General features: G+C 33.0%; 55 protein-coding genes (2 of these 55 cut by a window edge). 23 read left to right on the forward strand and 32 right to left on the reverse strand.

Annotation, left to right across the window (positions count from 1 at the left end; all coding sequences use genetic code 11):
- The 7 genes from H2650_RS02595 to H2650_RS02625 form a co-directional block, all read left to right on the forward strand.
- A protein-coding gene (locus H2650_RS02595; protein WP_188049195.1) for a TonB-dependent receptor crosses the window boundary here: on the forward strand, window positions 1-2,160 show its 3' portion. The gene continues 144 nt to the left of window position 1, outside the view; only the last 2,160 of its 2,304 coding nucleotides appear in the window; the start codon falls outside the window, past its left edge; its stop codon occupies window positions 2,158-2,160.
- Between the two features lie 75 nt (window positions 2,161-2,235).
- Window positions 2,236-3,387 carry a lycopene cyclase family protein gene (locus H2650_RS02600; protein ID WP_188049196.1) on the forward strand — a complete coding sequence of 384 codons (1,152 nt, stop codon included), beginning with the start codon at window positions 2,236-2,238 and terminating at the stop codon, window positions 3,385-3,387.
- A gap of 107 nt (window positions 3,388-3,494) precedes the next feature.
- Window positions 3,495-3,905 (forward strand): BrxA/BrxB family bacilliredoxin, encoded by a 411-nt coding sequence (locus H2650_RS02605; protein WP_188049197.1) that lies wholly within the window; start codon window positions 3,495-3,497, stop codon window positions 3,903-3,905.
- Window positions 3,906-4,147: 242 nt separating this feature from the next.
- Window positions 4,148-4,756, forward strand: coding sequence for a hypothetical protein (locus H2650_RS02610; protein ID WP_188049198.1), 609 nt, complete (start codon window positions 4,148-4,150; stop codon window positions 4,754-4,756).
- A gap of 553 nt (window positions 4,757-5,309) precedes the next feature.
- Entirely contained in the window at window positions 5,310-6,695 is a 1,386-nt protein-coding gene (locus H2650_RS02615; RefSeq protein WP_188049199.1) for a rhodanese-related sulfurtransferase, read from the forward strand.
- A 69-nt stretch (window positions 6,696-6,764) separates the two neighbouring features.
- Window positions 6,765-8,006 carry a peptidase U32 family protein gene (locus tag H2650_RS02620; RefSeq protein ID WP_188049200.1) on the forward strand — a complete coding sequence of 414 codons (1,242 nt, stop codon included), beginning with the start codon at window positions 6,765-6,767 and terminating at the stop codon, window positions 8,004-8,006.
- The gene (locus H2650_RS02625; protein ID WP_188049201.1) at window positions 8,006-8,236 is read left to right on the forward strand and encodes a ferredoxin; all 231 of its coding nucleotides are present in this window, start codon (window positions 8,006-8,008) and stop codon (window positions 8,234-8,236) included. The genes H2650_RS02620 and H2650_RS02625 overlap by 1 nt, the downstream gene beginning before the upstream one ends.
- Before the next feature lie 102 nt (window positions 8,237-8,338).
- On the opposite strand, the gene H2650_RS02630 is transcribed toward H2650_RS02625, so the two are convergent.
- The 4 genes from H2650_RS02630 to H2650_RS02645 form a co-directional block, all read right to left on the reverse strand.
- The gene (locus H2650_RS02630; protein WP_188049202.1) at window positions 8,339-9,292 is read right to left on the reverse strand and encodes a hypothetical protein; all 954 of its coding nucleotides are present in this window, start codon (window positions 9,290-9,292) and stop codon (window positions 8,339-8,341) included.
- Between the two features lie 17 nt (window positions 9,293-9,309).
- On the reverse strand, window positions 9,310-10,257 hold the full coding sequence (locus tag H2650_RS02635) for a DUF6175 family protein (RefSeq protein WP_188049203.1): 948 nt from the start codon (window positions 10,255-10,257) through the stop codon (window positions 9,310-9,312).
- A 63-nt stretch (window positions 10,258-10,320) separates the two neighbouring features.
- The gene (locus H2650_RS02640) at window positions 10,321-10,833 is read right to left on the reverse strand and encodes a hypothetical protein (protein WP_188049204.1); all 513 of its coding nucleotides are present in this window, start codon (window positions 10,831-10,833) and stop codon (window positions 10,321-10,323) included.
- Window positions 10,834-10,929: 96 nt separating this feature from the next.
- Complete coding sequence (locus H2650_RS02645; RefSeq protein ID WP_188049205.1) at window positions 10,930-12,177, reverse strand: hypothetical protein; 1,248 nt, start codon at window positions 12,175-12,177, stop codon at window positions 10,930-10,932.
- A gap of 445 nt (window positions 12,178-12,622) precedes the next feature.
- Between H2650_RS02645 and H2650_RS02650 the strand changes: the two genes are divergently transcribed.
- The 5 genes from H2650_RS02650 (at window position 12,623) to H2650_RS02670 (ending at window position 18,194) form a co-directional block, all read left to right on the forward strand.
- Window positions 12,623-13,918: a regulatory iron-sulfur-containing complex subunit RicT gene (locus H2650_RS02650; RefSeq protein WP_188049206.1), complete on the forward strand. Its 1,296-nt coding sequence runs from the start codon at window positions 12,623-12,625 to the stop codon at window positions 13,916-13,918.
- Window positions 13,902-14,381, forward strand: a complete 480-nt coding sequence (locus tag H2650_RS02655) for a gliding motility lipoprotein GldH (protein WP_188049207.1) — start codon at window positions 13,902-13,904, stop codon at window positions 14,379-14,381. The genes H2650_RS02650 and H2650_RS02655 overlap by 17 nt, the downstream gene beginning before the upstream one ends.
- 9 nt (window positions 14,382-14,390) lie before the next feature.
- Window positions 14,391-16,700 (forward strand): penicillin-binding protein 1A, encoded by a 2,310-nt coding sequence (locus H2650_RS02660; protein WP_188049208.1) that lies wholly within the window; start codon window positions 14,391-14,393, stop codon window positions 16,698-16,700.
- Between the two features lie 62 nt (window positions 16,701-16,762).
- Window positions 16,763-17,464 carry a CoA transferase subunit A gene (locus tag H2650_RS02665; RefSeq protein ID WP_188049209.1) on the forward strand — a complete coding sequence of 234 codons (702 nt, stop codon included), beginning with the start codon at window positions 16,763-16,765 and terminating at the stop codon, window positions 17,462-17,464.
- 70 nt (window positions 17,465-17,534) lie between these two features.
- On the forward strand, window positions 17,535-18,194 hold the full coding sequence (locus tag H2650_RS02670) for a CoA transferase subunit B (RefSeq protein WP_188049210.1): 660 nt from the start codon (window positions 17,535-17,537) through the stop codon (window positions 18,192-18,194).
- 260 nt (window positions 18,195-18,454) lie between these two features.
- Here H2650_RS02670 and H2650_RS02675 read toward each other — a convergent pair whose 3' ends face one another.
- From H2650_RS02675 to H2650_RS02765, 19 genes are all read right to left on the reverse strand, one after another.
- Window positions 18,455-19,894, reverse strand: a complete 1,440-nt coding sequence (locus tag H2650_RS02675; RefSeq protein WP_188049211.1) for a nucleoside recognition domain-containing protein — start codon at window positions 19,892-19,894, stop codon at window positions 18,455-18,457.
- A 53-nt stretch (window positions 19,895-19,947) separates the two neighbouring features.
- Window positions 19,948-20,661, reverse strand: coding sequence for a 3'-5' exonuclease (locus tag H2650_RS02680; RefSeq protein WP_188049212.1), 714 nt, complete (start codon window positions 20,659-20,661; stop codon window positions 19,948-19,950).
- Window positions 20,662-20,738: 77 nt separating this feature from the next.
- Window positions 20,739-21,221, reverse strand: a complete 483-nt coding sequence (locus H2650_RS02685) for a methylated-DNA--[protein]-cysteine S-methyltransferase (RefSeq protein WP_188049213.1) — start codon at window positions 21,219-21,221, stop codon at window positions 20,739-20,741.
- A 33-nt stretch (window positions 21,222-21,254) separates the two neighbouring features.
- Complete coding sequence (locus H2650_RS02690) at window positions 21,255-23,138, reverse strand: DUF2207 domain-containing protein (protein WP_188049214.1); 1,884 nt, start codon at window positions 23,136-23,138, stop codon at window positions 21,255-21,257.
- A gap of 150 nt (window positions 23,139-23,288) precedes the next feature.
- Window positions 23,289-23,675, reverse strand: coding sequence for a c-type cytochrome (locus H2650_RS02695; RefSeq protein WP_188049215.1), 387 nt, complete (start codon window positions 23,673-23,675; stop codon window positions 23,289-23,291).
- A 128-nt stretch (window positions 23,676-23,803) separates the two neighbouring features.
- Window positions 23,804-24,802 carry a porphobilinogen synthase gene (gene hemB, locus H2650_RS02700; protein ID WP_188049216.1) on the reverse strand — a complete coding sequence of 333 codons (999 nt, stop codon included), beginning with the start codon at window positions 24,800-24,802 and terminating at the stop codon, window positions 23,804-23,806.
- Between the two features lie 81 nt (window positions 24,803-24,883).
- The gene (hemF, locus tag H2650_RS02705) at window positions 24,884-25,792 is read right to left on the reverse strand and encodes an oxygen-dependent coproporphyrinogen oxidase (RefSeq protein WP_188049217.1); all 909 of its coding nucleotides are present in this window, start codon (window positions 25,790-25,792) and stop codon (window positions 24,884-24,886) included.
- Complete coding sequence (locus tag H2650_RS02710; protein WP_188049218.1) at window positions 25,782-26,318, reverse strand: GNAT family N-acetyltransferase; 537 nt, start codon at window positions 26,316-26,318, stop codon at window positions 25,782-25,784. Before H2650_RS02710 ends, hemF begins: the two co-directional genes overlap by 11 nt.
- A gap of 3 nt (window positions 26,319-26,321) precedes the next feature.
- Window positions 26,322-26,702, reverse strand: coding sequence for a hypothetical protein (locus H2650_RS02715; protein WP_188049219.1), 381 nt, complete (start codon window positions 26,700-26,702; stop codon window positions 26,322-26,324).
- 168 nt (window positions 26,703-26,870) lie between these two features.
- Entirely contained in the window at window positions 26,871-27,422 is a 552-nt protein-coding gene (locus H2650_RS02720; protein ID WP_188049220.1) for a transposase, read from the reverse strand.
- A 487-nt stretch (window positions 27,423-27,909) separates the two neighbouring features.
- On the reverse strand, window positions 27,910-28,935 hold the full coding sequence (gene hemE / locus H2650_RS02725) for a uroporphyrinogen decarboxylase (protein ID WP_188049221.1): 1,026 nt from the start codon (window positions 28,933-28,935) through the stop codon (window positions 27,910-27,912).
- Between the two features lie 66 nt (window positions 28,936-29,001).
- Window positions 29,002-29,658 (reverse strand): uroporphyrinogen-III synthase, encoded by a 657-nt coding sequence (locus tag H2650_RS02730; RefSeq protein WP_188049222.1) that lies wholly within the window; start codon window positions 29,656-29,658, stop codon window positions 29,002-29,004.
- A 2-nt stretch (window positions 29,659-29,660) separates the two neighbouring features.
- Window positions 29,661-30,368 (reverse strand): TrkA family potassium uptake protein, encoded by a 708-nt coding sequence (locus H2650_RS02735; RefSeq protein ID WP_188049223.1) that lies wholly within the window; start codon window positions 30,366-30,368, stop codon window positions 29,661-29,663.
- Between the two features lie 10 nt (window positions 30,369-30,378).
- Window positions 30,379-32,121 (reverse strand): TrkH family potassium uptake protein, encoded by a 1,743-nt coding sequence (locus H2650_RS02740; RefSeq protein WP_188049224.1) that lies wholly within the window; start codon window positions 32,119-32,121, stop codon window positions 30,379-30,381.
- Between the two features lie 12 nt (window positions 32,122-32,133).
- Complete coding sequence (gene hemC / locus H2650_RS02745) at window positions 32,134-33,054, reverse strand: hydroxymethylbilane synthase (RefSeq protein WP_188049225.1); 921 nt, start codon at window positions 33,052-33,054, stop codon at window positions 32,134-32,136.
- 60 nt (window positions 33,055-33,114) lie between these two features.
- A complete protein-coding gene (gene hemA, locus H2650_RS02750) occupies window positions 33,115-34,374 on the reverse strand; it encodes a glutamyl-tRNA reductase (protein ID WP_188049226.1) in 1,260 nt (419 codons plus the stop codon).
- Window positions 34,375-34,859: 485 nt separating this feature from the next.
- The gene (locus H2650_RS02755) at window positions 34,860-35,453 is read right to left on the reverse strand and encodes a hypothetical protein (protein WP_188049227.1); all 594 of its coding nucleotides are present in this window, start codon (window positions 35,451-35,453) and stop codon (window positions 34,860-34,862) included.
- Window positions 35,454-35,472: 19 nt separating this feature from the next.
- A complete protein-coding gene (locus H2650_RS02760; RefSeq protein WP_188049228.1) occupies window positions 35,473-35,910 on the reverse strand; it encodes a hypothetical protein in 438 nt (145 codons plus the stop codon).
- Between the two features lie 141 nt (window positions 35,911-36,051).
- Window positions 36,052-36,441 carry a hypothetical protein gene (locus H2650_RS02765; protein ID WP_188049229.1) on the reverse strand — a complete coding sequence of 130 codons (390 nt, stop codon included), beginning with the start codon at window positions 36,439-36,441 and terminating at the stop codon, window positions 36,052-36,054.
- Between the two features lie 349 nt (window positions 36,442-36,790).
- On the opposite strand from H2650_RS02765, the gene H2650_RS02770 reads away from it, so the two are divergent.
- The 7 genes from H2650_RS02770 (at window position 36,791) to H2650_RS02800 (ending at window position 43,532) form a co-directional block, all read left to right on the forward strand.
- Window positions 36,791-37,657, forward strand: coding sequence for an AraC family transcriptional regulator (locus H2650_RS02770; RefSeq protein WP_188049230.1), 867 nt, complete (start codon window positions 36,791-36,793; stop codon window positions 37,655-37,657).
- A gap of 103 nt (window positions 37,658-37,760) precedes the next feature.
- Window positions 37,761-38,816 carry a ferrochelatase gene (gene hemH, locus H2650_RS02775; protein ID WP_188049231.1) on the forward strand — a complete coding sequence of 352 codons (1,056 nt, stop codon included), beginning with the start codon at window positions 37,761-37,763 and terminating at the stop codon, window positions 38,814-38,816.
- Window positions 38,817-40,172, forward strand: coding sequence for an MATE family efflux transporter (locus H2650_RS02780; protein WP_188049232.1), 1,356 nt, complete (start codon window positions 38,817-38,819; stop codon window positions 40,170-40,172). It begins immediately after the preceding gene.
- Window positions 40,159-40,713: a CopD family protein gene (locus H2650_RS02785; protein WP_188049233.1), complete on the forward strand. Its 555-nt coding sequence runs from the start codon at window positions 40,159-40,161 to the stop codon at window positions 40,711-40,713. Before H2650_RS02780 ends, H2650_RS02785 begins: the two co-directional genes overlap by 14 nt.
- Before the next feature lie 58 nt (window positions 40,714-40,771).
- Complete coding sequence (locus H2650_RS02790) at window positions 40,772-42,187, forward strand: HAMP domain-containing sensor histidine kinase (RefSeq protein ID WP_188049508.1); 1,416 nt, start codon at window positions 40,772-40,774, stop codon at window positions 42,185-42,187.
- 10 nt (window positions 42,188-42,197) lie between these two features.
- Window positions 42,198-42,980 (forward strand): enoyl-CoA hydratase/isomerase family protein, encoded by a 783-nt coding sequence (locus H2650_RS02795; RefSeq protein ID WP_188049234.1) that lies wholly within the window; start codon window positions 42,198-42,200, stop codon window positions 42,978-42,980.
- Window positions 42,981-43,127: 147 nt separating this feature from the next.
- The gene (locus tag H2650_RS02800; RefSeq protein WP_188049235.1) at window positions 43,128-43,532 is read left to right on the forward strand and encodes a hypothetical protein; all 405 of its coding nucleotides are present in this window, start codon (window positions 43,128-43,130) and stop codon (window positions 43,530-43,532) included.
- A gap of 84 nt (window positions 43,533-43,616) precedes the next feature.
- Here H2650_RS02800 and H2650_RS02805 read toward each other — a convergent pair whose 3' ends face one another.
- From H2650_RS02805 to H2650_RS02815, 3 genes are all read right to left on the reverse strand, one after another.
- On the reverse strand, window positions 43,617-44,270 hold the full coding sequence (locus tag H2650_RS02805) for an HD domain-containing protein (protein ID WP_188049236.1): 654 nt from the start codon (window positions 44,268-44,270) through the stop codon (window positions 43,617-43,619).
- Between the two features lie 86 nt (window positions 44,271-44,356).
- The gene (locus H2650_RS02810; RefSeq protein WP_188049237.1) at window positions 44,357-45,346 is read right to left on the reverse strand and encodes an acyl-ACP desaturase; all 990 of its coding nucleotides are present in this window, start codon (window positions 45,344-45,346) and stop codon (window positions 44,357-44,359) included.
- A gap of 16 nt (window positions 45,347-45,362) precedes the next feature.
- Window positions 45,363-46,100, reverse strand: coding sequence for a 1-acyl-sn-glycerol-3-phosphate acyltransferase (locus tag H2650_RS02815; RefSeq protein ID WP_188049238.1), 738 nt, complete (start codon window positions 46,098-46,100; stop codon window positions 45,363-45,365).
- 124 nt (window positions 46,101-46,224) lie between these two features.
- On the opposite strand from H2650_RS02815, the gene rnpA reads away from it, so the two are divergent.
- The 4 genes from rnpA to H2650_RS02835 are packed head-to-tail and all read left to right on the forward strand — an operon-like array spanning window position 46,225 to window position 49,931.
- On the forward strand, window positions 46,225-46,605 hold the full coding sequence (gene rnpA, locus H2650_RS02820) for a ribonuclease P protein component (RefSeq protein WP_188049239.1): 381 nt from the start codon (window positions 46,225-46,227) through the stop codon (window positions 46,603-46,605).
- 43 nt (window positions 46,606-46,648) lie between these two features.
- A complete protein-coding gene (locus H2650_RS02825) occupies window positions 46,649-47,488 on the forward strand; it encodes a DUF4349 domain-containing protein (RefSeq protein WP_255462782.1) in 840 nt (279 codons plus the stop codon).
- Window positions 47,488-49,125: a S41 family peptidase gene (locus H2650_RS02830; RefSeq protein ID WP_188049240.1), complete on the forward strand. Its 1,638-nt coding sequence runs from the start codon at window positions 47,488-47,490 to the stop codon at window positions 49,123-49,125. The genes H2650_RS02825 and H2650_RS02830 overlap by 1 nt, the downstream gene beginning before the upstream one ends.
- On the forward strand, window positions 49,122-49,931 hold the full coding sequence (locus tag H2650_RS02835; RefSeq protein WP_188049241.1) for an OmpA family protein: 810 nt from the start codon (window positions 49,122-49,124) through the stop codon (window positions 49,929-49,931). The genes H2650_RS02830 and H2650_RS02835 overlap by 4 nt, the downstream gene beginning before the upstream one ends.
- Here the strand turns inward: H2650_RS02835 and H2650_RS02840 are convergent, their stop codons facing one another.
- The 6 genes from H2650_RS02840 to H2650_RS02865 all read right to left on the reverse strand — a co-directional run.
- Window positions 49,932-50,378: a GNAT family N-acetyltransferase gene (locus H2650_RS02840; protein WP_188049242.1), complete on the reverse strand. Its 447-nt coding sequence runs from the start codon at window positions 50,376-50,378 to the stop codon at window positions 49,932-49,934.
- Between the two features lie 42 nt (window positions 50,379-50,420).
- Complete coding sequence (locus H2650_RS02845; protein ID WP_188049243.1) at window positions 50,421-51,398, reverse strand: DUF4837 family protein; 978 nt, start codon at window positions 51,396-51,398, stop codon at window positions 50,421-50,423.
- Window positions 51,399-51,446: 48 nt separating this feature from the next.
- Window positions 51,447-53,462 carry a LysM peptidoglycan-binding domain-containing protein gene (locus H2650_RS02850; protein WP_188049244.1) on the reverse strand — a complete coding sequence of 672 codons (2,016 nt, stop codon included), beginning with the start codon at window positions 53,460-53,462 and terminating at the stop codon, window positions 51,447-51,449.
- 298 nt (window positions 53,463-53,760) lie between these two features.
- Window positions 53,761-54,948 (reverse strand): phosphoglycerate kinase, encoded by a 1,188-nt coding sequence (gene pgk / locus H2650_RS02855; protein WP_188049245.1) that lies wholly within the window; start codon window positions 54,946-54,948, stop codon window positions 53,761-53,763.
- 153 nt (window positions 54,949-55,101) lie between these two features.
- On the reverse strand, window positions 55,102-56,076 hold the full coding sequence (locus tag H2650_RS02860) for a type IX secretion system membrane protein PorP/SprF (protein ID WP_188049246.1): 975 nt from the start codon (window positions 56,074-56,076) through the stop codon (window positions 55,102-55,104).
- Window positions 56,077-56,123: 47 nt separating this feature from the next.
- Window positions 56,124-57,671: the 3' end of a T9SS type B sorting domain-containing protein gene (locus H2650_RS02865; RefSeq protein ID WP_223151063.1), read on the reverse strand. Its footprint extends 14,739 nt past the window's final position; only the last 1,548 of its 16,287 coding nucleotides appear in the window; the start codon falls outside the window, past its right edge — the gene reads right to left on this strand; the stop codon is at window positions 56,124-56,126.

Consider the following 57,671-nt stretch of genomic DNA (forward strand, 5'->3'; position numbering starts at 1 on the left):
ACCACAACAGATGCAAATGGAAAATTTAGTTTTGAAGCAATAACCTCAGGAACCTACGAAGTTCAAGTTAGCGGAATGGGTTTTCAAACTGCTAAAAAAAGGATTAAAACAGAAGAAAATCAAGTACAAATCGTTGATTTTGATTTGACTAATTTTCAAAATGACTTAGCAGAAGTTGTTGTAACAGGTACAAAAACATTCAAAAGACAAACCAACAGTCCTGTGATTGTAAATGTATTAGACAGTAAAACATTAAATAACTTACAAGTCTGTAATTTATCTGAAGGCTTAAAATTCCAGCCCGGACTTCGAGTAGAAACTGATTGTCAGACGTGTAATTACCAACAACTACGGATGAATGGTTTAGCTGGAGGTTATTCACAAATATTAATAAACGGGAGACCACTTTTTAGTCCGCTAATGGGATTGTATGGTATGGAGCAATTACCCGTAAATATGATTGAACGCATTGAAGTAATTCGCGGCGGTGGCTCTTCATTATACGGATCTAGCGCAATTGGAGGAACGGTAAACGTGATTACTAAAATTCCTAAAAAAGATGCTTTCGAAATCAATTCGACCTATTATAACATCGATGGCAAAAGCAATGACTACAATTTAAACGGTAATGCAACACTAGTAAATGAAGATAAAAATGCAGGAATTTCTTTGTTTATGACACATCGCGAAAGACAGCATTATGATGCTAATGGCGATAATTTTTCTGAAATCCCATTGATTGAGAATAATTCTATTGGTGCTAATTTCTTTTTACTTCCAACAGACAATCAAAAAATAGAGTTGAGTATTAGCAATTTGAACGAATATCGTTTTGGAGGTGAAATAGTTGATAAACCCGCCTATTTAACATTACAGTCCGAAGAAAGAAAACACAAAATATGGATGGGAAGTCTGGATTACCAAATTAATTTTGATAATCAAAAAAGTTCTTTAATCACTTATGGAGCATGGCAAAACACAGATAGAAAGCATTACACTGGTACATTTCCTGATGACCCAATTGCCATTCAAAATCATTTAGAAAATCCTCCTTATGGAATTTCAAACACACAAACAGTACAAGGCGGAATTCAATTTAATCATAAATTAGAGGATTTCTTAAAAGGAACCAATACATTAACCATTGGGACTGAATATATTTCTGATAAAGTTTTTGATGAAATTAAATCATACAACTACATAGTAGATCAGCACACAAAAGATTTTGGATCCTTTCTGCAAAGCGACTGGGAAATTTCACCTAGTTTAGATTTGCTTTCTGGTGTTCGCATGGATGCTCATAATTTAGTAGACAAGGTTATATTTAGTCCAAGAATCGCATTATTGTACAAATACAAAGACAATACGCAATTCCGATTAAGTTATGGCACAGGATTCCGCGCTCCACAAGCTTTTGATACTGATTTGCATATTGCTTTTGCTGGTGGCGGTGTTTCAAGAGTGATTTATGATCCTAACTTAATCGAAGAACGATCTAAAAGCTGGAGCGCTTCTATAAATTATGACAAGGCAACAGAAAAATTTATAGCTGGTTTTACTTTAGAAGGTTTTTATACACATTTAAAAGATGCCTTTGTTCTTCAAAATATTGGCGAAGATCAATTTGGTCAAATCTTTGAAAAACAAAATGGAGACGAAGCCACAGTTCAAGGTATTACGATTGAATTGCGTGCTAATTACAATAAAACAGCACAGTTAGAATCCGGTTTTACTTTTCAAACTAGCCAGTTTTCTAAAGCTATAACGTATATAAATGGAATTACTCCAACAAGAGATTTCCTGAGAACGCCAAACCAATACGGTTTTGCTAATCTTACTGTCAGCGCCACTGAACGACTAAAACTTAATCTAAACTATGTTTTTACAGGTTCTATGAAAATAGCTCACTTTGCAGGAGCAGAAAATCAAACTACAGATAATTTTTTAAATACTAAAACCTTTTCAGAACTCAACAGCAAAATAACGTATACCATTCCAAGCGAAAAATACAAGATGAACTTTGAAATTTATGGAGGAATAAAAAATATTTTTAATCAATATCAAGCCGATTTTGACATTGGCAAAAACCGTGATAGTAATTATGTTTACGGTCCTGGATTACCTAGAACAACTTTTATTGGAATTAAAATTTCAAATTAAATTTCTAATTCTTACACTTTTTCAGACTTTGGTTTTTCAAATTAGAAGACCTACTTTTACTTTTTAAACAAAGAAATGAAACATTACGATTACATTTTTACAGGCACTGGTTTAGCAGGTTTAATGACAATTTATAAAATGATTGAATCCCGAAAATTTGATGATCAATCCATTCTGTTAATCGATGAAAATACTAAAAAGACCAATGACAGAACCTGGTGTTTTTGGGAACAAAACGAATCAAAATGGGAAAAAAGTATTTCTAAAAAATGGGATTCGGCTTTGTTTGCCAATGCTACATTTAGTCGGGATCTTGATTTAAAACCTTATCAATACAATATGGTTAAAGGACTGGATTTCTACAATCAAGTTTTCGAATTGATTTCGAAACAAAAAAATATTACTTTTCTAAACGAAAAAGTGACTGACATTAATGAACTTGAAAATCATGTTTTTGTAGCAACACCTTTAGAAAACTTCACTTGTAGCAAAGTAATCAACAGTATTTACAGAAAATCAGAGATCGAAAATCAAACCAATTATCCGCTTTTGCAACAGCATTTTATAGGATGGTTTATAAAATCGAAACAAGCAGTTTTCAACACCAACCAAGCTACTTTTATGGATTTTTCTGTGGAACAAAGAGGAAACACGCGGTTTATGTATGTTTTGCCAACTTCCTCAACGGAAGCTTTGTTAGAATATACCTTATTTTCTGCTCAATTATTACCAAAAGAAGAATACGAAAACGAGATTATCAAGTACATTCAAAAACTTGGAATAACTGACTACGAGATAGTCGAAAAAGAACAAGGAAGTATACCAATGAGTTGTTATACTTTCTGGAAAAAGAACACTAAAAAAGTACTGAATATAGGAACAGCCGGCGGATGGACCAAAGCCAGCACAGGTTACACTTTTAAAAGTTCCGATAAAAAATCAACAGAATTAGTTAGATTTTTACAAAAAGAAACTGACTTAACTAAATTCCACAAAACAACAAAATTTTGGTTTTATGATTTGTTGCTTTTGGATATTTTATATCGAAAGAACGAATTAGGAGCTTCGATATTTTCGTCTCTATTTAAAAAAGGAAGTCCCGCTTTGATTTTTAAATTTCTGGATGAAGAAACTACTTTCGCCGAAGATCTTCAAGTGATTTGGAAATGTCCTAAAATACCTTTTATAGATGCTTTAGTCCGTTCAGGTAGGCATTTATTTCAATAAAAATAATGTCTATCAAACAATAACAAAACTTTATACTACACATAATGGAGTTCTTTTTAAACTTCGTAACTTTGCTTAATTAAAATTAATACTTAAAATACAACGATATGTATCCAGAAGAAATGGTAATGCCAATGCAAGCGGAATTAACGTCTGCAGGTTTTCAAGATTTACATAGTGCTGAGGCAGTAGATAGCGCAATAAAAGCAGAAGGAACAACTTTAGTGGTTGTGAATTCAGTTTGTGGATGTGCAGCAAGAAACGCTCGTCCAGGAGCTAAAATGAGTTTAGATGGTGCTAAAAAACCAGACCATTTAATTACTGTTTTTGCAGGAGTTGATAAAGATGCAGTTGATGCAGCGAGACAACATATGTTTCCTTTTCCTCCATCTTCTCCAGCTATGGCATTGTTCAAAAACGGTGAATTAGTTCACATGTTAGAGCGTCACCACATTGAAGGTCGTCCAGCTGAAATGATTGCAGAAAACTTGAAAGATGCTTTCAACGAGTATTGCTAAACCAATAAAAAGTCAAATTAAAACCACGTTCATTCGTGGTTTTTTTATTTGGAGCCACATCCAGCTATTCGTTTCAATCTTTTTAAAAGCTTCCAGCCTTTATAAGGCTGGAAGCTTTTAAAAAGGATTTCCACTACTATCTGGGCTAGCAAGCATAGAAAATCTAATATAAATAATTCCATTATTTGTATATTTGTTTTAAATAACTGACAATATTCTATTTTAAAACAATAAGAAATAATATGAAATTTAGTGAAACTTTACAAAAAATACTCCCATTTGGTTATCTATTCCTTGTTATTTTAGGGATATTAAAAGAAAGTATTTATTACTATCAAGTTGGAATAAACATTTTAAAGTATTCTAACATAATGGATATATTAATCAGTCCAATTGCTGACTTAACATCAACTCCTTTAATACTTTCAGTATTCATTGTTTATCTAATAATTCTATACATAATTAATTTACTTATCACCAAAAACTCTAATAAAGATTGGTTGAAGAAAAGGATTAACTTAAAAAAGCCTATTTCAGAAATAACTGAAGAGGAAGTAAAAACATTTTGTAGCAAACTAATTATAGGCATATTTGCGGTTGGCCTACTATCGTTTTTCCTTGGAATTGGACTAGGCAGTGGCGTTAAAGTGGCGAAAAAAATATCTAAAAACACCCTCAATTACGATTATAAAATGACATTTGGCGATGACGAAATAAGGGACATCTTCCTAATTGGATCAAATAGTTCCTATTATTTTTATGTTGAAAAAGGAAGCAGGAATGTCAAGATATCTCCCGTTTTGGCAATCAAATCAATAGAAATAATAAAAAACAAAAGACTTAATAAATAAGTAGTAATAAAAAAAACGAACTACTCTAGTTATAAACTCAAGGTACTTTGAACAGGAATAATAGAACAAAAAAGTGATAATATCCACAAATTACACCAAAGGTAGGAATTTGGATAATTTAAAATGACACTAATCCTACTATTAATATATTGGTCTTTTTTCTATCAAATAAATTACTATTACTGTCGATAAAACATTCAGATACTTCAATCATTTTCTTAGAAAATTGTCATTCTGACGAAGGAAGAATCATAGTTATTTGAGCAATTTACAAAGATTCTTCGTTCCTCAGAATGACAAAATAAGCGCAAAATATTCTTTCAACTTCAAGAATAATAGCCCAGATTACTTCACAGAAATATATTTCCACAGGGGTTCAGTAAACTTTGTTTGAAGCGGCATCCTCTTATTGTAGCGCTAGCGAAAACAAGAGATATAGCGAAAAGCTGGAAGAAGCTCCTACAAATTAAACCTTTCATAAACTTTGCGAACTTTACGGTTAAATTATCTACTTTTGCAAAAAATAATTTTTCACACTTAAACTGTTTATAGCATGCAACTGTATAACACCTTAAGCGCAGAAGAAAGAGCCATCATGATCGATGATGCCGGAAAACAAAGACTTACTTTGTCTTTCTATGCTTATGCGCAAATTCAAAATCCAACACAATTTCGTAATGATTTATTTCTGGCGTGGAATCCCTTAGGCGTTCTGGGCAGGATTTATGTAGCTAATGAAGGTATAAATGCCCAACTTTCGCTACCAGCCGATAATTTCTACGCGTTTAAAGATACGATTGAGGCTTACGATTTCATGAAAGGAATTCGTTTGAATATTGCTGTTGAACATGATGATCACTCCTTCTTGAAGCTAACCGTAAAAGTCCGTGACAAGATTGTTGCAGATGGTTTAGTGGATGAAACTTTTGATGTAACCAACATTGGAATTCACTTAAAAGCGAAGGAATTCAATGATTTATTAGAAGATCCCAATACTATTGTGGTCGATATGCGCAATCATTACGAGAGCGAAATCGGTCATTTTACAAAAGCCATAAAACCAGATGTGGATACTTTTCGCGAAAGTTTGCCTATCATCGAAGAACAATTGGCGGAGCACAAACAAGATAAAAAACTGTTGATGTATTGCACCGGAGGAATTCGTTGCGAGAAAGCCAGTGCCTACTTTAAACACAAAGGTTTTGAAAATGTGTACCAATTGGAAGGCGGAATTATTGAATACACGCGCCAAGTAAAAGAACAAGGTTTAGAAAGTAAATTCATTGGGAAAAACTTTGTATTCGATCACCGCTTGGGCGAAAGAATCACAGACGATATCGTGTCTCAATGCCACCAATGCGGCAAACCTTGTGATGTACATACGAATTGCGCGAATGAAGGTTGTCATTTGCTTTTCATTCAATGCGAAGAATGTGCATCAGCTATGGAAGGCTGTTGTTCCTCCGCTTGTGTAGATATAATTCACTTGCCAGAAGAAGAACAAAAAGCAGTTCGACGAGGAATAAAAAATGGCAATATGATTTTCAAAAAAGGAAAATCAGAGGTGTTGACTTTCAAAAACAATCAAGATCCATTGGCTTTGGTTACAAATCTTACGGAATTAGCCGAAACAAAAACAGCTCGCAGAGTGGCTACTGTTTTGAAAAAAGAAACAAAAATTAAAAAACAATACATTGGAAAAGGAACTCACTTTTTTCCAAAACCAAGCGTTGCTCAATTTCTAATTGAAGAAGGAGAAATAAAAATTGGTGATAAAGTCTTAATTAAAGGAACCACAACTGGGGAACAGCAAATGATCATCGAAGAAATGTTCGTGAACGACATTGATGCTACAATCGCGACTTCGGGAGCCACTTGCACCTTTAAATTACCTTTTAGAATCCGTTTGTCTGATAAATTATATAAGGTTTTAGACTAATTTTTAAACAGATTCACTCATCACCTTTGTCAAAATTTAAAACTTGGCAAAGGTTTACTTCATACAATAATGACAACAACAAACAAAATAGAACTTATGGCTCCCGCCGGGAACTTTGAGTCACTTCAAGCTGCAATAGACAATAATGCAGACTCCGTTTACTTTGGCGTAGAGCAATTAAACATGCGCGCTCGTGCCACGGTAAATTTCACAATGGATGATTTACCAGAAATTGCGCGTCGTTGCGAAACAAAAAAAATAAGAACTTATTTGACTCTGAACACCATAATCTACGATCACGATTTATCTGTGGTTAAGACTTTATTAAACAAAGCCAAAGAAGCCAATATTACAGCCGTAATCGCGTCTGACCAAGCCGTGATTGCAATGGCAAGAGGAATTGGAATGGAAGTTCATATTTCGACGCAGTTGAATGTGACTAATATTGAAACCATAAAATTCTATAGCTTATTTGCCGATACGATGGTTTTAAGTCGGGAACTGAGTTTGCGTCAGGTTAAAAGTATTACCGAGCAAATCAAGAAAGAAGAAATTAAAGGACCAAGCGGAAAGTTGGTTGAAATTGAGATATTCGGTCACGGTGCTTTGTGCATGGCAGTTTCGGGAAAATGCTATTTAAGTTTACATTCGAATAATTCATCGGCCAATCGTGGTGCTTGCAAGCAAAATTGCCGCAAAAAATACACGGTTATTGATCAAGAAACGGGTTTCGAAATTGAACTCGATAATGAATACATGATGTCTCCAAAGGATTTATGCACCATTGATTTTTTAGATCAAGTAATCGATTCTGGCATTCAGGTTTTAAAAATTGAAGGTCGCGGTCGTGCTCCAGAATATGTGGCAACTGTAATAAAAACCTACCGTGAAGCGATAGATAGCTATTATGAAGGAACTTTTTCTAAAGAAAAAGTAGCGGTTTGGATGGAAGCGTTGAACACCGTTTACAATCGTGGATTTTGGTCGGGTTATTATCTCGGACAAGAATTAGGCGAATGGAGCGATGTTTCGGGATCTTTGGCGACTCAGAAGAAAGTATATGTTGGAAAAGGAACGCATTATTTCCCAAAAGCTGAGGTTGGACAATTTAAAATTGAGGCTTACGATATAAAAATAGGCGATAAAATTCTAGTAACTGGGCCAAGTACCGGGGCACAAGAAATGATTATCGAAGAAATGCAAGTAAATAACACTGCTGCACAAAAAGCAACAAAAGGAGACGATTGTACTTTAAAGTTGCCGTTCCGAATCAGAATGTCTGATAAATTATATAAAATTGTAGAAGCCTAATGGTTATCATAACGTTACAAAGAGACAAATGTATTGGGTGTAATTACTGTGTAGAAATGGATCCAGCGCATTTTCAGATGTCTAAGAAAGACGGCAAATCAGTGTTGATTCACTCCGTAAATGCCAAAGGTTTTTACACTTTAAAATCAGCTGATCACACCATTGTTGAAAGTTGTGAATTAGCGGCAAAAGCGTGCCCGGTGAAAATTATTTCGGTTAAAGAAACTTAGTCCTACTTCTTTTTGAAAAGAATTTATATAATGAAATTAAATAAAAACAGCTGCAAGAATAACTCTTACAGCTGTTTTTATTTAAAAATTACTGGATAGCTATTACCACCAACCCACAACCGTGTAATATACATTTTCAGATTTAGCATACGCTAACGAAATATCTCTAGCCGCTTTCAAAGCTGCTTTTTCTGAGGCAACATCATCTTGGTAAACTTTCATTCTAAAATTCCATTCTCTTTTTTCATCAGAAAGAATTTTTGCTGCAATTTGATTTGAAAAAGCTTGAGCTTCTTTATAACAACTTGCATTTGGATCAATCATCGCTAAATATTCACTCGCATTTGTAGCGCCATATTGGTCTTGATTTCCTACCCAGCTTGTTTTTGCATTAGCTAAATAGCTTTTACATTCTTTATCAATTTGCTGTTTGTAAATCACTTTAGTAATTGGAACAGCTTTGTTATAACACTCTTTGCAAGCAACAGGAATTGAAGATAATTTGTATAAACCTGCGTCATATTGCCCTTTCATAGCATAAGCTTTTGCTTCAGCAATAATAGCATCGCATTTTTTATTGTAAAATTCAACAATTTTTAACTTGCCTTTATTTACAAAAGTCTGATACTGCGGATCATTTGTTTTTAAGTTTCGCAATGCAGCCATGTAAGCTTTGGTTTCATTTTCGCCAACTCCTTTTAATGTCACAGAATGAGAAGAAAACTTAATTCCTTCCATACCATCACCAATGTAAAGATTCACTTCTAGGGTGTAAGCTTGCATCGGCGGTGCAGTGGGTGTAATATTTTTAGACAGAACTACAATATTGGCTGTAATAATAAATCTAGAATCACCACCACTAACGCCCATTCCATTGGCAGTAACAATTTGTGAGAGTTTGTTTTCTAAATTATTTCTAGCTATTTCTGTTATTCCTTCCACTTGGTCAGAAACGTAAGACGTAAGCTCAATTAATGAAGCAGCGTCTGATTGATTGCTTTGCGCATTTACAAATGCAACACAAAACAAGAATACAGTTGAGATTATTTTTTTCATCGTATTGATTTTATAATTTATTTCTCTCCTACTACAATAGAAGCTTGTCCTAGACCTTTAGTCATTAATTTAGCCTCAATTTTGTACGTATCTTTTAAGTGCTTTTGAAGTCCTTTTGCCCAAGCTCTAGCATCGATAGCTTTACCACTTGCATCAAAAAGTGGAATTCGAACTTGCTCAAATAACATCATATTTTCTGTAGCATCTGTCGTGCTAAAACGTCCTTTTACGGTATTTTTTTGAACCCAATTTTCTATTTGCGTTCCCAATTCTTCTCCTGCATATTCCGTTTCAAAGTCATTTGGAAAAGCATCAAACTTTTTAATTCTCAAAGATATTTCTCTACCATTGGCAAATAAATCATCAAAATGACTCATTAATTGCACGTTGAAATTATCAATGTGTGACAACACAGCTGTCTCTAACATTACTGGCAACGTAGAACCTATTAATTCTTGTCCCGTACCAGATGCTCCAGCAACTTGTTTGTCTGTGTATGAATCTAATCCTTGAATATTAAATGTTACCGACTGTTTTGGTCCCATTTGATTTACATTCCAAAATATCTGCATTACGATATCCGCTTTTGCAACTTTTTTTAATTTATCAATTGGGCTTTCAACAATATTTGAACCTGTTTTTTTACTGGTAAGCATTGCGTCTTCAGCCGCTTCTCCGTCTAAAGATTTTAAAACTGATTCTAAGTTTTTTAAAGGAAATCCTCTCGACGCCATCAACTCATTGATTTTACTTATTACAATAAGTAATGCGGCATTTTCTTGTAATGCTCTCTTGTAATCTGGTACTTGTACATAAGTTCCTTGATTATCAAAATCGAGCATATATCCTCTTTGATTACACCAAACATCGCTAGGAACCACCATAATTGTTGGTTTCTTTGCTTGTGCGTTCACAGTTAGTACTGCGTTTAAAAATATTATTGTGATTAAAAGTATTTTTTTCATCATTATACGATTGTCATTATTATAAAATATAGATTGCTTTATTAAAGGGTATTAATTTTCAAACTAGAATCCACTAGATAGTGATTTAATAACACCGGCTTTCTCTAAATCTTTTCTTAGATTCGTAATATTTACCGCTACAATTACTCCAATTTTATATTCTTTACCCATTTTCATTCTGTCTTCAGCAGCAACAGCACCATCATTTGATAGAGAAACATATTTCATATAATCGCCACCATCTTTGAAAAACGGTTTAAAGAAATCTGCTTTTTCATCTTCTAAATTTAAATTATTCGCCAAAGGGCTTTGTCCAGGAACACCTGAAATTCCGGTAAAACCTTTAAAAATTATTCCATGAATTGCATTTTTTTTCGCTTGGTCAATAGCAACATCTGGTTTTTTAGAATACGACCAAACTTTAATTAGATAAGTACCTTGAACGCCAGTTTGCACAGCTTCAATTTCGTATCTCCAAGCAGCAGTATCTTTATCTGCTTTTCTTTGTTGCGCTACACTTAAAGTAGAAAAAGAAACTACTAAAAATAGAGTGATAATAAATTTGATATTTTTCATTAGAAAGGATTTAAAATTAACATAATTGAAAAAATCAAATAGAACTGTTTGAAAACCTTTAAACAGTTCTATTTGATTTCTGATTTTTAATAAAATTTAATTAATTTGTCTGATTAGCATTCCAGAGTAGAATTTTCCTCCTCCTTCAAACAAAGTAGCTTCTAATTCTTTTTTAGCCCCTTTGTTGTCTTCGTCTAAAAGACCCGCATTATATCTATTATCCCAAATATTATTTTTATCAACTTTTATAGTACCTTTCTTTTTGTACTCAATAATTCCCGTTTTAGGATCCATATTAGCTTCAAGCACCTCAAATTTTTCACCACCTTCTAATCCTTCTTTCATTCCTATTTTTGCACTTAAAGGACTAGCAGCATACAACGGAACTTTAGTTTTAAAAACATCATATTTCTTCTGTAATTTGGCATAAACATTATCAACGTTTCTCGTAACTGCTAAATCAATAATTTGATTTTCAGTTCTTTTTTCTGAAAGAGAAAAAGTAACTAAACTTGTGGCACTTTCGGAACCAATAAACTCTAATTGAAACAAGTCTGTAGTATCAAAATTTTTCTTTTTTGCTGCAGCGTTTGGTTCTTTAGCATCACTTAACCAATAATCTTGATAAAAAGTATTACTCGTAACATCGTCCCATTTTAACTTATATAAAAAAGAAGTAGTCCAAACCGAATATCCTTCTTTTGCAACATCATACGCTTTATCTGCAACAGCAACTGCTTTGTTACGCAACATAGCAACGCTAATTTTATCTGCAGCTGCATAAGCAGCAACTTTTGCGGCTCTAGCTACTGGTTCATTTTCGTAAAATTTCATTTTTGAAACTACAACAAATGTGTTGTTAAGTAATTCTAAACCTGCAGTTTGCAATAAAGCTTTCCCTTCAGCCGAAGCAGCTGCCGTTTTAACATCTGTAAAGGAAGCACTAAGAAGTCCTCTTTCGCTAATTAAATCGATATCAAAAGTACCATTGGCTTTTCTGTTAAACCATTTGGCAACCATTTTATTCGCAATTTTATTCGTTTTTAAATAATTTGCAACTACATCCATCATTTCTTTCTCAGATGCATCGTCTTTTGCAGCACCAAATTTTTTAGGATCAAAAGATTTCTCTCCAATGTTATGATTGTCATATTTATCAGGAAATGGTGCGCTGTAATATGCTTTTATAACTGCTTCTTTTTTTGGAAAATTCTCAGATTCTATTAAAATAGTATGCAAAGAACTTCTGCGATATTTAATATCTTTTAAATCTTTATTGGATTGGGCAAAATTGTTAAAACTGAACAATACCAAAACTAGTAAAAACACATTTTTAAGTTTCATAAAATTTATTTGATTCTTACTCTTTTGGATTTTCAGTTACTCCCCGTTTTTTTTGTGTTTTCTGGACTACACTTTTTAAAATATGATTTGTAAGAAATACCTATAATCAGTATAAAGCCTAATTAATTGATATTTGTTGTGTTAAATAAAATTATTAAGAATTTATTTAGAAAACAAAATTAGGAATTAGTTTGTTAAAAAAAAGAAAATGAACGAAAAATAATATAATTTGGGTATTTATGGATTGTTAAAAGTACTGTTGATTAACAAATCAAAAATGTAAATACTTTTTAAATAGTGGTTTAAGATTGCACTTGAAAAATTATATGCAACAAATAGAGTCATCAAAATAAGTGATTCCACTTTTAATCAAAAAATACTATCTTTACACATTAATCGTTTTAAGAACTTAAGTTGTGCCAGTCACAACACTATATATAAAATTATGGCATGTACAAGTTGTTCAACTTCTGATGGTGGTGCACCAAAGGGTTGTAAAAATAATGGGACTTGCGGCACCGACAGCTGCAACAAATTAACTGTTTTCGATTGGCTTTCTAATATGAGTTTACCTAACGGAGAGGCTCCTTTTGACTGTGTTGAAGTACGTTTTAAAAATGGGAGAAAAGAGTTTTATCGCAATACAGAGAAATTAACGTTGAGTATTGGCGATATTGTTGCCACAGTTGCTTCGCCAGGACATGACATAGGAATTGTAACCTTGACAGGCGAATTAGTAAAAATTCAAATGAAGAAAAAAGGAGTTAATCATTTAAGTAATGATGTTCCTAAAATATACAGAAAAGCATCACAGAAAGACATTGACATTTGGTCCGTTGCGCGCGATAAAGAAGAACCGATGAAGGTGAGAGCTCGTGAATTGGCGATTGCTCAAAAATTAGAAATGAAAATCTCAGATATTGAATTTCAAGGAGATGGATCAAAAGCTACTTTTTACTACACTGCTAATGATAGAATTGATTTTAGAGCATTAATTAAAGATTTTGCTAAAGAATTCAGCACTAGAATCGAAATGAAACAAGTAGGTTTTCGTCAGGAAGCAGCTCGTTTAGGAGGAATTGGTTCTTGTGGAAGAGAATTGTGTTGCTCTACTTGGTTAACCGATTTTAGAAGTGTAAATACCTCTGCAGCACGTTACCAACAATTATCGTTAAACCCACAAAAATTAGCGGGCCAATGCGGAAAATTAAAATGTTGTTTAAATTATGAGTTAGATACTTATATGGACGCATTGAAAGATTTTCCAGATTTTGAAACTAGACTTGTTACAGAAAAAGGCGATGCTATTTGTCAAAAACAAGATATTTTCAAGGGTTTAATGTGGTTTGCTTACACTAATAATTTTGCTAATTGGCATGTTTTAAAAATAGACCAAGTCAAAGAAATAGTTGCTGAAAACAAATTAAAAAATAAAGTTTCTTCATTAGAGGATTTTGCAATTGAAATAGTTGTTGAGGTGGAGAAAAATTTCAACAATGCTATGGGCCAAGAAAGTTTAACGCGTTTTGACCAACCTAAAGCAAAGAAAAAACCCAATAAAAAACGCAAAGTTGTAGGTGAAAATACTATTGTAGCTAATAACAAAAAACCGGCAAACAATACAAAACCAAACAATAATAAACCCGCAAACAATAACCGACCTGCTCCTGCTTCTGCAGAAAAAAAACCAGCAGAGCCAAGAAAACCTATAATTATTACTAAAAATGTGGATAAAAAATAGCGCTTTAATTCTTTTGGGTTCCATTCTCCTTTTTTCATGTGATAAAAAAAGAGTCTATGATGAATACAAATCTGTTGGAAATGCATGGGATAAGGACAGTATTGTAACTTTTAATTTACCAGAATTAGATTCAACAAAAAGATATAATTTATTTGTTAATTTAAGAGCAAACAATGACTATAAGTTCAACAATTTATTTCTAATTGTATCTCTAGAATTACCCAATGGTTTTACAAAAGTAGATACTTTAGAATACCAAATGGCTGATCCTGACGGAACATTATTGGGTAACGGTTTTTCGGATATTAAAGAAAGTAAACTTTTTTATAAAGAAAATGTAAGGTTTCGTTCCAAATACAAAGTACACATCAAACAAGCGGTTAGAGAGAACGGAAAAGTTCCAGGTGTTAAGGATTTAGATGGAATTACAGAAGTTGGTTTTAGAATTGAAAAAAAAGAATAATATAGTATTATGGCTATCAAAAAAAGCAGCAACTCAGCAAAAGGTAATGTAAAAGACATTGCGTATTATCAAAAGCAATTTTGGAAAATATTTTTCATAGGATTAGGAAGCGTCGCTTTGTTTTTCTTATTTGCTTCTTGGGGAATTTTTGGATCTATGCCTTCTTTTGAAGATCTAGAAAATCCAGACTCTAATTTGGCCACCGAGATAATCTCATCCGATGGCGTAGTGATTGGTAAATATTTTCAAAAAAACAGATCCCAGTTAAAATATTCTGACCTACCTAAAAACCTAGTTCAAGCTCTAGTAGCAACTGAAGATGCTCGTTTTTATGACCATTCCGGAATTGACGGAAGAGGAACTTTGAGAGCTATTTCTAGTTTAGGAACAAGCGGTGGAGCGAGTACATTGACTCAACAACTTGCCAAACAATTGTTTCATGGAGAAGGTTCTAAATTTTTACCTTTTAGAATTGTCCAAAAAATAAAAGAGTGGATTATTGCCATCCGATTAGAGAGACAATACACAAAAAATGAAATTATTGCCATGTATTGTAACGTATATGATTTTGGAAACAATTCAGTAGGTGTTAGCTCCGCAGCCAAAACCTATTTTTCAAAAGAGCCTAAAGACTTAACAATTGACGAATCGGCTATATTGGTGGGAATGTTTAAAAATTCTGGTCTTTATAACCCAATACGCAATCCACAAGGTGTAAAAAATCGTAGAAACGTGGTGCTTTTGCAAATGGAAAAAGGAGATATCATTACTGAAGCTCAAAAAGAAAAATTACAAAGTTTACCCATTAAATTAAACTTTAAATTAGAAACACATAAAGACGGGACCGCTACTTATTTTAGAGAATATCTAAGAGATTATATGAAGAAATGGACCGAAAAGAATAAAAAATCAGATGGTTCTGACTATGACATCTACAAAGATGGATTAAAAATATATACTACAATAGATTCTAGAATGCAATTGCATGCAGAAGAAGCTGTCTCTGCGCATATGGCAAACCTACAACAAGAATTTTTTAAACAATCAAAGGATAACAAAAACGCTCCTTTTGTTAATATCTCTGCTGCAGAGACCCAAAAAATACTAAATCAAGCCATGAAATCATCCAATAGATGGGCAGTAATGAAGTCTATGGATAAAAGCGAGGAAGAAATAATAAAATCTTTTAGTGAAAAAACGAAAATGACGGTCTTTTCTTGGAAAGGGGAAAGAGATACAATCATGACACCATTAGATTCTATTCGTTATTACAAACATTTTCTTCAATCTGGACTAATGGCAATGGAACCTCAAACTGGTAATATAAAAGCTTGGGTGGGTGGTATTAATTATAAATATTTTCAATACGATCACGTAGGTCAAGGGGCAAGACAAGTAGGTTCTACTTTTAAACCCTTTGTTTACGCTACTGCAATTGAACAATTGAACATGTCCCCTTGCGACTCAATCATTGATGGTCCATTTATTATTCGCAAAGGACGCCATCATGTCACTGAGGATTGGGAACCAAGAAATTCAGACAACAGGTACCGCGGAATGGTAACTTTAAAAAGAGGTTTGGCCAACTCCATCAATACAGTATCAGCCAAATTAATGGATAAAGTAGGTCCAGAAGCAGTTGTAGATTTGACACACAAATTAGGAGTAAAATCTGAAATACCTTTACAACCATCCATTGCGCTTGGAGCCGTTGAGATAACAGTTGAAGATATGGTTGCTGCATACAGTACTTTTGCTAATCAAGGAGTGTATATGAAACCACAATTTATATCTAAAATTGAGGATAAAAGTGGCGTTATCATCTACGAGCCAATACCAGAATCACATGATGTTTTAAATAAAGATATTGCTTATGCAGTTATCAAATTATTAGAAGGTGTTACAGAAGGTGGATCTGGAGATCGCTTGCGTACTACTGGTGGCGGAAGTGGTGACAATCGTTGGACAGGATATCCTTACCAATTTAAAAACCCTATTGCCGGGAAAACAGGAACCACGCAAAATCAATCTGATGGTTGGTTTATGGGAATGGTACCCAATCTAGTAACTGGAGTTTGGGTAGGTTGTGAAGATCGTTCTGCCCGTTTTAAAAGCATCACTTACGGACAAGGTGCGACAGCAGCATTACCGGTTTGGGGCTATTTTATGAAATTGTGTTATGCTGACCCTGAGCTAAAAGTTTCTAAAGCAGCTTTTGAAAGACCAGCAAATCTATCTATTAAAGTAGATTGCTATACCGCTAAAAAAGAAGTAGATTCAACTGATGTTGAACATGATACTAACGAATTTGAATTATAACGTTTTAGCTAAAAGCAAGTAGCTTATTTTTAATTAGAACAAAATATATAGCAATTTATCTTATGATCAATAAAAAAGTAAATAACGTTCAGGAAGCACTTCAAGGAATTGAAAACGGAATGACTATAATGTTAGGCGGTTTCGGATTGTGTGGTATTCCAGAAAATAGTATCGCTGAATTAGTAAAAAAAGAAACAAGCGAGTTAACATGTATTTCAAACAATGCAGGTGTTGATGATTTTGGACTTGGATTGCTTTTGCACAAGCGTCAAATAAAAAAGATGATTTCTTCATATGTAGGAGAAAATGCTGAGTTTGAACGTCAGATGCTTTCTGGAGAATTGGATGTCGAATTAACTCCACAAGGAACTTTAGCCGAAAAATGTCGTGCTGCCCAAGCTGGAATCCCCGCTTTTTTTACTCCTGCAGGTTTTGGAACAGAAGTAGCCGAAGGGAAAGAAACACGCGAATTCAACGGAAAAATGCACGTAATGGAAATGGCTTTCAAAGCTGATTTTGCTATTGTAAAAGCTTGGAAAGGTGACGAAGCTGGAAATCTTATTTTTAAAGGAACAGCTAGAAATTTTAATTCTTGTATGGCTGGTGCGGGTAAGATTACTATTGCCGAAGTAGAAGAATTATTACCAGTTGGTTCATTAGATCCTAATGAAATACACATTCCTGGAATCTTAGTTCAACGCATCTTTAAAGGAGAAAAATTCGAAAAAAGAATTGAGCAACGTACCGTAAGAATTAGAAAATAAGAAAAGCAGTGAATTAGATAATAAAAATCAATTATCTAATTTTCAAATTCACTAATTACACATCAAAAATATGGCTTTAGATAAAATAGATATTGCAAAAAGAATAGCAAAAGAAGTTAAAGATCGTTATTACGTGAACTTAGGAATCGGAATTCCTACGCTTGTAGCTAATTATGTTCCTGAAGGAATAAACGTTGAGTTTCAAAGTGAAAATGGTGTTTTGGGAATGGGACCATTCCCTTTTGAAGGCGAAGAAGATGCTGACATTATCAATGCTGGGAAACAAACGATCACCACTTTGCCTGGAGCTAGTTTTTTTGATTCTGCTTTTAGTTTTGGAATGATTCGCAGCCAAAAAGTAGATTTAACTATTCTTGGTGCTATGGAAGTAGCTGAAAATGGAGATATAGCCAACTGGAAAATCCCAGGGAAAATGGTAAAAGGAATGGGTGGCGCAATGGATTTAGTTGCTTCTGCCGAAAATATCATTGTAGCTATGATGCACGTAAATAAAGCGGGCGAATCAAAAATACTTAAAAGATGTACTTTGCCATTAACCGGCGTAGGTTGCGTTAAAAAAGTAGTAACTGAGTTAGCAGTTCTAGAAGTTACTCCAAAAGGATTTAAGCTCTTAGAACGCGCGCCAGGTGTTTCTGTAGAACATATCATAGCTTCTACTGAAGCAGAATTAATTATTGAAGGTGAAATTCCGGAAATGATTATCGATTAAATAAAACTCATTAAATTTAAAAGAGTCGGAATTTCTTTATTAGAAATTCCGACTCTTTTTTTATATCAATAATTTAAAGTTAACTTAATTTTTTAAGCTAAGTGTTATAAAGATCAAAATAATGATAACTATAAGGCCTAAGGTAGAATTATCCTCTTTGATCACCTCATCCATAGATTGGCTACCCTATAATAAATCCATTTAAAACTATTACCAACAAAATGAGCTATCAGTTTACTAAACAATCGCATATTAAGATTTTAAAAAAACCAAGTAGCTACAAAAATGGCAGTAATCACACAAATCACATCTACAAGAAGCATTGTTCCTAAAGCATAACGTGTATTTTTGATGTTTACGGAACCAAAATAGACTGCAATTACATAAAAGGTACTTTCGGCACTACACTGAAAAATACTACTTAACCTAGCTGTTAAGGAATCTGCTCCAAATGTATTCATAGAATCGATCAAAAAACCTCTTGAACCAGCAGAACTAAACGGACGCAATAGAGCAACTGGCAAAGCATCTGTAATTTGTTTATTTACTCCCATATTCGAAAAGAAAAAAGCAATACCATCACTAATAATTTCAAACAAACCACTGTTTCTAAATAACGAAATAGCAACTAACATCCCTAAAACATAAGGAAAAATAGTAACTCCAGTTTTCACACCATTATTAGCTCCTACTACAAAAGCGTCATAAACCGTAGTGTCTGCTTCAGCAAACTTTTTCTCATTGATAAATGAAAAAATTAAAGTAAAAGCAATAATACCCACTAAAATTAAAGCGGAAAGATTAGAAGTGAAATAATTTTTTCCAACTAAATCTAAGTGGCTTACATACATTAATAAACCAACGATTCCAGCGATCAAAGCCATTAAAACCGCAACCAAAGAAGCACTTTTGAAATTGATTTTTTGCTTAATTCCTACCAGTAAAAAAGCAGCAATTGTACCAATAAAAGAAGTAATAATACAAGGTAACATAACATCAGCAGGATTACTAGCATTTGCAGCAGCACGGTATCCAATAATTGAAGTTGCTATCAAAGTAAGTCCAGAGGCATGCAAACACATGAACATAATTTGGGCATCACTCGCTTTGTCTTTATCAGGGTTTATCTCTTGCAAACTTTCCATTGCCTTTAATCCAAATGGAGTTGCAGCAGAATCTAAGCCTAAGAAATTGGCAGCAAAGTTCAGCGTCATATACGATATTGAAGGGTGATTTTTAGGAATACTCGGAAATACTTTTACAAAAACGGGACTCAAAGCTTTGGCTAATTTTCCGGAGGCACCAGAGATAATCAAAAGCTCCATCAATCCGCAGAAAAAGGCTAAATAAGCAATCAATGGAATAATTAAATCGAGTAAAGTACTTTTACAGGTTGGCAATAATCCATCGGATTTCTGAACGCCGCTATAAATTTTTACGGTTTTATTTTTAAAAACATAAGTGGTATCTGCGTTGTTCGTATCGACATCTACGATCAAGGTTTGATCTGGTGCTTTCATGATACTGTCTTTGATGAAAGCAGGAAGTTGTTCTATGTACTTTTCCGACACTAGAATTGGATCATCTTTTTTGCCATTCAAAACATAATCAATAGTATAAGTATTTCCGATAAATAAACTAAAAACAACAAAAATAATTGATGAAATAAATATAACCAACCAAAATCTACTCAATACCATAATCTATAATTTTTGTAAATGTAATCAATCAATAACAATTGGCTGCATAGCTTTTAAACATGAATAATTTCTTCGTCGATAAGCAAATCCTCGCGTCGTAATCTTAAGAAAACTTGTGCTACCGCAATAGTGTCTTTTTCGCAATAGGTTACAATTCGATCAATATCTTTATCCACATAGAAAACATGACCTACTTGACTCCCATCGATATCCCCTTTTGGAGAAGGAATTCCTAGAATTTTAGTTAGCAATTTAAGGGAAGTATAATGTTTATAATCACCAAATTTCCACAATTCTAAGGTATCTAAATGTGGAATTTCCCAAGGTTTTTTTCCAAATAGATTCAACTTATTCGGAATGGCAATTTGATTGATGATCATGCGACGTGCCAAAAAAGGAATATCAAACTCTTTTGCATTATGACCGCATAAAACGTGTTGGGGTTGATTGAAGTGATTGTTAAGCAAATTATTAAAATCTAATAATAATTTCTTTTCATCACCAAAGAAAGAAGTCACTCTAAAATTACGAATATCTCCTTTGATAGTAAAATAACCGACCGAAATACAAATAATTTTACCAAACTCAGCCCAAATTCCAGCTCGGTCATAAAAATCTTCGGCTGTAAATTCATCTTTTCTCTGGTATTGCGTTTTCTGTTCCCACAGCTCTTTCATTTCAGAATCCAAACCATTAAAATCTTCGGCTTCGGGAACCGTTTCGATGTCAAGAAATAGAATATTATTGAGGTTTATTTTTTCAATCATCTTTTCATATTTGACCACAAATTACACAAATTTTCATAAACTAAAACAAGTAAAAATACTGATAAGTGAATAAAATATTACATTTGATCGAAAAGGCTTTGTTGATTAGTTGGGTTTTCGTGTTCTAACAACCATTTTTTGCGCCACAAACCACCGGCATATCCCGTTAAGGAACCATCAGATCCAATAACTCGGTGACAGGGAACGACAATCCAAAGCGGATTTTTTCCATTGGCAGAAGCCACAGCGCGAATAGCTTTAACATCACCCAAAATTTTTGACTGTTCTAAATAGGTTCTCGTTTTACCATAAGGAATCTGCAACAATCCTTTCCAGACTTTTTGTTGAAAATCGGTTCCTTTTGGATTTAATTTAAAATCAAAATCAGTTCTAATTCCCTCAAAATATTCGTTTAATTGATTTACAGCATTTTGCAATTCACTTGGAATCGTAACTGAAATCGTTCCTTGATCTTGAACAGAAATAGAGGAAACTCCGTTTTCATCTCCTATTATTTCTGCAATTCCCAATGGAGTTTTTATATAGGTGGTTTGATTCATAAAAAAAAACAATATTAATACATTACAACATTCTTACCATCCACCGCCTCCGCCGCCTCCGCCTCCGCCTCCAGAACTTCCTCCTCCAGAACTTCCACTGCTTGAACTTGTAGCTGTTGCATTATAAGTGTGATGAAAATTAACTAATAAACTGGTAGAATACATACCATTAGCATTTGGATTCTTTAACCAATTACAATTGTATTTTAATTTTTTTAGAACGAGATTAAATTTTTGATTCCATTCTTCTTGTATCCCTAAAGCAAATGCATAAGGAAGGTTTTCTTCATAACTATTTATAACGTCTAAAGTTGAAATTACATCGAAATTTAAAAGTTCATTTTTTAAATTTTCTGTCTCATGTTGCATTTTAATTCCCAAAGGGGTGTACCGTGTAATTAAACGCAAATAAATACTAAAACCGGTTATGATCAAAAAAAGAACCAAGGCGTTTAAAATTGAATAATCTTTGTCTACATTGTAAGCAAAGAATGAGGCATAGCAAAATACGGTTGGAAAAATAGCAAAAAAAGCAACAACTAAAGCAGTTCTAAATTCCTTTTTTGTTATTAATTTTAGAAATTCCTTTATAGATATAAAACTTAAAACCAAACAAATAAATCCAAAAATTGGCCAACCCAAAATTGTATTCTTTACATAATAACAATATCCAAAAAGAGTGATTGTTGTAATGATAAAACCCAATACAATTTGTTCTCCGTTAAATTGAAAGTAATTCTTTAAATTAATTTGGCTCTTTAATGACTCTTCCAACTCTTTTTCTGCAACATCAAAAGTCAAATAACTTTTAGAATTTATAACGAAAATCTCATTTTCTTTAAAAATATTTTCGAGAACACTATTTTCCTCTGGTGTGATAGCAGCTAAGGCTGTTTTTTTCTTTAAAAAATATTCAAATCCATCTTGCCAATTTTCTTTTCCATTAGTCTGAATTTGAATTGCTCCTTTGATAGAAAGACTAATTATTGTTGTTAAAAGCGTTGTACTATTTGAGCATCTTTCTTTAATGTATTGTAAAATTGTAGCAGAATATTTGCTCTTCAAATCAATTTCTTTATTCTTATCAGGATATAAAGCATCTTGACCATAAGTTTTCCAAGAAAAATAATAAAACAAGAAACAAATTACAACAGCAAATAGTCCTGTAGCTATTTTTTGTGGCGATAAAAACTCTTCCATTTTAAAATGCGGCAAAAATGCGGATTGATGAACAATTCCTTTTGGAAATCCAACTGCAATAGTAAAACCTTCTCCCTCTTTTAAGTCTTTAGATTTAAAAGAAACCGAGTTATTCTTTATCTCTGAATTACAATCACTATCGGTAGAACAAAGAATTCCTGTATAACAATGCGTTTGAAGAACAGTAGCAGTTTTAGGCAAAATTACTGTTGCAGAAATAGCACTTATGCTAAAATGCCAAAAGTTTCCAGTAACATTCCAATAAACCTCATCAAAATCAGTATAGGAATGAATTTGTGCCTCTACCGCATACGTTATTGTGTAGGTATATATTCCTTCCTTTAGAGAAACATCCTTATCACCTATATAAATAATGAATTTTTCATCATTTACACGGGTATGAAAAGGCTCTTTTGAACCATTTTTGGAGATATTTATAACTGTATAAAAATTATTTCTAGAAACTTTAGAGGAGTAGTTCTTCATAGGAAGTTCTCTAAATATACCATGATCAACCTGCAGGTTTGCAGCAACTATCTTTATGGTCTCAGTTACTATTATATTCCCATTTTCTTGAACTACAATATCTGCGTGAAATTGACTTATTTTTTCGATTTCATTTTCCTCTTCTAAGTTTAAATATTCTTCTTGCCCATAGGTTTTGTAAAAAGAACAGAAAAAAAAACTAATGAAAAATATAATTTGGAATGGCTTCATTATAAAAAGTAATTTAGAACTCAATGGTTAGAATAGTTTTAAAAAACTTCTAAAACAGAAAGATTGATTGTAAAGAAAACAAAAAAAACCACAAGAATTTCTAGTTCTTGTGGTTTGCTTTTATTTCTAAATTTTTATTAGCAACTAAAATTACTTTAAACTTGAATACACATAAGCTTCCAGTCCAGCTAATTCTTCATCAGACATCGCTTTTGTAATGGTAAAATTAGCTTTCATCACTTCGTATTGACTAGGATCTACAATTGGCTCTCCTTCTCCTTTTAAAAAGGTTACCATATTTGCATTTTTATCTTTGTAAATCTGTGCTATATCTTTAAGACTTGGTCCAACTAATTTCTTATCCATTAAATGACAAGTAACGCAATTCCCTTTTCCTTTAAAAATTTCTGCTCCTAAATCCGCTGGAGTTTGAACAACTTCTTCGGTTTTAACGGGATACAAAGGTTCTTTTTTTTCTTCTTCTTTTTTGCAAGAGGCGAATGCTAAAACAGCAAATAACAATAAGGTATTTTTCATAATGATTTATTTAATTACAGTTATTTAAAATTCAAGTAGGTACCAATCAATAAAAGATTGGCTGTATTTGACTCTATATCAAATATACTAAAAATATTCACAAATACCTTAATTTGAAATCTTTGACCTTATTCCTTTTTTAAAAGTATAGCAGCTTCTTTAGCAAAATATGTCGAAATTAAACTTGCTCCTGCTCTTTTAATACACATTAATTGCTCCATCATAATTTTGTCATGATCCAACCAACCTCTTTCAGCTGCTGCTTTGATCATCGCATATTCACCCGAAACATGAAAAACAGTAACTGGTACATTTACGGCATTCTTAACTTCTCGCACGATATCTAAATAAGCAATTCCTGGTTTTACCATAACCATATCAGCACCTTCTTCAACGTCCCACAAGGCTTCTTTTATCGCTTCTAAACGGTTTGAATAGTCCATTTGATACGTTTTTTTGTCTTTTGGAACAACTACGTCAGATTCGCGTGGCGCACTGTCTAAAGCGTCTCTAAATGGTCCGTAAAATGCCGAAGCATATTTAGCAGAATAACTCATGATCCCTACATTTTGAAATCCTGCAGCATCCAATCCTTGACGCAAACGCAATACACGTCCGTCCATCATATCTGATGGAGCCACAAAATCAGCTCCAGCTTGTGCATGAGAAACTGCCATTTTTACTAACGCTTCATTAGTGGAGTCATTTTCAATATCACCATTGGCAATTATTCCGTCATGGCCATAAATAGAATAGGGATCTAATGCCACATCGGGCATTACAATCATTTCCGGACAAGTGGCTTTAATTTCTTTGATGGCACGTTGCATTAATCCATCCGGATTCCATGCTTCTTTACCAGTATTGTCTTTTAAGCTTTCATCCACTTTTACGTAGATGTTTACCGCACGAATTCCTAAATCGAATAATTCTTTAACTTCTAACACCGTTAAGTCTACGGAACGACGAAAAATTCCAGGCATTGACGAAATTTCTACTTTGTAATTTTCACCTTCTGCGATGAACATTGGAAACATAAAATCGCTTGGACTTAATGTGGTTTCGCGCACTAAAGAACGAATGGATTCGTTGACGCGTAATCTTCTACCTCTTTGTAATGGGAACATAATTATTTATGATTTTAGATTAACGATTTTAGATTAACGATTTTAGATTTCATTACTTCTGAAATCTACTGTCGTTATTCATCAATCTGCAATCCAATTAACCGGATTTTCTAATACTTGTATTAATTTTTCTTCTTCGCTTCCTGGTTCTGGATGATGATCGTAAACCCATTGCACATGCGGTGGCAAACTCATCAAGATACTCTCGATTCTTCCGTTGGTTTTCAAACCAAATAAAGTGCCTTTATCGTGTACTAAATTGAACTCTACATAACGACCACGACGAATTTCTTGCCAAGTTTTCTGAGCTGCTGAATACGGCAAATTTTTTCTTTTTTCTACAATTGGAACATAAGCTTCTAGAAAACTATTCCCAACTTCTGAAACAAATTGGAACCAATTTTCCATTTTCATTTCCTCTGTCTCTTTGCAGTAATCAAAAAATAAGCCTCCAATTCCGCGAGCTTCAAAACGGTGTGCATTCCAGAAATAAGCATCACATTGCTTTTTATATTTTGGATAAAAATCTTGATTGTGTTTATCACAAGCCGTTTTACAAGTCTGATGAAAATGCGTTGCATCGTCTTCAAATAAGTAATAAGGCGTAAGATCTTGTCCGCCACCAAACCAACTGTTGATTACATTTCCAGCATCATCGTACATTTCGAAATAGCGCCAGTTTGCGTGAACTGTTGGTACCATTGGACTTTTGGGATGAATCACTAAGCTTAATCCGCAAGCAAAAAAATCGGCTTCACCTACATTAAAAAGTTTTTGCATACTATCCGGTAATTTTCCATGAACCGCAGAAATATTAACTCCGCCTTTTTCAAAAACGTTTCCGTTTTCTATTACACGAGTTCTTCCTCCACCGCCTTCTGGTCGTTCCCAAACATCTTCTCTAAATTTAGCTTCACCATCCACTGCTTCTAAACCTGCTACGATTTGATCTTGCAAGTTTTGTATGTATGCGTAAAATTTATTTTTCATTTGTCAATTCGTATAATTCCATGTCTAATGGAGTTTCATTGATTGGAGTAAACTCATTTTTTAATATTTTCTGCCAAATAAAACCATTGTTTAAAGCCACTTTTACACTTCCTAAATTTATTTTATGCGCGATAATCTGAAGTGTTTTCAAGTTTAATTCCTCAAAAGCATAATTAGAAATTACTTGAACCGCTTTAGTTGTCAATCGTTTTCCTGCCAGATTACCTCCAATACAGTAGGCTAATTCGCCCACTCTGTTTATCCAATCTATCTTTTTAATAATAATCAAACCTACGATCATTCCAGTATCTACTGCTCTAATAGCAAAAGTGAAATTAGTTCTCGCTTGAATTTCACTGTTTTTTATTTCAATGTATTGTTTTGTCTTTTCAAGTGTTGCATTACTCGAAAGCGTAACCGGAAAGAAAACTTCCAGTCTTTCTTTATTTTCAATCATAAACTGATGCAGTTGAACGGCATCAACTTGTTTTAACGTATCAAGTAAGAAGTTTTCTCTAATTATCATTGGTTACAAATTGGCTTTTGCCAAAGCTATTTTATTAAAAATTCCAAACGAAAAGGTTTTACTCTCCGATTGAACTTGCTCGTAAATGGCAATTGCTTTTGCTGTTAATTCAAACGGATTGTCTTTTGAAAAAGCAATTAAAAAATCGGCAAATTGTTCTTGCTGAATAAAATCTAAATGCAATTTGCGCAACAATTCGATTAATTCATTTTGATCCATGTCAATCAAAACCTGCGTGGATAATCCGAAATCCTTTAAATTTTCATCCATAAGACTCGTGTCATCAAGATTCCAAAACTTTGGTACAAAAACAAAAGAAAGCAAAGTCTTTAGTACATTGTCTATTCGTTGGCTTTCCTTATCTCTTAATCCTTTGTTTAGCATTTCTACACTATTTTACTCTTATGCAATGTTTTAGAACCTTATTAGAATAATTTGCAAACTTCAATCCTCTCTTAAATACCTACAAGGTTAAAAAAAACCTTGTAGGATATCCAACATTCTTATATTCTAGATTTGTTACCTTTTAAAAAACTTAAAGAAAATCAGAATCTATTCAAAAGTATATTTTTCAGTCAACAAATCATTTTTTTGATTGTGAAAAAAAATGAAATTCTCTATTTCTCCAAACAAATTCAAAACCTCTTCTCTTTCTAATTTCGTTTCTTTTTGAGATAAAAAGGATTGATATGAAGAGTATTTATACTCTTCAAACTTTAAATCCAAATGATGCTTTGGGTTTAAATGTACGTAAACAATTAATTGCTTTAAATACTGTTCATCTTCCAGTCTAATTCTCTTGAAATGTTTTTCAAAAAGACTTCCTGTCCTATCATTTTCTTTGTTAATTGATTTAGCATAAGAATTAAAAAAATTAGAAAAAGCCTGCGTTACCTCTTTTCCATTATCATTTAATCTAACTATCAAATGATAATGATTATCCATTAAACAATAGCCAAATATTGAAATCTTGTCCTCGAGATACTTACCCAATTGTCTTAGAAAGAAATTTTTATTTTCTTCATTAAAAAAAATAATTCCCCCATTTATACCTCTGTTATAAATGTGATAATAATTATCTTTTTCTAAAACTTCTAGCTCCACTATTCACATTATTTTAAGTTTCCTGCAAAGTTTCCAAAACCTTATAGGTATGATTTATAAATGATAGTATTCAAGTATACCTACAAGGTTAAAAAAAACCTTGCAGGATTGAAAACTTAATTAACTTACTACAACTTTTAATTTCCTGCAAGGTTTACAAAGCCTTGTAGGTATGATTTATAAATAATAGTATTCAGACATACCTACAAGGTTAAAAAAAACCTTGCAGGATTGAAAACTTAATTAACTTACTACAACTTTTAATTTCCTGCAAGGTTTACAAAACCTTGTAGGTATGATTTATAAATAATAGTATTCAAAAGACACCTACAAGGTTAAAAAAAACCTTGCAGGATTGAAAACTTAATTAACTTACTTCAACTTTTAATTTCCTGCAAGGTTTACAAAACCTTGTAGGTATGATTTATAAATAATAGTATTCAAATATACCTACAAGGTTAAAAAAAACCTTGTAGGATAAATGGATTTACTGGTTGTATTCTTTAACTGCATCGATAAACGCTTTTGCGTGATCAACAGGAATATTTGGTAAAATTCCGTGACCTAAGTTCACGATATATTTATCTTTACCGAATTCGTCAATCATTTCGTGTACCATTTTCTTGATCACTGGAATTGGAGACAATAATCGTGATGGATCAAAATTACCTTGTAAAGTGATGTTTCCACCGGATAAATAACGTGCGTTTCTTGGAGAACAAGTCCAGTCTACTCCTAATGCAGAAGCTCTACTTTTTCCCATTTCGCCAAGAGCGAACCAACATCCTTTTCCGAAAACAATCACCGGTGCGTCATCAGCTAAAGCTTCAACAATTTGGTTGATGTATTTCCAAGAAAATTCTTGATAGTCAACAGGAGATAACATTCCACCCCAAGAGTCAAAAACTTGAACGGCATTTACTCCCGCTTTTACTTTTTCTTTTAGGTATAAAATAGTGGTATCGGTAATTTTTTGTAATAAAACATGCGCTGCTTCTGGATACTGAAAACAAAATCCTTTTGCTTTATCAAAACTTTTAGAACCTTGTCCTTCTACTGCATAACACATAATAGTCCACGGTGAACCTGCAAAACCGATCAATGGAACCTCATCATTCAACATTTCCTTAGTCAATTTGATCGCATCCATTACATATCCTAACGTTTCTTGAATATCCGGAACGATAACGCGTTCTACATCTTGAATCGTACGAATTGGATTTGGTACAAACGGACCAAAATTTTCTTTCATAATCACTTCAAGTCCCATTGCTTGTGGTACAACCAAAATATCTGAAAATAAAATAGCAGCATCTGGAGCTATTCTACGAATAGGTTGCACAGTGATTTCGGCAGCGATTTCTGGAGTTCTACAACGAGTAAAGAAATCGTATTTATCACGCAGTGCAATAAATTCTGGCAAATACCTTCCTGCCTGGCGCATCATCCAAACTGGCGGACGTTGTACTGTTTCTCCTTTTAGTGCTCTTAAAAATAGGTCGTTCTTAATCATAATTTTATTGTCTTAAAGCGTTTTCATTATTTTGTGTTGTTCCTAAGTTAATCTTACGAACAAAATTTATCTATATTCTGCAATTACTTCTTCAATCACATCCTCAATTGTGGGTTGAGGCGCAACAATTACATTTTTTGTAATTCCTTCTAATGCGCTGGAAGTTGTTGTTCCAATGCAAAAACAAGTTTCATTTTTAATAGTATTCTCTTTTAAATAACTTTCAATTCCAGAAGGGCTAAAGAATAAAATGGCTTCTACCGGTGTTTTTATTTTTTCAGGTGTCAATGTAGTTTCGTAAACTTGAATTTCATTGAACTTAATTTTGGCCTCTTTCAAAGCTTTTGGCAAAGTCTCTCTTCTTAAGTTTCCACTAAAAAAAGTATAGCTTTCACTTGAATAAATCAAAGTGATTATTTCGGCAAGATCTTCGGCATAACCAGTATAGGCTATTACATTGAAACCGCTTTCGGAAAGCATAATTTTTGTCTTTAATCCCACACAAAAGACATTCTTTGTTTTTAAATCCTCAGATTTTGGATCTAATAAGAAACTTTGAACCGCATTTTGACTAGTGAAAATTAAATTATCATTTATCTCACTTAGTTGAAATGGCTGACTTTGGGTTTTAATAAAATCAACTTCAAGAACATTGAAATTAGCCTTTATTAATGCTTGTTTTTGCTCGTGCAAAAGTATTTTTGTAGATAGTATCTGAATCATTATTAACTTCTTATTTGGTATTCTTCTTGTCCTAAACAGTAGGTTTCTATATCTTTATTATAACCATAAACGACTAAAATATCATTTTCTAATATTACGGTTTGTGGCGATGGGCGACCGATTGACTCTTTTATGATCGATTTTTTTCCTATTAGATTTTTCTTTTCACGTTTGCGAATAATCGTAATCAAAGTTAAGCGATATTTATCGATACTATCTAAAGCAGCCAATGTTTTACCATAGAATTCGGGTTTGGCTTTTACTTCAGAAATAGTATAATTATCATCTAATTGATAATTTTCTAAAGTGGATTTAAAATTAATTTGCTTGGTTAGTCTATCGGCAGATTCTTGTTCTGGATGCACAATGCTATGAATTCCCATTGCTTCAAGAACCGTATCGTGAATCGGTGACAACGCTCTACTGATAATCTTTACATCACTTAATTTTTTAATAATAGCCGTAGTAATAATGGCCGCTCCTTCATTTTCTCCAATAGCAACTACTACTTTGTCAGCATCTTTTAAGGGCAATGCTTCATAGGATAATTCATTGGTAGAATCCATAGCAATTGCATGAGAAATTTTATCCTTTACTAAATTGACTTTTTCTATATTTTTGTCAACACCAATCACTTCATTTCCAGTTTCTGTCAGGCTAATTGCCAGCGACATCCCGAAGTTTCCTAAACCAAATACGATTATTTTCATCTGAGTAAGTTTAGTTAATTAATATATTTTCTCTTGGATATTCGTAGAACTGATGGTTCAATCTACGCAATAATCCCACCATAAGGTTGAGCATTCCAATACGACCAATAAACATCGTTAGGATCAAAACATATTTACTGGGTTCGGTAATTGTTGGCGTAAAATTGATACTTGATCCTACTGTGCTATAAGCCGAAAAACATTCAAAAGCAACTGTTAATATCGATGTCCCTTCTGGCTCAAAAATTAATACCGCCATTATGGATAGTCCAATTGTTAATAATGAAATGGATAGAATGGCAAAAGCACGTGAGGTAGAATCGGCTGATATTCTACGACCAAACAATTGAATTCTACTTTTTCCTCTAGCAACGGCAACAATATTTAATGTGGCTAAGGCAAAGGTACTTGTTTTAATTCCACCTGCTGTTGAAGCTGGCGAACCACCAATCCACATTAAAAAAATAATAAAAAGCAACGATGGAACACCCATTTCGGCATAATCAGTTGCACTAAAACCAGCTGTTCTAGGAGAAACAGCATTAAAAGCTGCTGCTGTTATTTTTCCAAAAATAGTATTGTGTTGTAATAAAGTATGGTTGTATTCTGAAATGAACAGAAAAACAGAACCTCCTATTAGTAAAAGCAAGGTGGTATAAATTACGATTCTGGTGTTTAGCGTGATGATTCTCACTTTTTTGTGAATAATCTTTTTATTAAACAATTCAAAAATGTAAGTTTTAAAATAATGAAAAGAATTGAACACGATATTATGACCTAATCCTCCTAGAATAATCATTAACATCAATATCCACTGCAAGTAATAATTAAAACGAACAGTCGAATTTAAAATTCCACCGGGTAAAGTAGAAAATCCAGCATTACAAAAAGCGGAGATAGAATGAAATAATGAAAAATATATTTTATTGGTAATAATAACATTATCGATAACCGAAAAATAAATAAATACAGCTCCTGCCAACTCTACTGCCAAAGTAAAAATCACCACATTTAGCGCCGCTCTAAAAACATCTTTTAAGCCTTCATTGGCAATAAAATCTCTGGTATTTAAGCCTTCCTTAAAAGAAGAACTTCCTCTAAAAAAAAAAGCGAAAAAAGAAGTGAATGTAAGAATGCCAATTCCACCTAATTGAATGAGAACAATAATTATAGATTGTCCTACTAAAGTAAAATCTACGGCTGTGTCTACTACGGTTAATCCCGTTACACAAACTGCAGATGTTGCTGTAAAAAGTGCATTGGTAAAGGTAATTCCGCTGTTGGTAGCACTAGGAAGTATTAATAAAAAAGCCCCTATTAAAACTAATATCATAAAACTACCCACAAAAACGATAGCAGGATTAAAGTAGATATCATAAATATGACGCACAAAAACCATTAACCGGAGTAAGAAGTAAAAAATCAAACCTCCTTCTAAAACTGGTTTGACTTTTTGTAAAATATAAGGAGTAGAAAAATTACTGTTTAACAACCAAATTACACCACAGACAAAGAAAAGAACAGTGAGTAAAATCATATTGATTAAAACTACTCTCTTATTACTTTTGAACGTATAATTAAAGTATTTAAAAGCATTAAATCCTAATAAACCAATCGAAAGAATAATTAATCCTACAACATGAGGGGTGTTGTAGTTATCCTGAAAATCATACCCGAAATCGAATACAATAAAAAGCAATACAATTATATCAAAAAAGCGATATAAGTAATTGAGTAAGGATTCTTTCTTCATATTGAAATAAAATTACTTTTTTAAATCGTTACGAATACTTTGCATTAAACTAATTCCTCCGTTCTCCAAAACTTCTTTAGCGGCTTTGTATCCTAATTTTTTCCATTCTTCTAATGGAACTGTTTTATTTACTTCGATTTTTTGTTTTCCGTCAAGAGAGAATAATACTCCTTTAAAGATTATATCATCTTCTTGCATTACTGCTAAGGCTCCTATTGGTGCTGTACAACCACCTTCTAAAGTTTTAAGAAATTGTCTTTCAATGTGCGTACACACTTCGGTTTCGATATCATTTAATTCAGCCGCTGCATCTCTACAAAACGCATCATTTGCCATGGCAACAATAACCATAGCTCCTTGTGCTGGTGCGGGAATCATCCAATCAAGATTTATAAAATTTGAAGGCTTTAAGTTGATGCGTTCTAAACCTGCTGCGGCAAAAACGGCTCCATCCCAATTATTATCTTCTAGTTTTTTCATCCTAGTATTTACGTTTCCACGCAAATCTACTACTGTATGATTGGGATATCTATTGAACCATTGCGCTTGACGACGCAAACTACCTGTTGCAATTGTTCCTGCTGTATCAAGAAAATCAAGATTACCTTTATGAACCAAGATATCGAGTGTATTGGCTCTCTCTAAAACGGCTGCTTGCACAATACCTATTGGCAATGCCGTAGGAACATCTTTCATAGAATGCACCGCAATATCAACTTGACCGTTGATCATAGCAATGTCTAATGTTTTGGTAAAAATTCCTGTGATTCCTAATTCGTAGAGCGGTTTGTCAAGAAGAATATCTCCTTGAGATTTTACTGCAGTAATTTCAGTTTTATAACCTAAATCATTTAGTTTTTTTTCAACTGTGTGGGCTTGCCAAAGTGCGAGTTCACTATCTCGGGTTCCTATGCGTATTGTTTTTTCGACCACTTTTATTTTATTTTTACACCAATCTGTATTCGTACTTCAAAGCATTTTCAATGTGTTAAACTACGAAAAATATTTATCTTGTTCTAACTGAAATACTTTTTCTATCCATTCAATACCCTCATCCATTGATTCTCCATCCTTTAGATGATTCACAAAATGCTTGGTGATTTTTTGAATGATTCTATTGCTGATCATTTCAGCCTGTTCTTCATGAAAATTAGGTGTTTTTTTTCTTTGAAAGTTAAGTTCCCCATCTTTAATAGCGTTTAATTTTTCCTTTAAAGCCTGAATTGTAGGAGCAAATTTTCGGTTTTTATTCCAAGAGATAAAGTCTTCCTTAATTTCTTCGATTATAGCTTCCGCTTGCGGAATATGTTGCTTTCTGTTTTCTAAGGTTTCATCTGTAATCTTAGCCAACTGATCCATGTGTATTAAAGTTACTCCTTCAATATCATTCACATTTTCGTTTACATTTTTAGGAATAGATAAATCTAAAATAAGCAAAGGCTTTTTTAAATTCAAAATAGTTTTGTCGATAGTAGGATTTTGTGCTCCGGTAGCCACAACCACTACATCTGCTTTTTGCAATTCAAGTTGCAAATCAGCATAATCTTTTACTACAACATTCAGTTTTCTAGCTAATTTTTCCGCTTTATCTTTGGTACGGTTAATTAATGTAATCTGACTGTGTTTGGTATGTTTTACTAAATTCTCGCAGGTATTTCTTCCTATTTTTCCTGTTCCAAAAAGTAATATATTTTTATTAGCAATGTCTTCTACATTTTTAAAAATATATTGAACAGAAGCAAACGATACCGAAGTTGCTCCAGAGGAAATATCAGTTTGAGTTTTTATTCTTTTACTGGCTTGTATCACCGAGTTTACTAAACGATCCATAAAGGTGTTTATTAAACCGTTGCATTTACTTAAATTAAAAGCATTTTTTATTTGACTGATAATTTCAAAATCGCCTAAAATCTGACTATCTAATCCAGTTCCTACACGAAACATATGATTAATGGCTTCTTGATTTTTATAAATGTAAGCGACCTCTTGAAATTCCTCTACAGAACCGTTACTGTTTTCACAAAGTAATTTTATTAATTCGTAAGGATGTTTAGCAAAACCATAAATTTCGGTTCTATTACAGGTTGAAGTAACGATCAAAGATTCTATTCCTTCAGCCTCTGCTTGAATCAATAAGATAGCCTGTGCTTTGGCATCTAAACTAAATTTACCTCTAATTGTTGCGTCAGCTTTTTTGTAACTTAAACCTAAAGCATAAAAAGTGCTGTTTCTGGACATATTGAATTTTTCCATATTATACTTTTCTTAAAAAAGTTCTACAAAATTATTGTTAACTATTTTATAAAAACAACGCTGTAAGTGCTTTTTGTATCGCTAAGGGAAATTTTGATTCAAAATAGTAATTACAAAACAGATTTTATCTGAAAATAGAGTGAATTCAAGGTTATTATGGCTTATTATATAGATTAGTTCTAAATAAGCGTTTGCGTTTTTTTATTAATTTTTAAATAAAAACATCGCTTAGAGTTCTTCAAAATAATGTTAACATCTTTTTTAAGCATTATTTTGAAAGTAGATGATCTGTCTGGTAAAAAATTAAAGTAGCTTATATAAATCCGTTTGATTTTTTTTCAACAGTTTCGATTATAAAACATCGAGAAAAATTTATTGATTTAAAATCTAACGAATTAATAACTCGCTAATAAAACATAAGCCTAAATTATTTAGTAATAAAAACGCTATCCAAGCGGAATAGCGTTTTTAATCAAAAAAAAATATTATTTCTGAACAGTTGGTTTTCTGATAGACTCTAATACAACAACGATGTCTTTGTACAACTCTGTATCCGATTTAACTCCGTTAGCAACTGCTGCTGCACCAACATAACCTTCAAATTTAGTAAAATCAGCATCACTTGCTTTTGTTCCCATACGTGGGTTTTTAGCGGGGTCATGCGTAGCGACCATATTCATACCTGAATAGGTATTTACTGCATTTGTTCCTCCTGTATTAAAAGAGAAAAAATCAGTTAAATTATCAACCAATACAGCTAATTTAGTAGTGTTTCCTGCTCCTACTTCTGTTAATAATGGCGCAAAGTGAGCTCCTAAATTTCCAGTAGCGTTACTCTGAACATCTGCTACTATAAGTCCAACTGTTGAATTTACCACTTTACGGAAAGACAGTCGACCACCTTCAATCATTTGTCCTGGCATGTCTGGATCAGCTACCATTTTTGATCCACCAAGGCGCTCATAAATAGTTGCTTTAACCATTGGTGTTGCCGGAACATCGTCATCATTACTACAAGAAGTAAAAGCTGCAGAGGCTACGAATAATACACTAAGTGTAATTTTTGAATAATTTTTCATAAGAATTGTGTTTAAAGGGTTAATTAAAAAATCTATTTATCTTTTGTGATATTTTGTAAGTCATACTATTTTGGTCAATAGGACATACTTCTTTATTAGCCAAACCAGCGGGTAATACAAATTGGTTTGCTTCATAAGGCCTTTTAGTCATGAGTTCATCATAAACCTTTTGAGAATTCGTAATTTTGTTATTGTGAAAATAAACGACCACATTTCTTTTTACAATAATAGAATCAGAAGTCAAACCTTTTATCGTTCTTAAATCAGCACAAATTTCTTTTGCTCTAACCGAATCGATATTCGATTTAAAATCAATTCTGCTTATTTGTAAATTTGGAGAATCATATACTGCTGGTTTAGCGGTAACAATGTGAAAAACAAGAATGGCTACAAATAATACTGCAATTATTGCAATACCTTGAAGTACTCTTTTAATTAATTTGTTTGTGGATTTCATAATAATGGGTTTTGCAATTATTTACGGGCAATTAGAAGTCTTGGTTTGATTTAAGATTAAATTCAAGCTATTTAGATTAAATTTAAATAGTTTTAATATCTTAAAAAGCAGTATTTACTGCGGTTCAATAAGAATAATATGTCACTGTACAACAGTACTATGATCCATTTTAAACTCTTCTAAAGTTTCGTCATAACTTAACAGCCGCCCTTTAATTATAAAAACTTTTCCCGACTCCAGATTGGCAGGCAAGTTTTTAGTAAAGAAGGCATACAATTTATTATCAAGCACAGCTACATTATTCGCTTGGTCTATATTCGTAACCACAGCAACTAATTCAATGGTTTGACCTAAATACTTAGTTCGAGCAAGGCTATCATTAGCAATAAACTCTAGTTGAAGTACAGATATATCTAAAGAAAAAATAGCTTTCTCATTTTTAAAACTCTTATCCTTTTTATAGATGAAGTAATAAGCAGAAAACGAGATTATTAAGAAAATAAAAAATGCGAACAGTGATTTTTTGAACATGTTATAGTTTTTGTTTAACGTTTAGTTTATCTACGTTAAAAACGAAACATTGGATTTATAGTCTTGAACCTAACATTCCTAAAACTAAAGCAAGAGTTTCATCGTAAGTGCATGGGAAGCTTGTTGCTTATTTATAGCAATTAATTGAATCAATTGCGAGTAGTATAATGATAAATAAAGTCATACTGAGATGAACTGAGTTTTAAAATAACATCCTCAAAAATTAAAGATTTTATAAATTTAGAGTGAAGTAAAGGTTTAACCATGAAAAAGATTTAATTTTGAAGGTCGATATGGTATCAGTTAACAATAATTGACGCTATTACATTGAATTAAAAAAATCAAAAAGATGGAAGAAGAAATAAAGATTGACGATGATTTCATTTTAATTCGTTTTCAAAACAACTCAGATGAGGTTGCAGTATTTCAACGACCAGTACAATTGGGCTTGATTCAATTTCATTTTGGATTAAAAGGAAATGCTAACTTTAATTTTAATCAAGGAAATTACAGTTTAAAACTCAAAGAAGAAAAAGCTTTATTATTTTATAACACCGAGAAAGAATTGCCTTTACATGTTGAAATTGCTCCAAAAACTTGGTTGATTTCTATATTTGTTTCTATCAAAAAATTTCACGGACTTTTTACTAGTGATGCCGAAAACATTCCTTTTTTAAGCAAAGAAAATAAAGAAAAAAAATATTATAACGAGACTGATATTAGTCCGTCAATGGCAATTGTATTGAATCAAATGTTTCATTACAATTTAAATCCTTCGATAAAAAACCTGTATTATAGAGGAAAAGGATATGAATTATTAAGTTTATACTTTAATAGAACCGAAGATCCAAATGCAGAGCAATGCCCTTTTTTGATTGATGAGGAAAATGTATTAAAAATTCGAAAAGCCAAAGAAATCATTATCGCAAATATGGCCGAACCACCTGGATTACAAGAATTAGCAGATGAAATTGGTTTGAATTTGAAAAAACTAAAAATGGGTTTTAAGCAAATTTATGGCGATACCGTTTACGGATTTCTGTTTGATTATAAAATGGATTACGCCCGTAAATTATTAGATAGCGGCTCTTATAATGTAAACGAAGTAGGATTAAAAATAGGATACAGTACCGGAAGTCACTTTATTGCAGCTTTTAAAAAGAAATTTGCCACTACACCAAAAAAATATTTAATGTCTATAAACACCAATGTGTAAAAATGCGATTGGTTTTAAGCATAATAGAATAAGTAAAAACTAACATTTATCATACTTCTAAGAAGGTTCTTGAAGTACTTTTGAAGAAAATAAAACAGAAACAATGAAAGGCGTATTATTAGTAAATCTAGGATCTCCAGAAAGTCCAACTCCAAAAGATGTAAAACCGTATTTAGACGAATTTTTAATGGATAAATACGTTATTGATGTTCCGTTTTTATTGAGAGCATTACTAGTTCGTGGAATCATACTTCAAACCAGACCTAAAAAATCTGCTGCAGCTTATGCAAAAATATGGTGGGACGAGGGTTCGCCTTTAGTCGTTATTTCTAAAAGAATGCACGAGAAAGTAAAACAATTAGTTGATGTGCCAGTTGCATTATCGATGCGTTACGGAAATCCTTCTTTACTGTCTGGCTTACAAGAATTGCATGACAAAGGTGTAAATGAAGTATTGCTTTTTCCGTTGTACCCGCAACACGCAATGGCTTCTACGACAACCATTTTAGAACTTGCTGAAGATTTACGTAAAAAGCATTTCCCGGAAATGAAATTTACTATTGTTCCTGCATTTTACAACAAACCAGATTACATCAAGAATCTTGCTGATTCGATCAAAGGCCACTTACAAGGTTTTGATTATGATCATTTGTTATTTTCGTATCACGGAATTCCAGAACGTCACATTCGCAAAACAGATATTACTAAATCACATTGTAAAATAGATGGTTCTTGCTGCAACACGCCTTCACCAGCCCATGAGTTTTGCTACCGTCATCAATGTTACGAAACTACTAAACAAGTCGTAAAATTATTGGGTATTCCTGAGGGAAAATATAGTCAAACTTTTCAATCGCGTTTAGCAGGTGACAAATGGCTTACGCCTTACACTGACGTAGAAGTGAATAAAATGCCCGAAAAAGGAATTAAAAAACTTGCTGTTGTTACTCCTGCTTTCGTATCGGATTGCTTAGAAACTTTAGAAGAAATTGCGATGGAAGCCAATCATGAATTTAAAGTGCATGGTGGTGAAGAGTTTCTAGCGATTCCTTGTTTAAATGATAGTGATGAATGGTGCGCTACTGTAGGTAATTGGATCACAACTTGGTCAAACACCTCTGCTGCTGTCACTGCTAACACTGAAAAAACAAAAGCATAAATGGCTGTTACCGCCGATGATTTAGGAACTCAAGACATTAAAAAACTGCTTATAAAACAAGCAGTTCCATCGTCTATTGGTGTTTTGTTTATGTCAGTCAATATTTTGATTGACACCATTTTCGTTGGACAATGGATTGGATCTTTAGCCATTGCGGCGGTAACAATAGTTTTACCTATCACCTTTTTGATTTCTTCCTTAGGAATGGCGATTGGCGTAGGTGGCGGCTCGGTACTTTCTAGAGCATTAGGCGCCAATCATAAAGAAAAGGCTAAAAACACTTTTGCAAATCAAATAATGATGACGCTTTTATTATCGTCAATTTTTGTTTTTTTAGGTCTTTTTTTTAGCGACGAAATGTTAGCCCTTTTTGGAGCAAAAGGAGCAATTATTCAACCTGCACGAGAATTCTTTTTTCCTATTATTATATCAGTGCCTTTTTTAGCGCTTTGCATGATGGGAAACAACATTATTCGCGCCGAAGGGAAAGCTAAATTTGCAATGGTAGCCATGATTGTACCAGCATTTGTTAATATTGGCTTAGACATACTTTTTATTAAATATTTAAACTTAGGCATGTTTGGCGCTGCAATGGCAACAGCCATTTCTTATTTTAGTTGTTTTTTATTTGTGCTTTGGTTCTTTATTTTTAAAAGTGAATTAAAGCTAAAAATGAAGCATTTTAAATTTAAGATGCCAATTGTAAAAGAAATCTCAGAGCTAAGTTTCGTCACTTTTTCAAGACAAGGTGTTGTCAGTGTTTTATCTATACTATTAAACCATACTTTATATTCTTACGGAGGAGAACATTCTGTAGCTATTTACGGAATTATAAGCAGAATGTTGATGTTTGCTTTGTTTCCTATATTAGGCATTACACAAGGTTTTTTGCCTATTGCAGGATATAACTATGGTGCCGGATATTATGAAAGAGTCAAGGAGAGTGTATCCCTTTCTATAAAATATGCGGCTATTTTAGCCACTCTTATTTTTGTAGTTATTTTAATTTTTGCAAAACCCATCACTGCCGTTTTCACTACGGACGCCCTTGTCATTGCTCAAACGCCAAATGCCTTACGATGGGTATTTGCAGCTTCGCCCATAATTGCGATTCAATTGATAGGCGCTGCATATTTTCAAGCTGCGGGGAAAGCAAAAAAGGCATTGCTTTTAACATTGAGCAAACAAGGATTTTTCTTAATTCCTTTGGTACTGATACTACCAAATTTTTTAGGTATTTTTGGAGTCTGGATTGCATTCCCAATAGCCGATATACTTTCCACTTTATTGACCGGTTATTTTCTAAAAAAAGAAATGAACACCAAATTAATTCACACCAACGATGGAATATTATAATTACCTCAAATCCTTACACCTTATCTTTGTAATTACCTGGTTTGCTGGTTTATTTTATATCGTTCGCCTATTTGTTTACCAAATCGAAGCCGATCAAAAACCATCACCTGAAAAAGAAATATTACAAAAACAATACAAAATAATGACCTATAGATTGTGGTATATTATCACTTGGCCATCGGCTGTTTTAGCGAGTATTTTTGCTTTTTGGATGTTATTATTTACCGATTTAGGTCAAGCTTGGTTAAAAATGCCTTGGATGCACGTCAAATTATGCTTCGTCTTTTTGTTGTATTTGTACCACTGGAAATGTCATTTAATATTCAAAGATTTACAAAAAAACAAAGTAAAATATAGCAATACTTTTATGCGTTTGTGGAATGAAGGTGCTACAATAATTCTATTTGCAGTCGTTTTTTTGGTAGTTTTAAAAAATGCTGTAAACTGGATTTATGGTGTGGTTGGTATTTTTGCCTTTTCAGTTTTAATTATGCTTGGATTTAAATTTTACAAAAAAATAAGGGAAAGAAATCAATCTTAATATGATCAAAAGTTTTAAAATAGCAACATTTTCATTACGTATAAGGATTTTCCTTTCGATGATTGTATTGATATTAATGGCTTCTGTTATCTTGGCTTCTATCTCGATCATTCAGTTCAAGAATGAAGCAAAAGTTTACCACCAACAACGATTAGAAAGAAATGAAAATGCAGTAAAACAGCACATCAATTTTATCCTTTCGACTACTACTTATCCTCTTACTACTGGCAATTTAGACTTGATCTTCAAAGATAAAATTCATGAATTAGCCCACATTCACAACGTCGAAATTAATATTTACAGTTTAGACGGAAAACTATTAAAATCGTCCAAAGAATCTTTTTCTGTTGATAAAGTAGCTCCGCCAATTCCCAAATATATTTTAAAGCTAGTTCGCTCCTCCATTGAAAAAAGATATGTAGACATTAAAACCATTGATGGAAAAAAGAATCGTTCTGCTTTTAGCCAAATAAAAGATGATAAATTCAAACCATTGGGAATTTTAAATTTACCCTATGTAGAGGATGACGGTTACTATGAAAACGAATTAAATAGTTTTCTAATTCGTTTGGGTCAAGTCTATTCCTTCATGCTAATTATGGCTTTTGCATTAGCCTATTTCCTTTCTTCCTACATCACAAAATCACTAAAAACCATTTCGGACAAATTAAGTGAAACGAGTTTAAGTCAAAAAAATGAGAAAATCGTTTTAGAAGCCAGCAGCAAAGAGATAAACCTTTTGATAAACTCATATAACGGTATGGTAGATGAGTTAGAGAAAAGTGCCTTAAAACTTGCACAAAGCGAACGCGAAGAAGCTTGGCGCGAAATGGCCAAACAAGTGGCACATGAAATCAAGAATCCGCTTACGCCAATGCGACTCACGGTACAGAGTTTTCAGAGAAAATTTGATCCCAATGATCCAAGTGTCAAACAAAAAATGAATGATTACTCCGAGACTCTAATTCAACAAATTGATACAATGACTGCTGTAGCTTCGGCATTCTCGAACTTTGCCTCGATGCCAGCACAGCAAAATGAGACCTTGAATGTTGTTGAGGTTGTCGAGCTTGCCATGGATATTTTTAATGAAGAGTACATAGAAGTCATTAGTGAAGTACCCAAAATTATATCCGTAATTGATCGTACCCAACTGATCCGAATTATAACCAATTTGGCTAAAAATGCCATACAATCCATTCCAGAACAACAAGATGAAAAATCGGTTATTGTTCGCATTAAAAAAGAAAACAATAATGTATTAATCACTTTTACAGACAACGGAATTGGAATTCAACCCAAAGATATTGCTCGCATATTCGAGCCAAAATTTACCACTAAAAGCAGTGGAATGGGTCTTGGTTTGGGAATTATAAAAAACATTATCGAAAATTATAAAGGAACAATTACCTTTGAAACTCAATTTGGAAAAGGAACTACATTTACGGTTTCCTTACCTATTATTAACACCTAAAACTAGCGGCATGAACTACGAAAACATCTTAATTACTATTGAAAATAATATTGCTACCATTACAATTAATCGTCCAACAAAGCTAAATGCTCTAAATGTTGCTACGATAAATGATTTGCACAAAGCTTTTAAAAAGTTAGACAAAAACATTGAAATTCAAGTTATTATTTTGACAGGAAGTGGCGAAAAAGCTTTCGTTGCTGGAGCAGACATCTCTGAATTTGCCCACTATTCGATCGAGGAAGGAACAAAATTGGCAGCTGAAGGACAAGAAAAATTATTTGACTTTGTTGAAAATTTAAAAACACCTGTAATCGCAGCAGTAAATGGTTTTGCCTTAGGTGGCGGATTAGAATTGGCTATGGCCTGTCATTTTAGAATAGCATCAGATAATGCAAAAATGGGATTGCCAGAAGTTTCATTAGGTGTCATTCCAGGATATGGAGGAACACAGCGTTTGCCTCAATTAATAGGAAAAGGTCGTGCCATGGAAATGATTATGACTGCAGGAATGCTTACTGCAGATGATGCCTACCGTACAGGTCTTGTAAATCACGTAGTACCTCAAGCAGAACTTTTAACTTTTTGCAACGATATAGCAAGTAAAATATTAAAAAATTCTCCTTATGCTATTGGCAAAGCAATAAAAGCAATTAATGCTAATTTCAAAGAAGGCAAAAATGGTTATGAAACCGAAATTAAAGCCTTTGGAAAATGTTTTGGAACTCAAGATTTCAAAGAAGGTACCACCGCATTTCTAGAGAAAAGAAAAGCCGTATTTACTGGGAAGTAAGAACTAAAAGAGAGCCAAATAGGCTCTCTTTTTATTTAAATTAAGTTTCTTTAAAATAATCTCACTCCAAAAACATATTGTTTGATCTACAAAACCTAATTTTGTGATTCCGTTTTTAATTTTACACCACATACTAAATACAACAATATGTCCTACCAACCTATATTTGCCCAATTTTGGGTAAAAGTTAAAGAAAGTATTCAAAATAAAACCTATGCTAAATTAACATTAGCCAAAACAATTGGTGACACTGATTTGAAAAACATCTATGTTCGTCCGGTTTTATTAGAGAATGATGTTTTTGCACTTTCGCTTACCGCAAAATACAAAACTGAAGAAATAGAATCGACGCATACTATAGACGAAGCCTTTATGGTATTGGCTCCGTACATGAATAATCCGTTTTTGACCGCCTTATTATTTACCACTGAAAATGATATTACTTTTAAGCTAAATAAGAAAAGAGTAGGAACTATTGTAGAACAAGCACCAACTTTTAAAAATGCTTCAGATGTAATTCTTGAAATGAAGGAAAAAGGGATTCAGATTTAAGATTCTGGATTAACGATTGCTGATTTTAAAATCAGCAATCCAAAAAATCCGAAATCTAAAATCGTTATTCCACGATCTCAAATCTTACTTCTCTCCTTCCCACTCTGCATAAAACTCAGACAAAAAACCTTCCATATAACGGTGTCTTGCTTTTGCAATTTCCTTACCCGTTACCGTATTCATTTTATCTTTCAAAAGGAATAATTTTTCATAAAAATGATTAATGGTCGGTGAATCATTCTTTTTGTATTCTTCTTTAGTCATTTTTGTATTTGGAGCAATCTTAGGATCATAGATCGTTCTGTTTTTAAATCCACCGTAATTAAACATCCTAGCGATTCCTATAGCGCCTATGGCATCTAAACGATCTGAATCTTGAACGATATCTAATTCTTTTGAAGTAAACTGCTTTTCGAAATTTCCTCCTTTAAAAGAGATGTTTTCGATAATATGGATCACATGAGTTATTATTTCTTGATCCACTTCTTGCGACTCTAAAAAATCACGCGCTATTCTTGGACCTATAGTCTCATCGCCATCATGAAATTTACTATCCGCAATATCATGAAGCAATGCTCCTAATTGAACTATCGTAGCATTGCAAACTTCATTTTTAGAAATTAATATTGCATTTCTGTAAACTCTTTCTATGTGAAACCAATCGTGTCCGCCTTCGGCATTTTCTAGTTTTGCTTTGACGAAAGAAATGGTTTTACTTATCAAATCAGACTTTATCATTATTTATTTATAATTAAAAAAAATGTTGAACTTTAAAGTCAGCACTTCAAAATCCAACATTTTGTTTTTATTTAGAACTTCAAAATTTATCTTAAAACAGCAGGTTCAACCCATTTAAAAATATGAGATTCCTGCGGAATTACTAATCTTTCAGAAATTTTAGCCATTCTACCTGGTAATTTCATCAGATAATCTCTTGCTTTTTCTGCTTCATCTGTAAGACCACCCATTTTATCAATTTCCCATTTATCGATTAATTTTTGCATAATATCAACATAATCAGAAGCAGTATAAACTCCAATTCGTTGAGCGGAATCAGAAAATTGTTCAAAAGCAGTGCTTATTTTTTCCCCTGATTCTCTTAAGAAATGCGCAGGCATAACGATTTTAGCTTTCATCATATATTGAAAAGCAAGCATCATTTCGCTAGGATCTACCTGAAAAATACGGTTTACAAATTCACTATATGCGTGATGATGACGCATTTCGTCACCTGCAATCATTTTACACATTTTTGACAATTTATTATCGCCATATTTTTTAGCCATTTGTGCTACTCTGTTGTGAGAAACATAGGTTGCTAATTCTTGAAAACTAGTGTAAACAAAATTTTTGTAAGGATCTCTACCGGTTCCAATATCGAAACCATCGTTAATCAGATGTTGGGTAGTCATTTCTACTTCGCGCATGTTTACACGACCAGACAAGTATAAATATTTGTTCAGTACATCTCCATGACGATTTTCCTCTCCTGTCCATTGTCTGATCCATTTAGACCAACCATTTCTTTCGACATTATCAACCCCTTCTACATCCATCAACCAAGATTCGTAAGTAGGTAATGCTTCTTCGGTAATGGTATCACCAACTAAAGTTACCCAGAAATCGTATGGTAAATCTTTTGCAATTTCACGTAGTTCTGTCACCTCATCAAAAAAAGTATCGCTTTGAGAATTAGGCAAAAAATCGGTTGGTTGCCATATTTTTTCTACTGGAATAAGATACTGATCGACAAAGCTCTCTACGTTTTTTTCTAAAAACTGCATTACTTCTAATCGAATGTTTTTTATTGACATTATATATAAATTTATATTAATTAAATTTTATTCCTTGCACAACTGCTTTCTCTGTTTTCTCCATTAACTCAGCAAAATCATACGCTGCAACTGCTAATGGCTCGTGTACCACAAAGGTAAGTCGATTTCCTAAACCTAACGGAAAAAACCCGTATTTAACGACTTTCCAAGAATTGTTTATACTTACTGGAACTACGTAAGCAGAGGGCGCATACTTACACAAAATTTTTAAACCACTTTGTGCAAATTCTTTTGGCTTACCCGTTTTACTTCTAGTACCTTCTGGAAAAATTACTGCCGAACGATGGTTTGTTTCAATATATTCTCCTAATCCTTTGATCGCAGGAATGGCTTGTTTGGGATCTTTTCGATCAATAAGCACAGAACCTCCATGACGCAAATTATAAGACACACTAGGAATTCCTTTGCCCAATTCCTTTTTACTGACAAATTTACAATGAAAACGACGGAAAAACCAAATCATTGCAATGATATCATACATACTTTGATGATTAGACACAAAAATAAGTGGAACATCTTTAGGAATACTTTCTATATTTTCAAATTTATAAGTTGTTCCTAAAATATTGGTACATCTTAATAAGAAAAAATTTAAATAATCTACACTTATTTTATGTGCTTGATATCCAAAGACATTAAAACAAATCCACTGAATTGGGTGAAATACGAGCAATGTTAGACCAAAAAATAAATAATAAATAACAGAAATGGGATACGAAACTATTTTTTGCATGCTTTAAAAATTAGCTACAAAAGTACTAAATAATTTTTTAGGGTTATTTAAATACAAAACAATATATCACCTCATCGTTTAATTGTAACTTTGCCCTTCTAAATTTACGCCTTTTTATATTAAAATGAATTTTAAATACCCAAAAAACGAAAAGCTAAAAAGTAAAATCACTATTGGATTATTGTTTACTGAAGGAAAATCAGTTTCAAAATATCCGTTGCGTTTAGTCTATAAATCAGGCACTTTTGGCGAAGGGGAGAAAATCAAAATGGGTGTTTCTGTTTCTAAGAAAAATTTTAAAAAAGCAGTAGATAGAAATTATTTCAAACGCATTCTTCGCGAAACCTATCGACTCAACAAACATTTACTAATTGATAATTTAGACCAACCGTACTCCTTCATGTTCTTTTATCAAACTAAAGATCGTCTTACTTACGAAGAAATCAATACTAAAACGATTCAGTTATTCGAGAAGTTTTTACTACAAATAAAAAAAGAAATCTAAGCTATTCTATTTTTTGTATTTTTATCATTCAAATCCTTAATGAATGAAATACAAAATAATTCTACCGTTACTTTTAATGGCTCTTTTTTCCAATTGTAAAAAAGCAGAAAACAATTTATCCGTCAATGAGGATACAAATGCATTGTCGGTATTAGATAAAAAAAATGAGAAGGTAAAATTTGTAAAAAATGATACCGCAACTCCTGACTCGGAAACTCTAGAAACCGAGCAAAAAATAATTAAAGAGGGAAACATTCGTTTTGAAACTAATGATTTAGAAGCGACATATACTCAAATACAAAAGGCTGTAAAAAATCAAAACGCAACCATTCAAAATGATACAGAAGGCAAAGATTATAACTCTATATTTAGAAAACTAATCATTCGCATTCCCAATCAAAAATTCGATGTTTTTTTAACTGAAGTTTCTAAAGGAATTACCTATTTTGATAATAAAGAAATAACTTCTCAGGATGTAACTGCAGAATATATTGATATGAGTGCCCGACTAAAAGCTAAAAAAGTTTTAGAAAATCGCTATCTTGATCTTTTAAAAAAAGCAAATAAAGTTTCTGAAATACTTGAAATTGAAGCACAGCTTTCTACTATTCGCGAAGAAATAGAGTCTAAACAAGGACAATTAAATTATTTGCAAAATCGCGTTTCCTTTAGCACCTTAACTATTGAATTTTACAAACCCGTTGCAGGTGAGAGTGGCGTTACAAGTTCTTACGGAATGAAAATCTGGACTGCAATAAAATCTGGATTCAACAGTATTTCTAGTGTGTTTATTGTTTTGATTAGCATTTGGCCTTTTCTGATTATTCTAACTGTTTTAGTTTATTTTATTAAAAATAGACGTAATACAAAAAATAAAAAATAATGTATTCTTTCCTTAAAAAAAAATTCATAATTCCCGTTGTAGCAGCTACTTTTCTATTTATAGGCAGCAGTTTTAAAGACGATTTTTTTGAAATTGCCAAGCAAATAGAGATCTTCACTACGCTTTTCAAAGAACTCAATAAAAATTATGTAGACGAAACCAATCCTGGAGATTTAATGGATAAAGCAATTAAAGGAATGCTTGCCAGCTTGGATCCTTATACAGTCTATTTTAACGAGCAAGATGTACTTCGTTTTAAGATAAATAATACTGGAGAGTATACTGGAATTGGGGCTTTATTGACCAGAAAAAAAGAGCAGTTAATCATCAAGGAAGTCTATAAAAATTTCCCTGCTGATAAAGCTGGTCTAAAAGCGGGAGACGAGATCATTCAGATTGGAGACGTCATTTTAGCGGATTACAAAGAAGAAGCTTCTAATCTTTTTAAAGGAACCAAGAATACCAAAATTGACATTAAATTCTTGCGTCAAGGAAAACCAAATACTACACAAATCATTCTGGATGAAGTCGAAATAAAATCAGTTCCATTTTATGCTAAAATTGATGATAAAACAGGATATATCGTATTGGCACGTTTTAGCAAAAAAGCATCTCAGGAAACCAAAGAAGCTTTAGAACAACTAAAAAAACAAGGTGCAGAGCGCATTATATTAGATGTTAGAGACAATCCCGGAGGACTTTTGAATGAAGCAGTCAATATTTGCAATCTTTTTGTAGCAAAAAATGAAATTATTGTTACCACAAAATCAAAAATAGAAAAACACAACAGTACTTATAAAACAACCCAAGATCCGGTAGATACACAAATTCCGTTGATTGTATTGGTGAATGACAGAAGCGCTTCTGCCTCAGAAATTGTAGCAGGCGCTTTACAAGACTTAGATCGTGCGGTTGTAGTAGGAAGTCGCAGTTTTGGAAAAGGATTGGTTCAGAGACCAGTTGATCTTACCTTTGGAACACAACTAAAAGTGACTATTTCACGCTATTATACGCCTTCCGGAAGATGCATTCAAGCTTTAGATTATTCTAAGAAAGATCAAAACGGAATGGCTATCAAAACAGAGGAGAAAAATTATACGGCCTTTAAAACCAGAAAAGGGAGAACTGTTTATGACGGCGGAGGAATTCAACCCGATATTGAGATGGAAGAAGCAAAATCAAGTCCGATTACAAATGCTTTGATTCGCAACGACGGAATTTTTAATTATGTTACTTCTTACTATTATAAAAACCCTAATTTAGGATCCAAGATTCCTGTGATTTCCGATACAGATTATGCGGACTTTAAACAATTTTTGAAAACTCAAAATTTCTCGTTTGATACAGAAACGGAATTGGCTTTGAAAAACACTTTGGCTATAGCCAAAAAAGAAAAACTAGACGAATCGATACAATTAGAATACCAACAATTATTATCGGCACTTCAAAAGAGCGAAAATAATTTATTAGATAAAAATCAAAAAGAAATAAAAAGTTTGATTGTTAATGAGATTATAAAAAGATTTCAATATCAAGAAGGTTTGTACCAATATTACATACAAAACAATGCAGAAATCAAAAGAGCAACAACCGTTCTTAATACTCCTGCAACCTATAATTCGATTTTAAAAACATGATAAAAAAGTCAATCAAAATATTGGCTCTACTGTTCTTTAGCTGCTTGTCAGCTCAGGATAAACCTGTGGAAACCGTATATTTCGAATTTGACAAATTCAATCTTTATGAAGATCAAGTAAAAGGGATTTTAAATTTTTTGAAAAACACCGACACTACGAAAGTAGAATCGATTCAGATTTATGGCTATTGCGATGATCGAGGTGCCAATGATTACAATTACGAACTTTCTAGAAAAAGAGTCAATACCGTTCAAAACATCCTAACTGAAGCAGGATTTAATAAAAATAAAATCATGATTTTTGAAGGTAAAGGGCGTGTTCTTTTAAAAAAAGAAGAAGAATCTAACCTCTCCGAAACCCGTTCCAAAAACAGACGAGTCGATTTATTTCTTGTTAAGAAAAATAGTTTTGGAAAAGGGATTTACAATTCCTTTCAAGAGAACCATAAAACAGGAGATCGTATTTATCTTGAAAAAATTTTATTTAGAATGGGAAGTAGTAAATTAACGGAACAGTCTAAAAAAGAATTGGACAAAATTGTAACTTTATTACAACAACAAAATACAATGGAATTTAAAATTATTGGTCACGTCTGTTGTACTCCATCTTATTTCAATGATGCTATTGATAAAGAAACATTGCAACGCAAACTTTCGTTGAATCGCGCCAAAAATGTTTATAAATACTTATTAGACAAAGGCATTAATAGCTTAAGAATGCGTTATGCAGGATATGGCAATAAATTTCCTTTAGGCCAAGGAGAAGAATTGGACCGCCGTGTTGAATTTTTAATATTAAAAATTTAGTTAGCCTTTAATCATTTCAATATGCGGAATATCATCTTCTAAATACATTTCGCTGGTTTGTACAAAGCCGTGACTTTCATAAAACCTTTTAAGATACAGTTGTGCTCCTATAGTTATTTTTTGTTCGTTAAAGTGATCTTGAATTCCATTGATAGCGTTGCGCATTAACTCATGTCCCCATTTTCTATCTCTGTACTTTATTGCAACGGTTACTCGCCCAATAGAAGCATTATCAAAACTAATACCTGGTTTAAAAAGTCTGGCATGTGCAACAATATTATCATCATATTTACCTATTAAATGCAAAGCCACTTTATCTTTACCGTCAAGATCTAAGTAAACACAATTTTGTTCTACAACGAATATCTCGCTTCTTAATTGTAATAAATCGTACAGTTCATGAACAGAAAGCGCATCAAATGTTTTTATTGTCCACTGTATTTCCATAGGTTTATTTAATTTTAAATTACAAATAAAAGCAATTACTAACTATCTTTTGATGATTACAACTGATTTTATAATCGCTTCTAGTTCATGCATTAAGTCCCTTTTGTCTTTTGATGGGGCATAGCAAAATCCTTCTAAAACTAATATCCGGTTGTACTCGGTATCTACAATGGCGTAATTGATAAAAGGGCCAGACATAAAATCATTATTTAATTGCCAAGTTCCTTTAGTTTCGTAGGTTTCTTTACCGTCGTGATTGCTCTTAAAAAGATAAGGTGCATACGCTTCTTCTGTCAGCATATTGGTATTGGGCTCTTTTCCACTAATGTATAATTTACCAATAGAATCGCGCATTTTTACAATACAACTTACAAAATCACCATGCTTTTTTATGGTACTAAGTGGGACTTGGTATAGTAAAACACTATTGTTCCCACCTATAATTTCTTTTTTGAGCCACATAAAATTACTTTTTTGAAGCACATAAGCATAACCAGAAGGGATTTTGATATCAATATGAAATTTATTAGCAATCACTTTAGGATCAATTAAGGAAAGGCTATTGATTCTTTGATTCTCTTCTATTTCCGCTTTTTTAATGATTTGAATCATTTGAGGTGCATGCTTTTCTATGCAATCAATAATATCAGTACTTGTTTTTCCTGAAATATGAAATACGTTTTGCGGAGCGGCATATTGATTTTTACGAATTTCAAACTTATTTTGTATATCTTTTTTCACAACGATAATCGCGCGCGTATCGGTCATAAATCCTTCTAAAAGTTTTGTGGGATATTGATTGATATTAAACAAAGGCTCTTCTTGAGGCAAGCCAATTACAGGTGCGGCAAACTTATTTCGAATGCTATCTCCAACATCGCCGTTCCATAATTGATCATCAATAATTACGGAGATGGTATTTATTTTCCCATTGGTTTTACGAGGTAAACCATCATTCTCTTTTTTACAAGAAAATAACAAAAGAGAAATACAGATAATTAGAAAATGGGTCTTATTCATTACTACTTTATTAAGAAATAAAACCCAAATTTATAGAAGTTTATTGTATTATCCGTTTATTTTTAGCTTCATTCCAGGTTTAATATCTTCATTGCTAATATCATTCCATTTTTTTAAATCAGCGATAGTTGTTCCAGGATACTTTCTTGCGATACTAAAAAGGGAGTCTCCTTTTTTAACGTAATAATCCGTTGTAGCTTGTTTTGTAGTTTTGTTTTTAAAAGAATCAACAGTTGCTTTGTCTGTAACAATTACCACCTCATCTTTGGCAACAATTAATGTTTTTCCAATAGTAAGCGTGTTATCTGCAAGTTTGTTCCAGTGTTTCAATTCCGTTAATGAAGCTCCAAATTTAGTAGCAATTGTACCTAAATTATCTCCTTTTTGAACGATGTATTCGATATCCTTACGTTCTTGCTTAGCCACTACTTCTTCATTAGTTTCCATTTCCTTTGGAGAAACTTGTAAAGCAACGCCATACTGTACATTATTATTTGCGAGTCCGTTCCATTCCTGAAGTTGGGCTACTGTTACGTTATACTTTTGGGCTATAGCACCTAAATTATCTCCTTTTTGAACGATATATTGTGAACCTGCATCTGTGGGACTCGCATCACTATTTTTATTTGACTTAGCAGCTAAAGCTTGATTTTTTGAAGTAGTAATTTCAGAAATAATATCATTTTTAACTTCTTTCTTAACGGCTTGCACTTCATTCTGGTTGGTTATTATCTTTAAACTTCTTCCATAAGCAACTGCATTTCCTTTTAGATTATTCCATTTTTTTAATTGAGCAATAGAAACATCATACTTATTGGCTACAGCACCAAGGTTGTCTCCTCGTTTTACCTTGTAATAAGTGGTTTTTGATAGTTTAGAAGTCTTAAAGTTAGAATTATTACTATTGTTACTAGCTAGCGCTTTTATGGCTTGATATGGCTTTTCTCTTTGGTCTAGTTCATACTCCGTGTAAGCGTAAACTTTATCTTCATTAGAAGCAAAAATAGCTACTTTATCTTGAGGAAGTCTCAAATAGTGATTTTCATCATTATAAAAAGGGACAATGTTAAGTTTATACGATGGGTTTAAAAGTTGCAATTGTGCGATTGGAACGTCTAACAAATCCCCTAATTGTTTAAAGGTGATTTGTTGTTTAATTCTAATGGTATCGGTAGCAAAATGTTTTACAGCTGCTCTTTGTGGTACAATACCATGTTCTTTGTGGTATTCATAAAGATACATTGTAGCAAGGAAAGCGGGAACATAACCTTGCGTTTCTTTGGGTAAATTTTTTCTAATGTTCCAGTAATTTTTTTGTCCACCAGAACGTCGAATCGCTTTGGCAACATTTCCAGGTCCTGAATTATAGGAGGCTAAAACCAAATCCCAATCGCCAAACATTTTGTACATATTTGTCATGTATTGTGTGGCGGCTGCACTAGATTTTAAAGGATCGCTGCGTTCATCGATATAAGAATCGATTTTTAACCCGTATTGCTTTCCGGTATGATACATAAATTGCCATAATCCAGTGGCGCCCATTTTAGAAATTGCTCTTGGATTTAATGCAGATTCTACAACAGCTAAGTATTTTATCTCAAGTGGAACATTTTGTTTGGCCAAAGCTTCTTCAAAAATTGGAAAATAATATTCTGAAAAACCCATTAATCGCTCAAAAGATTTTTTCCTATTTTTCAAAAACGATTTGATAATATTTTCTAAACCTTGATTGTACTCAATATTGAAAGGAGATTTGGCATCCATTGCCGCTAATCTTTCCTTTAAAAGATCCGTTGGCAATTCGTAATCCACATCGGCGTCTATATTAATAGTCTCAATGTCTTCTGATATTGTTTTATAAAGGTCTAAACTTGTCAGTTCCTGCATCCATAAGCTATCTACTCGGGCAGCTAATTCATTTTTAACAAATGTTTTCTTGATAGAATCAAGATAGGATAATTTAGGTTCAAATTTATCAATTACTCTGTTTTCATAACTCTGCTGTGAAAATATCTGTACTGAAAATAATAGAAAAAAAGATAAGGTGGTATTTTTTATAGTCATAACGTTGTGATCAAATAGCTATATTTCAAATGATTAGAAAAAGCATAATTTACAAACATAATAGCTAAAATCTAAAATCCCGCGCAAAAAATGTTAAAAATGCAATATTTAGCTTAATTGTGCGTATTTTTTGACTAATTCTGCATGAAAATAGTTTATAGGATACTATTCGTAATTTTATCAAACAAAAAAACCTTAACAATACAGTATCGTTAAGGTTTTAAGAATTGTTTAACAGTTTTTTAAGACTATATTATGGTGCTTTATAATACTAAAAAGAATTTATATTGTTTAATAATTAGTCAAGGATTGCAGCAATACCGGGCAATACTCTGCCTTCAAGCATTTCTAACATCGCTCCTCCACCTGTAGAAACATAACTCACTTTATTTTCTAAACCAAATTGTTTTACGGCTGCTACAGAATCCCCTCCACCAACTAGAGAAAAAGCTCCTTTTGCAGTTGCTTCAGCAATAAAATTACCTAAGGCAATCGTTCCATTTGCAAAATTTTCAAGTTCAAACACGCCTAACGGACCGTTCCACAGAATAGTTTTAGAGGCTAGTATTACTTCTTTAATTTTTTCTAATGATTTTGGCCCAGCGTCTAATCCTTGACATCCGTCCGGAATTTTATCAACAGCTACAATTTGTGTTGCTGCATCATTAGAAAAAGCATCCGCAGCCACAACATCAACTGGAAGATGAATTTGAACCCCTTTTTCCTTGGCTAGTTTTAAGATCTCTAGTGCCAACTCCATTTTGTCATCTTCGCAAATTGAATTGCCAATTTTACCTCCTAGTGCTTTTACAAAAGTAAAAGTCATTCCCCCACCAATAATCATGTGATCCACCTTATCCAAAATATTTTCGATAACGGTAATTTTAGACGAAACTTTAGATCCTCCTAAAACTGCTGTAACTGGTTTTTCGCTATTTTTTAAAACTTTATTCAAGCTTTCAATTTCTTTGGCTAACAGCAAACCAAAACATTTATCTTTTGGAAAAAACTGAGCAATTATAGTCGTTGAAGCGTGTGCTCTATGAGCAGTTCCAAAGGCATCATTTACATAAATATCACCCAGACTAGCCAGCTCTTTTGCAAAAGCAGCATCTCCAGCTTCTTCTTCACTATGGAAACGTAGGTTTTCTAACAATAGTACTTCACCAGGTTTCAAATTGGCTGCAGCAGTATTAGCTTCTGTTCCCACACAGTTGGATACAAACTGAACCGGCACTCCTAAAATTTCAGAAGTTTTTGCCAAAATATGTTGTAAAGAATATTTCTCTTCAATTCCTTTAGGTCTCCCCAAATGAGACATCAAAATAACACTTCCACCTTGGGCAAGAATAGCATCAATGGTTGGTTTTGCAGCTTCAATACGCGTGGCATCAGTCACTTTGAAATTTTCATCCAAAGGGACATTAAAATCAACACGAATTATTGCTTTTTTATTTTTGAAATCAAAATCATTTAAAGTTCTCATTGTATATTTTTTAGTTTATTTTCATTGATAGCTCAACAAATATAAAATTTTTAAAAGAGTTTATTTTTGAAAATTGATGAATTACACCTTATAATTGAAAATTGAATGCATAATTATTTTAAAAAATTATTAAAAAATTAAAAAAGCAATTCATTAATCATGAACTGGACTTTGCGTACAAGGACAATTACTAACTCCTTGTAAGAAATCAAATCCTAGAGTTACCACGTGAGTTCCTGAATTATAAGCCGCTAGTTGATTTAATGTCAGTTGGTAGGAATATCCAAAATAAAAACTTGACTTTTTAAGACCCAACATTGGACCAACATTTAAAGGTTTAGCTACTTGATCGTTTAAGAAACGATATGAAATTCCAGCCCAATAATAATCATCGTATCGATTGTACTTACGGTACTTCACATTTAAATCGGTACTAGAACGCTTATCACTTGCAAAATACTGAATGTAGGTTGAAGGTTCAATCTCGGCTCTTCCATCACCAGGAACTTTAAAAACATATCCAGAATAGATCTGATAGTTTAAAAGTAAAGTTGGCTCTACTCCAACAAAACGATCTGCATTTTTGCTTAAAACATTACTAGCATTAAAACTGATGTAATACCCTTTATTACGGTACAAAAGTCCCACATCAAAGTTATTGTTGGCTACATATCTGTTATTGGTTATAGCAGCATCTGGAATTGGACGTTCATAAGTGGTATTGAACTTATCAATATCAATTTTAAATGTGTTGATGTTATACGAAAGACCAAAAGACAAATATTGCTTGGAATAATAATCTAATATCAAGTGGTGGGCAAAGGAAACCTTTGCTCCGGTTTGTCTGGTATATCCGTTGCTGTCATTGTATAAAGAGACACCAACACCCGATTGGTCAGCAATTCTAAAGTCAGCATAAACCGATTGATTATCGGGAGCATCTTTTATCCCAACCCACTGCGTCAATCCATTTGCTCTAATTCTAAAATTATCACCTATACCCGCAAAAGTAGGAGAAACGACAAAGTTATTATCAGCCAAATACTGAGTAAAAACCGGTAAATTTAACTCTTGACCGTAGCTGTAGGTTACAGTCAAGAGTAGTAATGAGGCAATTATTTTTTTCATTCTATTTTTTTTCAATTAAGAGAATACAATCATCAGTTTTGGTAAATCTATCTGTACAACGTAAAGTGACCCACAAATTCTCTATCGTCTTTTTTATCATTCAATTTTAGAATGTACCAGTAATCTCCTGATGGAAGCTCTTCTCCGTTGTATTTTCCATCCCATTCTTGTCCTACACGATATGTTCCTATTTTACGACCGTATCTGTCAAAGATAGAGAAAACTAAGTCTTTATAGTTTACAGTACATCCAGGAGCCCAGGTATCATTTATATTATCTCCGTTTGGAGTAAAATTATTTGGAATACAAACGTCGATGTACGTAAAGTATCTAGTAGCCGTTGCAGTACAACCATTTGCATCTGTAACGGTAACGGTATAATCTCCTGATTTGTAAATTATAAAACTAGAAGTACTACCGTAGTTCTCGCCGTTGAAAGTATAAGTGTAGTTTCCTCCACCACCTGTTGCAACAGCAACGATCTCATTTAGGCCACCATCATTTAACACTAATGTCAATGGATTTACTTGAATCACTTCAAAATTTACGGTTGGTTGTTCGCAACCATTTAAATTTCTTGCTATTACGGTATGGAAACCAGGAGCCACATTAGTAAATATACTAGAGCTTTGGAAAGTTCCGCCGTCTATAGCGTAATCTACTTCAGAAGGATCCGTGATACTATCATCAATAGTTATTGTAACTGTATTAGCAGCAGCATTGTTTACACAATAGTATTGTACAACTGCTTTTGGATTCATCGTTACTGATTCTTTTAATGGTGCGGTTACAGTTGTAGTACAACCATTAGCGTCACGAATGTAAACCGTATGATCTCCACCAGCTAATTCTTTAAAGTCAAAGAACGTTTGCGTAAGTGATCCTGTGGTATAGGTTCCGTTTCTATCATCTAAACTCACACTGTAAGGAAGTGTCCCTCCTTCTATGTCAATACTAAATGCACCATCTTTATCACCAGCGCAGAACTCTTCTTTGATAGATCCAGCTATGTCGCTAAGTAATTCTAAAGGTTCTTTAATGGTTATATCTATTGGTCCATCCCCAATACATCCGTTTTCATCTTGAACCAAAACAGTATAGGTACCAGGAGCTAAACGATCAAATATAAATTGATCATCAAACTGACTTAAATTAGGAGATATAGCATATTTAATTTTTCCTGTTCCACCTGAAGCAGTAATTACAATTTTTCCATTATCAGAACCATTACAAGTTATATCACTTCCTACTGCTGAGGCAATTAATTTCGTATCAGGTTCTTTAATTAAAATTTTGTTTGGTGTTTCGAATTTACAATCACCACTAGTAACACGTACAATATAACTACCCGGAGGAAGGTTATCGAAATAACCGTCACTTTGAATTGGTCGAATTACCGTACCTAATCCATCTCCGCTCAATAATGTATATTTATAATCTCCTAAACCACCAACACCGCTTGCATCAATAGTTCCTGAAGCATCATTCTTACAATAAATGACTGCATTACTTAAGTCTAAGTTAAGATCTAAAGGTGTCAATGCATTTACAGTTATATTGTTTGAGATAAAACTCACACAATTTTTTGAATCTCT

It is taken from the genome of Flavobacterium sp. GP15, from assembly GCF_014281985.1.
Classification (GTDB): domain Bacteria; phylum Bacteroidota; class Bacteroidia; order Flavobacteriales; family Flavobacteriaceae; genus Flavobacterium; species Flavobacterium pygoscelis.

What these genes read in the sequence shown, in the direction of transcription:
- H2650_RS02670 (WP_188049210.1), top strand. Translation starts at nt 17,535, where the DNA reads ATGGCTTTAGATAAAATAGATATTGCAAAAAGAATAGCAAAAGAAGTT.
- H2650_RS02630 (WP_188049202.1), bottom strand. Translation starts at nt 9,292, where the DNA reads ATGAAAAAAATAATCTCAACTGTATTCTTGTTTTGTGTTGCATTTGTA.
- H2650_RS02845 (WP_188049243.1), bottom strand. Translation starts at nt 51,398, where the DNA reads ATGAATAAGACCCATTTTCTAATTATCTGTATTTCTCTTTTGTTATTT.
- H2650_RS02835 (WP_188049241.1), top strand. Translation starts at nt 49,122, where the DNA reads ATGATAAAAAAGTCAATCAAAATATTGGCTCTACTGTTCTTTAGCTGC.
- hemB (WP_188049216.1), bottom strand. Translation starts at nt 24,802, where the DNA reads ATGTTCCCATTACAAAGAGGTAGAAGATTACGCGTCAACGAATCCATT.
- H2650_RS02860 (WP_188049246.1), bottom strand. Translation starts at nt 56,076, where the DNA reads ATGAAAAAAATAATTGCCTCATTACTACTCTTGACTGTAACCTACAGC.
- H2650_RS02740 (WP_188049224.1), bottom strand. Translation starts at nt 32,121, where the DNA reads ATGAAGAAAGAATCCTTACTCAATTACTTATATCGCTTTTTTGATATA.
- H2650_RS02840 (WP_188049242.1), bottom strand. Translation starts at nt 50,378, where the DNA reads ATGGAAATACAGTGGACAATAAAAACATTTGATGCGCTTTCTGTTCAT.
- H2650_RS02610 (WP_188049198.1), top strand. Translation starts at nt 4,148, where the DNA reads ATGAAATTTAGTGAAACTTTACAAAAAATACTCCCATTTGGTTATCTA.
- H2650_RS02795 (WP_188049234.1), top strand. Translation starts at nt 42,198, where the DNA reads ATGAACTACGAAAACATCTTAATTACTATTGAAAATAATATTGCTACC.
- H2650_RS02625 (WP_188049201.1), top strand. Translation starts at nt 8,006, where the DNA reads ATGGTTATCATAACGTTACAAAGAGACAAATGTATTGGGTGTAATTAC.
- H2650_RS02800 (WP_188049235.1), top strand. Translation starts at nt 43,128, where the DNA reads ATGTCCTACCAACCTATATTTGCCCAATTTTGGGTAAAAGTTAAAGAA.
- H2650_RS02615 (WP_188049199.1), top strand. Translation starts at nt 5,310, where the DNA reads ATGCAACTGTATAACACCTTAAGCGCAGAAGAAAGAGCCATCATGATC.
- H2650_RS02665 (WP_188049209.1), top strand. Translation starts at nt 16,763, where the DNA reads ATGATCAATAAAAAAGTAAATAACGTTCAGGAAGCACTTCAAGGAATT.
- H2650_RS02660 (WP_188049208.1), top strand. Translation starts at nt 14,391, where the DNA reads ATGGCTATCAAAAAAAGCAGCAACTCAGCAAAAGGTAATGTAAAAGAC.
- H2650_RS02830 (WP_188049240.1), top strand. Translation starts at nt 47,488, where the DNA reads ATGTATTCTTTCCTTAAAAAAAAATTCATAATTCCCGTTGTAGCAGCT.
- hemE (WP_188049221.1), bottom strand. Translation starts at nt 28,935, where the DNA reads ATGATTAAGAACGACCTATTTTTAAGAGCACTAAAAGGAGAAACAGTA.
- hemA (WP_188049226.1), bottom strand. Translation starts at nt 34,374, where the DNA reads ATGGAAAAATTCAATATGTCCAGAAACAGCACTTTTTATGCTTTAGGT.
- pgk (WP_188049245.1), bottom strand. Translation starts at nt 54,948, where the DNA reads ATGAGAACTTTAAATGATTTTGATTTCAAAAATAAAAAAGCAATAATT.
- H2650_RS02735 (WP_188049223.1), bottom strand. Translation starts at nt 30,368, where the DNA reads ATGAAAATAATCGTATTTGGTTTAGGAAACTTCGGGATGTCGCTGGCA.
- H2650_RS02730 (WP_188049222.1), bottom strand. Translation starts at nt 29,658, where the DNA reads ATGATTCAGATACTATCTACAAAAATACTTTTGCACGAGCAAAAACAA.
- H2650_RS02810 (WP_188049237.1), bottom strand. Translation starts at nt 45,346, where the DNA reads ATGTCAATAAAAAACATTCGATTAGAAGTAATGCAGTTTTTAGAAAAA.
- H2650_RS02805 (WP_188049236.1), bottom strand. Translation starts at nt 44,270, where the DNA reads ATGATAAAGTCTGATTTGATAAGTAAAACCATTTCTTTCGTCAAAGCA.
- hemH (WP_188049231.1), top strand. Translation starts at nt 37,761, where the DNA reads ATGAAAGGCGTATTATTAGTAAATCTAGGATCTCCAGAAAGTCCAACT.
- H2650_RS02690 (WP_188049214.1), bottom strand. Translation starts at nt 23,138, where the DNA reads ATGAAGCCATTCCAAATTATATTTTTCATTAGTTTTTTTTTCTGTTCT.
- H2650_RS02825 (WP_255462782.1), top strand. Translation starts at nt 46,649, where the DNA reads ATGAAATACAAAATAATTCTACCGTTACTTTTAATGGCTCTTTTTTCC.
- H2650_RS02650 (WP_188049206.1), top strand. Translation starts at nt 12,623, where the DNA reads ATGGCATGTACAAGTTGTTCAACTTCTGATGGTGGTGCACCAAAGGGT.
- H2650_RS02605 (WP_188049197.1), top strand. Translation starts at nt 3,495, where the DNA reads ATGTATCCAGAAGAAATGGTAATGCCAATGCAAGCGGAATTAACGTCT.
- H2650_RS02760 (WP_188049228.1), bottom strand. Translation starts at nt 35,910, where the DNA reads ATGAAATCCACAAACAAATTAATTAAAAGAGTACTTCAAGGTATTGCA.
- H2650_RS02710 (WP_188049218.1), bottom strand. Translation starts at nt 26,318, where the DNA reads ATGATAATTAGAGAAAACTTCTTACTTGATACGTTAAAACAAGTTGAT.
- H2650_RS02620 (WP_188049200.1), top strand. Translation starts at nt 6,765, where the DNA reads ATGACAACAACAAACAAAATAGAACTTATGGCTCCCGCCGGGAACTTT.
- H2650_RS02785 (WP_188049233.1), top strand. Translation starts at nt 40,159, where the DNA reads ATGGAATATTATAATTACCTCAAATCCTTACACCTTATCTTTGTAATT.
- H2650_RS02780 (WP_188049232.1), top strand. Translation starts at nt 38,817, where the DNA reads ATGGCTGTTACCGCCGATGATTTAGGAACTCAAGACATTAAAAAACTG.
- H2650_RS02635 (WP_188049203.1), bottom strand. Translation starts at nt 10,257, where the DNA reads ATGAAAAAAATACTTTTAATCACAATAATATTTTTAAACGCAGTACTA.
- H2650_RS02765 (WP_188049229.1), bottom strand. Translation starts at nt 36,441, where the DNA reads ATGTTCAAAAAATCACTGTTCGCATTTTTTATTTTCTTAATAATCTCG.
- H2650_RS02815 (WP_188049238.1), bottom strand. Translation starts at nt 46,100, where the DNA reads ATGCAAAAAATAGTTTCGTATCCCATTTCTGTTATTTATTATTTATTT.
- H2650_RS02680 (WP_188049212.1), bottom strand. Translation starts at nt 20,661, where the DNA reads ATGATTGAAAAAATAAACCTCAATAATATTCTATTTCTTGACATCGAA.
- H2650_RS02655 (WP_188049207.1), top strand. Translation starts at nt 13,902, where the DNA reads ATGTGGATAAAAAATAGCGCTTTAATTCTTTTGGGTTCCATTCTCCTT.
- H2650_RS02645 (WP_188049205.1), bottom strand. Translation starts at nt 12,177, where the DNA reads ATGAAACTTAAAAATGTGTTTTTACTAGTTTTGGTATTGTTCAGTTTT.
- H2650_RS02770 (WP_188049230.1), top strand. Translation starts at nt 36,791, where the DNA reads ATGGAAGAAGAAATAAAGATTGACGATGATTTCATTTTAATTCGTTTT.
- H2650_RS02755 (WP_188049227.1), bottom strand. Translation starts at nt 35,453, where the DNA reads ATGAAAAATTATTCAAAAATTACACTTAGTGTATTATTCGTAGCCTCT.
- H2650_RS02790 (WP_188049508.1), top strand. Translation starts at nt 40,772, where the DNA reads ATGATTGTATTGATATTAATGGCTTCTGTTATCTTGGCTTCTATCTCG.
- H2650_RS02695 (WP_188049215.1), bottom strand. Translation starts at nt 23,675, where the DNA reads ATGAAAAATACCTTATTGTTATTTGCTGTTTTAGCATTCGCCTCTTGC.
- hemF (WP_188049217.1), bottom strand. Translation starts at nt 25,792, where the DNA reads ATGAAAAATAAATTTTACGCATACATACAAAACTTGCAAGATCAAATC.
- H2650_RS02675 (WP_188049211.1), bottom strand. Translation starts at nt 19,894, where the DNA reads ATGGTATTGAGTAGATTTTGGTTGGTTATATTTATTTCATCAATTATT.
- H2650_RS02715 (WP_188049219.1), bottom strand. Translation starts at nt 26,702, where the DNA reads ATGCTAAACAAAGGATTAAGAGATAAGGAAAGCCAACGAATAGACAAT.
- H2650_RS02685 (WP_188049213.1), bottom strand. Translation starts at nt 21,221, where the DNA reads ATGAATCAAACCACCTATATAAAAACTCCATTGGGAATTGCAGAAATA.
- H2650_RS02600 (WP_188049196.1), top strand. Translation starts at nt 2,236, where the DNA reads ATGAAACATTACGATTACATTTTTACAGGCACTGGTTTAGCAGGTTTA.
- rnpA (WP_188049239.1), top strand. Translation starts at nt 46,225, where the DNA reads ATGAATTTTAAATACCCAAAAAACGAAAAGCTAAAAAGTAAAATCACT.
- H2650_RS02850 (WP_188049244.1), bottom strand. Translation starts at nt 53,462, where the DNA reads ATGACTATAAAAAATACCACCTTATCTTTTTTTCTATTATTTTCAGTA.
- H2650_RS02640 (WP_188049204.1), bottom strand. Translation starts at nt 10,833, where the DNA reads ATGAAAAATATCAAATTTATTATCACTCTATTTTTAGTAGTTTCTTTT.